The organism is Rhodovulum sp. 12E13 (assembly GCF_003340565.1).
GTDB lineage: Bacteria > Pseudomonadota > Alphaproteobacteria > Rhodobacterales > Rhodobacteraceae > HLUCCA09.
Genome location: NZ_QPLK01000001.1, coordinates 110,311 through 167,418, shown reverse-complemented (window position 1 = coordinate 167,418; position 57,108 = coordinate 110,311). Strand labels below are relative to the sequence as shown.

The window sequence follows — 57,108 nt, the reverse complement described above, 5'->3', positions numbered from 1 at the left end:
CGAAAGACGAGATCGAGGCGGTCGCCGACGAGATCCGCGCCCTCGGGCGCAAGGCCACCGTGGTCATGGCCGACGTGACCTCGCAGGACGACGTCGCGCGCCTCGCCGAGACGGTGCGCGCCGAGCATGGTCGCGCCGACATCCTGGTGAACAACGCCGCCGTGCGGAAGCAGGCGCCCCTGCTCGAGATGTCGTTCGAGGAGTGGAAGCAGATCAACTCGGTCGTGCTCGACGGAGCGTTCCTGACCTGTCAGGCGCTGCTGCCGCTGATGATCGAGACGGGCGGCGGCACGGTGGTCAACATCGGCGGCATGACGGGGCATACAGGTGCCCCCAACCGCGCACATGTCTGCACCGCCAAGGCTGGGATCGTGGGCTTCACCAAGGCGCTGACGGTCGAGTTCGCCGACCGGGGCATCACCGCCAACTGCCTCGTGCCCGGCCATATCGGCGGCGCGCGCTCTGCCTCGGCCGGCGCCGCGCCCGCCCATGGCGACGGGCCGCTTGGCCGCGCCGGCACGGTGGAAGAGGCCGCCGCGATGGTGGTGGCGCTGTGCCTGCCCCAGGCGGGCTACATGACCGGTCAGACGGTGCACGTCTCGGGCGGCCTCTACATGCCCTGAGGCTCGAGCGCCTCGGCCCGCCTGCGCGCCGCGAGGCGGGCCGACAGCCTGATCGCCGCCTCCGTCGCGCCGGTGTCGGCCGTGCCCTGCCCCACGATATCATAGGCTGTGCCATGCGCGGGCGTGGTGAACACGGTGTCGAGACCCGCGGTGATCGTCACGCCCTTCATGAAGCCGCGCACCTTCGTCGCGATCTGCCCCTGGTCGTGATACATCGCCAGAACGCTGTCGACCTCGCCGCGGAACGCCTTGAGATAGACGGTATCCGAGGGGAATGGCCCGCGGCAGTCGATCCCTTCGGCGCGGGCGCGCTCGACGGCCGGGGCGATGATGTCGATCTCCTCGCGGCCGAACAGGCCGCCCTCGCCGCCATGCGGGTTGAGCGCCGCCACGGCGATGCGAGGCGCGTCGATCCCCGCCCCCTTCATCGTGCGATCGGCCAGGTGGAGCGCATCGACGATCCGCGCCTCGGTGATCTGGTCGAGCGCCTCGCGCAGGGCGACGTGGCTGGTCACGCGGGTCATCCACAGACCGTCGAGCACGTTCATCTCCGAGAATTGCCCGGCATGTCCGAGCAGGTGGGCGAACATCTTGTGCTCGTCGGGAAAGCGCCAGCCGCCATCGTAGAGCGCCCGCTTGTTGAGCGGGGCGAAGGTGATCGCCTCCACGTCGCCGGCAAGGGCGAACTCGATGGCGCGGGCCAGCGTCTCGCCGGTCAGCCGCCCCGCTTCGGCGTCGGCCTCGCCGAGCGGCAGGGCGTCGGGGTCCGTGTTGCCGAGGTCGACCAGTTGCACCGGCCCGTCGAACCGGGCGGCGGCGGGCGAGGCGACCTCGGCGATCTCCAGCGTCACCCCGGCGAAGCGCGCGCCCCGCTCCAGCACCCGCCGGTCGCCCACCACGACGAAGCGCGCCACGTCCGCCAGCTTGCCCTCGGCGAGGATGCGCGCGGTCAGTTCCGGGCCGATGCCGGTCGGGTCGCCGGGGATCAGCGCGAGGATAGGGCGGTCGTCGGTCATGTCGTGCCTCCGTTGGGTGGCGGGCGGGCGGCCCTCCGGTCGATCACCTCAGTCGATCGCCTCGGCGATGGCCTTGCCGCAATCGGTGGTGGAGAGCGAGCCGCCCAGGTCGCGCGTACGGCCCGATTCCTCCGACAGCACCCGCTCGATGGCGCGCACCATCGCGGCGCCGGCCTCCTTGTGGCCGAGATGCTCCAGCATCATGGCGCCCGCCCAGACCTGCCCCACCGGGTTGGCGATGCCCTGCCCCGCGATGTCGGGGGCCGAGCCGTGGACCGGTTCGAACAGCGAGGGGTGGTCGCCCTCGGGGTTGATGTTGCCCGACGGGGCGATGCCGATGGTGCCGGTGCAGGCCGGCCCGAGATCGGACAGGATGTCGCCGAAGAGGTTGGAGCCCACGACCACGTCGAACCAGTCGGGGTGCAGCACGAACTGCGCGGTCAGGATGTCGATGTGATACTTGTCCCACGTCACGTCGGGGTAGCGTTCGGCAACCGCCTCCACGCGCTCGTCCCAGTAGGGCATGGTGATCGAGATGCCGTTCGACTTCGTCGCCGAGGTGAGGTGCCTGCGCGGCCGCGACTGCGCGAGATCGAAGGCATAGGCGAGGATGCGGTCGATCCCGTGGCGGGTCATCACCGTCTCCTGCACCACGGTCTCGCGGTCGGTGCCGGCGAAGATGCGCCCGCCGATCGAGGAATACTCGCCCTCGGTATTCTCGCGCACCACGTAGAAGTCGATGTCGCCCGGCTTGCGGCCCGCCAGCGGGCACGGCACGCCGGGCATCAGGCGCACCGGGCGCAGGTTCACGTACTGGTCGAACTCGCGGCGCCACTGGATGAGCGACCCCCAGAGCGAGACATGGTCCGGCACCACCTCGGGCCAGCCGACCGCGCCGAAGAAGAGCGCATCATGCCCGCCGATCTGCGCCTTCCAGTCGTCGGGCATCATCTGCCCGTGCTTCCGGTAGTAGTCGGCCGAGGCGAAATCGAACTGGTCGAACTGGAAGGCGATGTCGTATTTCGAAGCGGCCGCCTCGAGCGCGCGCAGCGCCTCGGGCACCACCTCCTTGCCGATGCCGTCGCCCTCGATCACCGCGATCTTCAGCGTGTTGCTGGCCATGTCTTTCCTTTCTCGGAGCGTGTGCAGCGCCGGGCGGCCCCGTTCCGGGCCGCCCGGCGCCATCACGGGAGCGGTCAGTCGCCCGGGGGCTGGTGCCCTGCGGCGGCCTCGCGCCGGGCGACGGCCTTGAGCATCGACGAGATGAACGGGCTCGCCAGGCTCAGGATCGAGAGCACGAAGAACAGGTTCGCGATCCAGCTCTGGAAGAACATCGTCCAGTCGCTGTCGAAGATGATCATCGCCTGGCTCCAGTTCTTTTCGAGCAGCCCGCCAAGCACGAGCCCCATGACGAAGGGCGCCGGGCCGAAGCCGTGCCGCATCGCGATGAAGCCGATCAGGCCCGCCGCCAGCATCGTCCAGACGTCCAGCATCTGCTGCTGGTAGGCATAGGCGCCCACCATCGCCAGGCAGAACACCGACGGCCACAGGAAGGTGCGCGGCACCAGCGTGATGAGCGAGAACACCTTGGCGCCCGCCAGGCCGATGGCGAGGAAGGCGAAGTTGGCGATGAACATGGCGCCGAAGATCGCGTAGAGGATCTCGGGCGTCTCCTGCGTCAGGAACGGCCCGGGACGGAACCCGTGCATGATCAGCGCGGCGAGGATCACCGCGGTCGTGCCCGAGCCGGGGATGCCCAGCGCCAGCGTCGGCACCATCGCACCGCCCGCGCCGGCGTTGTTGGCCGCCTCGGGCCCCGCGATCCCCTCGATCGAGCCCTTGCCGAACTCCTCGGGGTGCTTCGACCAGCGCTTGGCCTCGTTGTAGCCCATGATGGCGGCCACGGTTGTGCCTTCTGCCGGCAGGATGCCGATGAAGGTGCCGAGGCCCGTGGAGCGCAGGATCGTCGCCCAGATGCGGCGCATGTCGGCCATCGAGGGCAGCTTGACGGCCACCTTCTTGACCCGCTCCATCGTCTTGTCGTCGGCGCTCGCCATGCGCAGCAGTTCGGCGATGGCGAAGACGCCGATCAGAACGGGGATGAAGTCGATCCCGTCGTAGAGGAAGGTCGTCCCGAAGGTATAGCGCTCGACGCCGGTCACGAGGTGGATGCCCACGGTCGAGACGAGCACGCCCAGAAAGCCCGCGATCAGGTTGCGCGGCGCCGACTTGCCCGAGATCGCCGCGAGCATCGACAGGCCGAACAGCGTGAGCGCGAAGTATTCCTGCGGCCGGAAGCTGAGCGCGATATCGGCCAGAAGGGGCGCGGCGAAGATGAAGATCACCAGGCTCATCAACCCGCCCGAGATCGACGAGATCGCGGCGATGCCCAGCGCGCGGCCCGCCTCGCCCTTCTGCGCCAGCGGATAGCCGTCGAGCGCCGTTGCCACCGCGGGCGGCGCCCCCGGTGCGTTGATGAGGATGGCGGTAATGGAGCCGCCGAAGGTGCCCGCGCAATAGAGCGCCGCCATCATCGAGATGGCGAGGATCGGGTCCATCCCGACGGTGAACGGCAGCAGCAGTGCCACCGCCATGGTCGAGGACAGCCCCGGCAGCGCGCCGATGATCACCCCGATCAGCACCGAGATCAGGATGAGCGCGAGTCCCGTGGGGGTCAGGATCAGCGAGATCCCGGTTACGATCGCGTCGAATTCCAAAACCGTCTCCCATCGCAGGCGGCTGGCCGTGCCGCCGCCTCAGGGCGTCGCCGCCCGAAAAACCTCAGTAGAAGATCCCGCCCGTCAGCCCCCTGGGGAACGTCACCTCGAGCACCTCGGCAAAGAGGAACAGGATGCTGATGGGGAAGAGCAGCACGTAGGGAATGATGATCTTCCAGCGCCGCTCGCCCCAGAGCAGGGGCAGAAGCAGCGTGATCAGCGCCAGCGCCGGCAGCGCGCCCAGCGTCGGCAGGGCCGCGACGAACAGGAGCAGCGCGACCATCGTCGCCCAGGTGATGCCCGGCAGCGCCTCCGAGCGCTCGGCGTCGAGGTCGATGCCGCGCGCGAGCTTGCGGTGTTGCTCGAAGGGCAGGATCAGCGCGAAGACCATCGTGCAGATCAGCACGAGCCGCGGAAAGGTCGCGGGCTGCACGTTCTGCGCCAGCGACGAGGGCACCTCGTCGAAGTAGAACGTGCGCCAGTAGAGCAGGGCGCAGAGCACGAGCACCACGCCCGACACCACCACGTCTACGGGGTGGACACGGAGGGCGGAGGCGCCGTTGGCGCCCCCGCCATGACCGGCCCGATCGCTCGGATCGCTCGGCATGTCGGCCTCTTACTGGTCGGTCATGTCGAGGTTGCGCAGCGCCTGCAGCGAAACCTCGTACTCGGCCTTGAGCTGCTGGTCCCACTCCTCGGCGCCGCCGATATTCGTCTCGGGGTTCAGCCCCGAGCCGCGCAGGTAGTCCTGGAAGCGCTCGCTCTGCATCGCCTCTAGGATCAGCTCCTCCATCTTCTCGACGATGGCGGGGTCGGTATCGGCCAGCACGTAGTAGCCGCGCGTCGTGGTCACCGAGACGTCGTGGCCGAATTCGGCCGCGGTCGGCACGTCGGGCAGGTCGCCCACCCGCTCGTCGTAGAGCAGCGCGATGGGCTTGAGCTCGCCCTCCTCGATCAGGTTAAGCGCCTCGGAGACGTTGGCGAGCGTCGCGTCGATCGCGCCCGAACGCAGCGAGGTAATCATGTCGCCGCCCGAGCCGAAGGGCACGACGCGCGGCTCCACGCCGGCCTGCTCGCCCCAGCGCGAGATGCCGATATGCTCGGTGCCGCCGACCTGCGCCACGCCCCACGTCATGCCTTCCTGCGCGGCGGCGAGGAAATCCTCGTAGCCCTCGTACTCGGCATCGGTGTTCACCACGATGACCGAGGGGTCGTCCATCGCGCGGGCGACGCCCTGGATGTCGTCGATCGAGAGCGGCGAGTTGCCCCGGGCGATCGTGTAGAGGTGGGTCTGCGTCAGCGCGATGATGGTGTGGCCGTCGGCCCCGCGGCTCACCGCGTATTCATGCGCGGCGCGGCTGCCGCCGCCCTGCTTGTAGACGACGCGCATGTCCTCGTCGATCATCTGGTCGGCCGCGTCGAGCCACATGCGGATGGTCGTGTCGGTGCCGCCACCCGGCGAAGCGTGCGAGACGAGCTCGATCGTGTCGCAGGGCCAATCCTCGGCCGAGCAGTCCTGCGCCACCGCCGAAGTCGGCGCGGAGAGCAGCAATGCACCCGCCGCGGCGCCCAGCGCCGAAAGCGTCTTGGGGTTGAAGGTCGCCATGAGTGTTTCTCCTCCACTGTTGTCCGGCGGTGTCGGCTTCAACCGCACTGTGCGCCGCCGGATGGTCTCGCGTCGCCTCCGGGCCAAGCCCGCGAACCGCACGATTTTCGCGGCGCCGAAACGCCGCTCGAAAGGACGCTAAGGACGGCCCCGCAAACTGTCAACAGTCTGCAAGCCCGACTCGGGATTTCCCCCCCGATACCCCGCGCCTTGCTCGGGGCGGGGCACATACCCACCCGGCAAGCAAATGAATTCGTTGGTTTTTGACAGAGCCCCGCCAAGCGTCCGATCTGTCGGCAGATCCGGCGGCCGACCGCGCGCACACGTTCCCCGGGGGCCGGTGCCGACTTACGCATCCGTCGCTCCCTTCGCGGCAAGTTCCGCGCGCATCGCCGGAAGAATCCCGCCCGCGGCGATCAGGGCGACCTCCCCGGCAGACCGCGCGGCGAGGCGGGCCTCGAACCGGGCGAGATCCTCGCCGTCGCGCGAGACCCGCACCGGGATCGCGACCTCCGGCGCAAGGCCCGTTTCCGGCAGGTCGAGATCGATCACGGCCCCGCCATCAAGGGGGATGTCGCCCCAGCCAATGCCGCCCGCGAACTCGAGCGGCAGAACCCCTACTCCGATCAGGTTGGCGCGGTGAATGCGCTCGAAGCTCTCGGCCAGGACCGCAACGACCCCCAGCAGGCGGAGGCCCTTGGCGGCCCAGTCGCGCGAGGATCCCGCGCCGTAGCCCTCTCCGGCGATCACGATTGTCGACACCCCCTCGTCGACGTAGCGCCGACCGGCCTCCCAGACGGACACCTCGTCGCCCGAGGGGCGGTGGACGGTGCGGTTGCCGCGGCCCGATGCCAGCGCGTTGGACAGCAGCGGATTGTCGAACATGCCCCGGCCGCAGACCTCGGGGTTGCCGCGCCGCAGGCCGAAATTGCCGAGCTTCGCCGGGCTCTCGCCCTGCTCGATCAGCCAGCGGCCGGCCGGGCTCCCGGCCTGGATCGCCCCGTTCGGGGCGATGTGGTCGGTCGTCACGGCGTCGCCGAGCGCCAGCAGCGGGCGGATGCCGCGGATCGGTCCGTCGAGCGCCGCGACCGGCCCCATCTGCGGAAACGGCGAGGGGCGGATGAAGCCGCTCGTGTCGTCCCACGCGAAGCGCGCGCCATCCGGCGCCGCGATCTCCTCCCATTCGGGCGTGCTCTCCATGCCCACCGCGTAGGACCGCGCGAAGCTCTCGCCGGTGACGTGCGCGGCGACCAGCGCGTCGATCTCCGCCTGCGCCGGCCACAGATCGGCGAGGTAGACGGGCCGCCCCTCGGCATCCTCGGCGAGCGGGTCGTTGGCAAGGTCGATGGCGACCGTCCCCGCGATGGCCGCCGCCACGACGAGCGGCGGCGAGGCGAGATAGGCACCGCCGATCTGCGGGTGTATGCGCCCCTCGAAGTTGCGGTTGCCCGACAGCACCCCGAAGGTGCACAGCCCCTCGTCCCTGATCCGCTCGGCAATCGCCTCGTCGAGCGGCCCGGAATTGCCGTTGCAGGTGGTGCAGCCGTAGCCGATCGTCTGGAAGCCGAGCGCGTCGAGATCCTCCGTCAGGCCCGCGGCATCGAGGTACTCGGTCACCGCGAGCGAGCCGGGCGCGAGCGATGTCTTCACCCAGGGCCGCGGGGTCAGCCCGCGCGCGCGCGCCGCCCGCGCCACCAGCCCGGCCGCCATCATCAGCGGCGGGTTCGCGGTGTTGGTGCAACTGGTGATCGCGGCGATCACGACCGAGCCATGCCCGAGCGCGTGGGGCGTGATCTGCGCGGTCTCGCCCGCCAGGTCGGCCACCCGGGCGGTCACGCTGGCCGGCACCTCGGCGAGCGTGCGCCGCTCGTTGGGCCGCGTCGGCCCCGCCATCGCCGGCGCCACGCGCGACAGGTCGAACCGGTGGACCTCGTCGTAGGCCGGCGGCGCCGCGCCCTCGCCCTGCCACAGGCCCTGCGCGCGGGCATAGGCCTCCACCCGGCGGCGGTGCGCCGCGCTGCGCCCGGTCATGGCCAGGTAGTCGAGCGTGCCCGTGTCGATGGGGAAATGGCAGCAGGTCGCCCCGTATTCGGGCGCCATGTTGGCGATGGTCGCCCGGTCGGCCAGCGTCAGTGCCGCCACGCCGGGGCCGTGGAACTCGACGAACGCGCCGACCACGCCGATCTCGCGCAGGAACTCGGCCATCCAGAGCACGAGATCGGTCGCCGTCGCGCCGGCCGGCCGCGTGCCCTGTAGCTCGATTCCCACCACCCGCGGACGGGTGAACTCCAGCGGCCGGCCGAGCATCGCCATTTCGGCCTCGATGCCGCCCACGCCCCAGCCCAGCACGCCCAGCGCGTTGACCATGGTGGTGTGGCTGTCGGTGCCGATCATCGTGTCGGGGCGCGCGAGCGCCCCGTCGCCGCGCACGACCGTGCTCAGCCACTCGAGGTTGATCTGGTGCATGATCCCGCGTCCGGGCGGGATGACCCGGAAATTGCCGAACGCCGACTGCGCCCACTTGATGAAGGCAAAGCGCTCGCGGTTGCGCTCCACCTCCATGCGCCGGTTGATCGGCAGCGCGTCGGCCCGGCCGGCCGCCATCGCCACCAGCGAATGGTCGGTGACGAAGTCGCACGGGATCACAGGATCGATCAGGCGGGGGTCGAGGCCTGCCTCGGCAGCCGCATCGCGCAGGGCGGCCAGATCGGTCATCAGCGGCACGCCGAGAAAATCCTGCAGCAGCGCCCGCCCCGGCTGGAAGCTGAGCGTGGCGTCGCCCGCTCCGAGCAGGGCCGCCAGTTCGCGCTCCGCCTCCGGCGCCGGACGGCGCACGAGAATATCTTCCGCCAGCACCTTGAAGGCCCGCGGCAGCGTCGCAAGCTCGCCGAGCCCCGCCGCCTGCGCCGCCTCGAGGCCGAGCATGCGCAGGCCGTCGCCGGCGCCCGGGACGTCGCGCTCGAGATCCGGGTTGGCACTCGTTGCGACGGCGTCAAGCGTTTCAGTCATCGCGACCCCCGTCCCCCGATACCACCGGCTGCGCCACCGTCCGTTCGAAGATAAGCCCCGCGGTCAGGTTTCCCGCCAGCCCGCGCACGACCTGGTAGAAGGTCACGAGGGCCGCGTCGGCGCCCACCGCCTTCGCCGTCAGCACCATCTCGGCGATCCCACCGGTCGAGGCCCCGAGCGCCAGCACCACCGGATCCAGACCGAAGCCGAGCGCCACCACGACGCCCAGCCCCACCATGAGCCCGGCATGGCCGATCATCAGCGGCACGCCCACCGCAAGCGCGCGGGGCAAGCGCCCCATCGTCGCCCGCGTGAACCGCGCGCCAATCCCCAGCCCCAGCATCACCTGGGCCACCGCCAGGACGCTGTCGGGCTCCTGCGCGTCGATCAGGCCGGCCCCGGACATCACCGCAAGGACCGCCATCGGCCCGAGGACGTAGGCGCTCGGCACACCGATCCGGCGCGCGCCGAGCGCGGCCAGCCCCCCGATGGCCAGCGCCACACCGAAAGAGGGCGTCCAGCCGGCCGCGCGCCATGTCTCCGGCTCCGGCGCGGCGACACCATCGCCGGGGCCGACCGCGACGAAGACGAGCAGCGGCAGCAGGAGCACCAGCAGACCGACGCGAAAGGCGTGAAAGGTGGCCACCGCCCCCACATCCGCGCCGCGCTTGCCCGCCTGCTCGGCCATCTCGGCGATGCCGGCCGGCACCAGCGAGAAATAGGCCGTCGCGCGGTCGACCGCGCCGAAGCGCCACAGCACCGGGCACAGCGCCCGGCCGACGGCGATCGACAGCACCGCCGCCACGGGCGCGAGCAGGGCATGCGGCCCCAGCTCCGAGACGATGTCGGCGCTCACCGTGAGGCCCACCGCGACGCCCACCATCACCTGGCCCAGCTTGTAGAGCGGCGGCGGCACCGAGACGGGCCGCACGGCAATACCGATCGTCGCGGTCGCGATCAGCGCGCCCAGGAGCCACGCGAGGGGAATGCCGAGCAGCGACGCGCCGTAGCCCGCGAGAGCGGCCATCGCCGCCACGACCGGCAGCCGGGCCAGGTGAGCGACAGCCCCCCGGTTGGCGACATCTGGTTGCTCGAATCGCGGCATACTCCCCACGCGCAGGGTCGTCCTCCCGACGCACCTCGGTGCGCCAGAGACAGCACCGGTTGCGCTGTCCCCCCCGAAACAGTTAACAAGCGTAGCCGCAATTGCAACTACTATCCCGACGGCGGAGCCCTGGCGCGTCCCGCCGCGGGGCGGCCTGCCGCGCGGGATGGCTTGCCGCCGCGACGGCCGGAGCAGAAGGTCGCCCGGGATCGCGCTCAGGGAGGATGCAGATGGACACCGCAGGATTGGCCGCCGACAAGGACTTGTTTCCGGGGTTCGAGACACGTCGCGTCCCCGGCGCGGGCGCCGAGATCAACCTCGTCAAGGGCGGCTCCGGCCCGCCGTTGCTCCTGCTGCATGGCAACCCGCTGACCCATGTCAGCTGGCACAGGATCGCGCCGGACCTGGCAAGATCGCATACCGTGATCGCGCCGGATCTGCGCGGCTACGGCGACAGCGAAAAACCCGAGGGCGGCGGCGACCACGCCGCGTATTCGTTCCGCGCGATGGGCGAAGACGCCTTCGCGGTGATGGATCATTTCGGCTTCGACAGCTTCGCCGTCGCCGGGCACGACCGCGGCGCGCGAGTCGGGTTCCGCATGGCGCTCGACCGGCCCGAGCGGATCACCCGCTTCGCCTCGCTCGACATCGTGCCGACGCACGCCGTGCTGTCGAACGTCAGCCTCGGCTGGGGCCTCGAATCCTACCACTGGTTCTTCATGGCCCAGAAGGCGCCGTTTCCCGAGCGGCTGCTCACGGCCGATCTGGACTATTACATCGACTACAAGCTCAACAAGAAGGGCGTCGGCCTGTCGATCTTCGACCCGCGCGCCATGGCCGAATACAAGCGCTGCACGACGCCCGAACAGATCCACGCGGTCTGCGAGGATTACCGCGCGACCGTCACGGTCGATTTCGAGATGGACAAGGCCGACTTCGGCATCCGCCGGATTTCGGCCCCGGTGCTGGTGCTCTGGGGCTCCAACAGCCATTGCGGCCGCCATTTCGACCCGCTGAGGCTGTGGGCGGACTGGGCCGACGATCTGCGCGGCTTCGCGGTGCCGACCGGCCATTACCCGGCAGAGGAACGCCCCGATCTGGTCTTTGCCGCTCTCGATGCCTTCTTCGCCGGCCGCGAGCCCGAAGCAGAGATCGCCTGACGCGGCCGCCCGGCGGCGGGTGGACGCAACGCGCCGATACCGTCGGCGCCGTCCTCAGCGCTCTCCCCGGCGGTAGGGCTGCATCAGAGCCTGCGGCACCCTCGCCCGCTGCGCCATGACGACCAGCGCGAGGATCGACAGCAGATAGGGCAGCATCAGGAAGAGCTGATAGGGCACGCCGTCCACCGCCGTCTGAAGGCGGAGCTGGAACGCATCGAAGAAGGCGAAGAGCACGGCGCCCAGCAGCGCCCGCCCCGGCCGCCAGAGCGCAAAGACCACGAGCGCGATGCATATCCAGCCCCGCCCCTGCACCATCGTCGGGAAGAACGAATTGAAGGCGGCCAGCGTCAGGAACGCGCCCGCCACGCCCATCAGCGCCGAGCCCGCCATGATGGTGCCGATCCGCACGAGGATCGGGTCGATGCCCTGCGCCTCGACCGCGTGCGGGTTCTCGCCAGTCATCCGGATCGCCAGCCCCAGCGGCGTGCGGTAGAGCACGAAAGCCAGAATCGCCACGAGCACGAGCGCGAGATAGGTCGGCGCCGTCTGGGTGAAGAGCACCGGGCCGAAAAACGGGATGTCGGACAGCATCGGCACCGGCAGCGGGCGGAAGGGCTCGACCGTCGGCGGCGAGCTCGCCGTAGGCACCGCCAGGCGGAAGATGTAGTAGGCGACGCTCGAGGCGAAGAGCGTGATGCCGAGGCCGGTGACGTGTTGCGACAGCCCCAGCGGCACGGTCATCAGCGCGTGCAGCAGGCCGAAGGCCGCGCCGCAGGCGGCCGCCGCCGCGATGCCGGCCCAGAGATCGCCGCCCGAATACACCGTCAGCCAGCCGATCATCGCGCCGAAGGCCATGATCCCCTCGATCCCGAGGTTCAGCACGCCCACCCGCTCGCACAGGAGCACCCCGAGCGTGCCGAGGATCAGCGGCGTGGCGATGCGCAGCACCGCCTCCCACAGGCCGACCGAGGCGAGGATGTCGAGCAGCACGCTCACCGCCGCACCCGGAATTGCACGAGGAACAGCGCGACCAGCATGGTCAGCAGCGACAGCGCCACCGTGACGTCGGCGATGTAGGAGGGCACGCCGAGCGCCCGGCTCATCGAATCCGCGCCCACGAAGATCACCGCCGAGAAGAGCGCCGCCCCGATCACGCCGATGGGGTGGAGCGCGGCGAGCATGGCGATGACGATGCCGGAATAGCCGTAGTTGGGCGACAGGTCGGTGGTGACATAGCCCTTCACCCCCATCACCTCGATCGCGCCGGCGAGGCCCGCCAGCCCCCCCGACAGGCACCCCACCAGCACCAGCGTGCGCCCCAGCGGCACCCCGGCGAAGGCGGCCGCGCGTGCGTTCAGCCCCGCGGCGCGGGCGCGCATGCCGAAGACGGTGCGCTCCTGCAGCCACCACACCGCGACCGCCATCGCCAGCGCGATCAGAAGGCCCGCATGAAGGCGCGACCGCTCGACGAGTTGCGGCAGGAGCGCGACGTCGGGCACCGGCACCGATTGCGGCCAGCCGAAGGCCAGCGGGTCGCGCAGCGCACCCTCGATCATCATCGACACGAAGAGGATCGCCACGAAATTGAGCAGCAGCGTCGTCACCACCTCGTCGGTGCCGAACCGCAGCTTGAGCGTCACGGGGACCAGCAGCAGCGCCATGCCGGCAAGCGCGCCCGCGACGAGGCAGGCCAGCACCGCCACGGGGGCCGGCGCCGCCGCGAGCCCCGGCACGAGGCCGAAGGCCGAGACGGCCAGCGCTCCCATGTAGAACTGTCCCTCGCCGCCGATATTCCACAGCCGCGCACGAAAGGCGACGGCGGCGGCGAGGCCGGTCAGGATGAGCGGCGTCGCGCGGGTCAGCGTCTCGGTGATCCCCAGACGCGAGCCGAGGGCACCCTGCAGGATCAGGCCGAACGCCTCGGCAACGTTGGCCCCGGCCGTGGCGATCAGCGCGCCGGCCAGTGCAAGCGCCGCGCCGATGGCGCCGAGCGGCGCCAGCAGGGTCAGCGCCGCCGAGGGCCGCTCACGGCGCTCAAAGCGCATGCGCTTCCCCCTCGGCCCCGGCCGCGATGCCTTCTGCCGCGCGCCAGTCGCCGGCCATCATCAGGCCCAGCAGGCGAGCGTCGGCACGCTCTGCGGGAATGGCGGGCGACAGCCGCCCGCCCACGATGGCGCGGATGCGGTCGGCCAGCGCGATCACCTCGTCGAGATCCTCCGAGATCAGCAGCACGCCGGCGCCTCGCGCCCGCGCCTCGATCAGCCGGCGATGCACCCCGGCGATGGCCCCCTCGTCGAGCCCGCGGCTGGGCTGGGCGGCCACGAGGATGTCGGGCGCAGCCTCGAGCACGCGGCCGAGGATCAGCTTCTGCATGTTGCCGCCCGACAGAAGGCGCACCCGCCCGTCGACCTGTGCGCCGCGCACGTCGTAGTCGCCCAGGATGCGGGCGGCAGCCGCGCGCGCCGCCCCGCGGCGGACGACCCCGCGCCGCGAGAACTCGGGCGACCAGATGCGCTCGAGCACCACGTTCTCCCACGTCGTCATGTCGCCGAGCACGCCCTCGGCGTGGCGATCCTCGGGAATGCGTCCGATGCCGGCGGCGATGGCGGCCCGCACGCCCGAAGCAAGCGGCGCACCCCTGACGGTCAGCGTGCCCGCGGCGGGGGCCAGCACGCCCGACACCACTTCCGCCAGCGTCGTCTGCCCGTTGCCCGAGACGCCGATGATCCCCAGCGTCTCGCCCGCGCGCAGGGCGAAGTCGACCCCCTTCAGCGAGGCGCCGCCCTTCCCCGCCACCGCGACGTCGCGCGCCTGCAGCAGCACGGGGCCGGGCGTCGCCGGCGGGCGCACGGGCCGGTCGACGGCGCGGCCCACCATCAGCTCGGCCAGTTCCTCGCGGCTTGTCTCTCGCGTGGCACGCTCGGCCACCACGCGGCCGCCGCGCAGCACCACCACCCGGTCGGAGGCCGACATCACCTCGTGCAGCTTGTGACTGATGAAGATCAGCGACAGCCCCTTGGCGGCCATGTCGCGCAGCGTGGCAAACAGGCGCTCGGCCTCCTGCGTGGTCAGCACCGCCGTCGGCTCGTCGAGGATGAGGATGCTCGCGTCGTTGTAGAGCGCCTTGAGGATCTCGACGCGCTGCCGCTCGCCCACCGACAGGTCGGACACCCGCGCGTCGGGATCGACCCTGAGGCCGAACCGCTCCGCCAGCGCCGCCAGCCGCGCCCGAGCCCCCGACCGGTCGGAGCGCAGCCGCCACAGCGGCTCGGTGCCCGTCATGACGTTGTCGAGCACGGTCAGGTTGGCGGCCAGCGCGAAATGCTGGTGCACCATGCCCACGCCAGCACGGATCGCGGCGCGCGGGTGGCCCGGCGGCAACACCTCGCCCTCGACCCGGACAGTGCCCGCGTCGGCCGTGTAATGGCCGAAAAGGATCGACATGAGGGTGGTCTTGCCCGCGCCGTTCTCGCCCAGAAGCGCAACGATCTCGCCCCGCTCCAGGTGGAGCGAGACGGCGTCGTTGGCCAGCGTGGCGCCGAAGCGCTTGGTGATCCCCGAAAGCTCCAGAACCCGCGTCATGCCCGCCCCGTCAGCCGGGGGCGGGCCTGCCGGTGTCGCATCAGGCGGGCTCTTCGAAGTTGCGGGGCACCTCGAACGCACCCGCCTTGATGGCGGCGCGCACCTCCTCCATCTCGGCCACCGCCTCGGCGGGCGGCACCGTCTCGACGTAGGAGATGTCGTTGCCGCCGTCCTTCATCAGGCTGAGCGGCGTATAGTTCTTGCCCGTGGGCTCGCCCGCCAGCGCATCGGCCAGCGCCGCCTCCATCAGCGGGCGGAAGTTCCACAGCGCGTTGGCGAAGACCGTCTCGGGGTAGCGGGGAGTATAGTCGATCAGCGAGCCGATGGCGGGGATGCCGCGCTCCTGCGCCGCATCGGCCGTGCCGATCCGCTCGCCGAACAGGATGTCTGCTCCGGCGTCGATCTGCGCCAGCCCGGCCTCGCGCGCCTTGGGCGGGTCGAAGAAGGTGCCGATGAAGCTGACCAGGTGCTGCGCCTCTGGGTTGGTGCGCGCCACGCCGTCGGCAAAGCCGTTGATCAGCATGTTGACCTCGGGGATCGGGATGGCACCGACCGAGCCCACGATGCCCGACTGCGTCATCCGCCCCGCCAGCATGCCGGCGAGATACGCCGCCTCCCAGTTCCAGGTGCCGAAGACGCCGAAATTGTCGCCTGCCGCCTCGCCGGACGAGCCCATCAGGAACGCGGTGTCCGGATAGTCGGCCGCGACCTGCCGCGCCTCGCGCTCCACGGCGTAGGATTCGCCCACGATGAGCACGTTGCCCGCCTCGGCGAACTCGCGCATGGCGCGCGGATAGTCGGTGCCCGACACGCCCTCGGAGAAGGTGTATTCGATCGCCCCGTCGGCATCGGCCGCCACCATCGCCGCGTGCAGGACGGAGTTCCAGGCGTTCTCGACCGGCGAGGCGTGGATGCCCGCGACCTTAACGGCCGCGCCTTGCGCGCGCAGCAACGCGGGTGCGGCGAGGGCCGAGGCGGTCAGCGCGGCGCCGGCGCCGAGCAGACGGCGACGGTTCATTCGGGTGCGGATCATGGGCAGGTCCCCCTCGTTGGACTTCGGGCGCGGGACCGCCCCGCGCGACGGCGCCACACTTCGCCACGGGCCGGCGGAGTCAAGGGGCGGCTGCCCAATTGCTGTGCCGGATAGGGGATGTGCCTCGAAATTAGGCGCCGCCCTGGCGGGCGTGGCGGGGCGCATAGGCGGCCGGGTCGACCGTGCCGGGGCGGCCCTCGAGCGACAGGCGCGGGATCTCGGGCGCCGTCTCGGCCACCACCCTGCCGCGCCGGATCACCGCGAGGCGCGCGGGGCGCAGGCGGATCGCCTCGGCGGGGTCGGTCGCCTGCAGGATCACGAGGTCGGCATGGCAGCCGGGCGCGAGGCCGTAGCCCTCGAGCCCGAGGATGCGCGCGGGCACCGTCGTCACCGCGTCGAACAACGTGCGCTTGTCGTCCTGCGAGCCCATCTGCGTGGCGTGCACCGCCATGTGCGCCACATCGAGCAGGTCGCCCGTACCCATCGAATACCACGGGTCCATCACGCAATCCTGCCCCAGCGCCACGTCGATGCCGGCCTCGATCAGCTCGGGTATGCGGGTCAGCCCGCGCCGTTTGGGGTAGGTGTCGTGGCGGCCCTGGATCATGATGTTGATCAAGGGGTTGGGGATCGCCGCGAGCCGCGCCTCGGCCATCAGCGGAATGAGCTTGGACACGAAGTAGTTGTCCATCGAGTGCATCGAGGTCAGGTGCGAGCCGGCAACCCGGCCCTCGAGGCCGAAGCGCAGCGTCTGCTCGGCCAGCGTCTCGACATGGCGCGAGAGGGGGTCGTCGGTCTCGTCGCAATGCATGTCGACGCGCAGGCCCCGCTCGGCCGCGATCCGGCACAGCGCCTCGACCGAGGCGCGCCCGGCCTCCAGCGTGCGCTCGAAATGCGGGATGCCGCCCACCACGTCGACGCCCATGTCGAGCGCCCGCTCCAGCGCCTTCGCCGCGTCGGGGTGGCGGAAGTACCCGTCCTGCGGAAAGGCCACGAGCTGCAGGTCGAGATACGGCGCCACGCGCTCGCGCACCTCGAGCAACGCCTCGACCGTGACGAGGGCGGGGTCGGAGACGTCGACATGGCTGCGCACCGCCATCAGCCCCTTCGACACCGCGAGGTCGCAGTAGCGCAACGCTCGGTCGACCACCGCCTCGCGCGTCAGCGTCGGGCGCAGCTCGCCCCAGAGCGCGATGCCCTCCAGCAGCGTGCCCGACACGTTCATCCGCGGCAGGCCGAGCGACAGGGTGGCATCCATGTGGAAATGCGCATCGACGAAGGGTGGCGAGGCGAGATGGCCGCCCGCGTCGAGCACGCGCCCCGCTTCGGCGTCGATCCCGGGCGCGACGTCGACGATGCGCCCGCCCCGGATGGCGATGTCCTGCCCCTGCCTGCCATCGGGCAGGCTCGCGCCCCGGATCAGTAAGTCGATCATCCTGCCGCCTCTCGGTCTTTTCCGTTCAGGGGTGACCCTATTGCCCCCCATGTGCGCTGTCACGCGGCGACAGAGGTGGCACGGAGGTGACCGAGTGAACGCACAGGTCCTCGGCCGCGACCGAGCAATCCGGCCGGTCTGCGGAGCGGCGCGCAAGCGCGGGCAGTGAGCCGACGATCGCGGCCCGGAGGCTCGCCGGTGCAGCGTGCGGAGCGGCGCGGGGCTTGCCGGCCTGTGCCGGCCACCGGCGTCGCAGGGCGCGCGCCTCGCCCCGCAGTGCCCCCAGAAACGGACCCGACCGCATGGGGCCGCTTCCTCCGGCACCGGCCCCTTCAGGGCCAGATGCCCCGAGGGGGCCTCAGTCGGCCGCCTGCAGCGTCGCGTCGAGATCGCGCAACACCTTGTTCATGTCGGACGCCCCGGCCACCACGTCGACGATGCCGTCGTTGAGGACGTCGCCCGCCCCCGGCCCCAGCTCCTGGTCGAGGTAGAGCTGGTGGTAGGTGCTCACCAGCACACGTTCGGCCGCCTCCTGCAGAAAGCCCGCCTCGACCGCGAGGTCGGCGCCCGAGGCGGCGGGGATGTCGGAGGCGATCCGGACCATCCGCTCCTGCACGTCGATGGCGGTGAGCCGGCGGAGGAAGTCGAGGGCGACGTCGGGCGCCTCGGGCGACACGGCGAAGCCGTCCGCTCCACCGTAGGTGACGCTCTGCTGCGGCCGGTCGCCGATCGTGGGGAAGGGAAGCTGCACGAGTTCGGCGTCCATCGCGTCGGGTCCGCCCGTCCAGTTCCACATCATCCGCTGCAGCCGCCAGCTGCCGGTGAGGATCATCGCCGCCTCGCCTTCGGCGACCATCTGGGTCGCGCGGCCGTCGTCCATCGCGCCGTGGCCCGGCTGGAAGGGTTCGAGCGCGACGAGGCGGGCAAAGGCGTCGCCGGCCGCGCGGAACGCGGGGCCGTCAAAGCCCTCGCCCTCGCCCGCCAGCGCCCCGACGATGGCCGACCGCCCGCCGAGGCGCTGGGCGAGCTGGCCGAAATAGAGGTTGTAGAGCCAGATGTCGCCGCCGCCCACGGTGATCGGCTGGATCCCCTGCCGCTGCAGCGTCTCGACCGCACGAAGGAAGCCCTGCCATGTGCGCAGGCCCTCGACCGTCATGCCTGCGCGCTCCAGCACCGGGCGGTTCGCGTAGAGCGAGATCAGCGACAGGTGCATCGGCACCCCGTAGACACGGCCCTCGTGGGTGTAGGTCTGCAGCGCGCCCGGCTTGAACTCGAAGGCCCACCCCTCGGCCATCTCGTCAGTCAGGTCGCGGGCGAAGCCTGCCTCGCGCAGGGCGTCGAGATGCCCGCCCGACCAGGTATAGATCAGGTCGGGCGGGGTCTCGGCGCCGAGAATCGACATGAGCTCGACACGGTAACGCACGCCTGGGCGGTGGGTGATCTCGATCAGCGTGCCGGGGTTGTCGGCCTCGAAGGCGTCGGCGATCTCGCGCCAGTAGGCATGCACTTCGTCGTTACGGTTGATCGCCTCGACGCGCACCACCTCGGGCTCGGCACCGGGGCCGCCCACCGCGATGGCGGCCACGCCGTGCACGTCGGGATGGTAGCGCTCTGCCGCCGCGCGGCCCAGCACATCGGGGGCGGCGCGGGCGACGAGCTGGCGAAGGGTTTCCACGGTGAGAAAGCCGCTCGCAGGCAGGCCGCTCTCGGCCTGCAGACGCTCGATGCCGCCACGGGTGCCGGGGCCGAAATCGCCGTCGATCGGGCCGCGATAATACCCGGCCTCCGCCAGCAGCACCTGCACGGCCAAGTCCTCGGACGGCTCGAGCGCAAGTTCGCTTTCGAGCTGCGAGGGCGATGGCGGGGCGTGCTGCACGGAGATCCGAGGCGGCCGCTCCACGGCACTCTCCGGGGCCAGCCCGGGCGGGCGCTGCGGCTCGCGCGCAGCCCCGCCTTCGCCGGTCAGCGGGGCACCGGGGTCGGACGGGATCGGCGGCGCGCCGGGGCGCTCGGGCGGCAGCTGCACGATCGCGCCAGGCGGCTCTGCCGCCGGCGACGGGGCTGCCTCCGGCACGACCGCAGGCCGCGGCGGCACGGGGGGCAGGTCGTCGAGCCATGCCAGCGTCTCGGGCGCGGGCGGCGCGGCGGCGAGCTCGGCAAGGCGCTCCTCGGCGAGCCGCGCGAAGCCGACGCCGGGGAACTCGTCCAGATAGGCGCGGAATACCGCGGGGTCGTCGCTCTCGCGGATCGACAGCCAGATCAGGCCGGCGCGCACCTGGGTTTCGTCGGCGTCGAGCGGGCCGTCAGCCGTGAGCGAGGCATCGACGACGTAGCGATCGTAGAAGGTCTGGGCCGCGTCGCGCTCGACCTCGTCGGCGAAGCCCAGCACGTTGGTCAGCAGCGCGACCTCCATCCGCTCGGCGGACGACCGCGGCGGCGGCGGCGGTGCGGGGTTGAGATAGACATCCTGGACGAGCGCCTCCTCGACCCAGGGCACCTGCTGCTCGTTGGTCAGATCGAGCACCGTGCGGCGCACCCGGCGGAACATCGTGCCGAGTTCGATCCCGGGGCGGTCGATCCATTGCAGGAGCGCCGTGGTGTAGGGGCTGTTGCCGGTGGCCCCGTCAGAGGCCACCGCGCCCGGCGCCGCGGAAAAGGCGATCACGGTGCCTGCAGCGCTGGGGCGGTTGACGTTGCCCGAGCCGGGCGTGCCGCTGGCGAGGCCCTGCCCCGCCCCGATCGCCGCGGCAAAGGGATTGTCGCGGCAGGCGTCGAGGATGAGAATGGCCGTCTCCGGCGCCGCCTCGGCGAAGGCGTCGAACATCTCGTCCATTGTCAGCGCCCCGCCGTGCAGGTCGGCCCGGGTGGCCAGCGCGATGTCGGTCGGCAGCAGGTAATTCGTGCCGTCGAGCTGCAGGCCGTGACCGGCATAGAAGACGAGTGCGACTTCCGCGCCGTCCGCCCGCTCGGTGAACTCGTCGATCGCGGCCCTCATCGTTGCGAGATCGCCGTCGATCACCACGTCGACATCAAAGCCGATCCCCGCGAGCGTGGCGCCGAGCGCCGTCGCATCGTTGCGCGGATTGGGCAGCGGCGTGACGTCGCTGTAGGCGCCGTTGCCGATCACCAGGGCGACCCGCGCGGCAGCCGCCGGGCCGGCAAGCACCCCGATCAGCAGCACGGTGCCGACGGCAAGCGCCCCCCATCCCCGGCATCGCTGCAGCGGTCGTTCGCGATCTGCGCCTTGCGAGGTCACCGAGGGCTTTCTCCAGGCGACGCCGGATGAACCGGCGCCAGAAAAGACGACAACAAATGGTTGCACTTAACGTAGCGTTCATGTTCAGACTAACGTAACGCAAATCTATTTCCAGAGAGAATAGCCGCATGGCCGACAAGAAGTCCCTGTCCCGCCTGACCCGGTCGCTGGCCATCGGCACCTCGGCCGGCGCAATCGCGCTTCAGGTGGGATGCGCGCCGGTTCCGACGGCCGGCACTCCAACCGTCACGGTATCGGGCGGGACTGTCCTGACGGTGGCGAGCCAGGCCGAGGGGCAGGCCTGCCGGCAGGCGATCCGCACACGGTCGCTGTCGTCGGTCGTCTCCCTGATGACCAATTTCCCCGCGAGCAACTGCATTCCCTTCGTCGTCAACACGCTGCCGGCCTCGACGGTCGCGGCCATCCCGGCCTCGGCCATCGCCGGGCTCGACCCGGCGATCCGCGCGCAGCTGCCGCAGAACGTGGCGCGCGGCGGCGGGCGGGCCGTGGAAAGCTCGTCGACGCAGGCGCTCGCGCAGAGCATCCTCAACCCCGAGGACAGACCGGGCACCTCGGGCTACTGACGGCGCGCGGCCCCGCGATGCAGCCGATACCGGGGCGGGCCACGGCGCCACGTCTCGTTCTTGCCAGCCCGATCGGCGGGCCGATCGCCGACATGGCGCTCGCGCCCCATCTCGCCCGGCAGGGCATCGCCACGACCGGGACGGCCGCCCATGCCTCGGCTGCGCTCGGCACGGGGCCGGCTCCGGCCGGGCTTCCGCGGATCCGCGTCGAGCCGTCGTGGTGCGCCGAGCAGCTTCGCGTCACCGAGCAGACCGGCGCGACATGCGGCCGACTAGAGCGGCTGTTCGCCCGCTTCGGCCCCGGCCTCGACGCGGTGACGATCCATGCCGCACTGTCCGCTCTGCCCGACGCGGTGGACGCCGCCGCGCTCCTGCGCAGGCTCGCGCCTCGGGCGCCCGGTGCCCCGCGCGACACGGTGCGGCGCTGGCTGGCCGTCGACGCCCTCTTCAACGCGGTGCCGCCCGACCCCGCCCTTCTCGCCGAGCTCGTGGCCGATGCGGCGACGGCTGTCACCCATCGCCCCTCGCGCGTCAGCATCGTCGTCAACAACCATGATTACGCCGCGTATCTCGGCGCCGCCATCGCCTCGGCGCTCGACCAGACGCGGCCCGCCCACGAGGTGATCGTGGTCGACGACGGCTCGACCGACGCCTCCCGCGACGTGATCGCCCGGTTTTCCGGCATCCGCTCCGTGCTGAAGCAGAACGGCGGCCAGGGCTCGGCGCTGAACGCGGGCTTCGCCGCGGCGACGGGCGATCTGATCGTGTTCCTCGACGCCGACGACCGGCTCGCGCCCGAGGCGGTCGAGACGCTCGCCACGCAGCCGCTCGACGGTGTGGCCCGGCTCTCCTTCGGGCTCGAGACCATCGATGCGGGCGGGCACCCGACCGGCCTCTTCCCGATGTCGCGGATCGCGGCGGCCGGCGACCTGCGGGGGCCGCTCCTGGCCGAGGGATTCGTGCGGATGATGCCGACGAGCGGCAACGCCTTTCCGCGGGCGACGCTGGAGCGACTGATGCCGATTCCCGAGCGCGCATGGCGGATCAGCGCCGACGTCTACCTCGTCTTCGGTGCCGCCTTTCTCGGCGAGGCGCGGCACCTCGACCGCACGCTCGGCCAGTATCGCCTGCACGGGCGCAACGCGTATTTCGCCACGATGGGGACGGAAGCGCCCTACCACGACCGGAAGGAGCAGCAGCGCCGGCAGGCCTTCGCCGACGTCGCGCGCCGTCTCTCCGGCCGGGGCGGCGAGACGCATGCGCGCGACGCCGCCGTGCTCGCGGCACGGGCCGAGCCGGCCTCGCACGCGCGCCGGCTCGCCGCCTTCGCCGCGGGCCTTCGCGCGCCGGCGCGGCGGTTGCGTCGCCCGCCCCTGTCGGGCCCTCTGTCGGGCCCTCTTTCGGGCACCCGGCGCGACCGCCCGCCCCTCGGCCGGCTGCGGCGCCACCTTGCGGAGAGCGATCCGGCGCGCTTCGGCGGGCCGGCGACATGGCCGATCCTCCGACCCGGCGAGATCGTCGACCTGCGCGAGGCGCGCGGGACGACGCCGCTCGGCCGCGGCTGGCGCCTCGCCCCCGGCGAGGGCGTCGCGCTCGACGGCGCCTTCGCCACGCTCGCCCTGCGGTTGCCTGGCCCGTGCGCGGACTGGACGCTGCGGCTCGCCACCGAGGGCGGCGGGCCGCTCACGGTCTGGATCAACGGGATGCGCCACGACCCGCTGCCGGGGGGCGGCGGGCCGCTGACCCTGCGCATCGCGGGCGACATCCTCGAGCACGACCCCGCGACGCGGACATGGCGGGCCGGCATCACGCTGGTGCCCGAGGGCGCGCGCCCGCTCGTCACCGAGCTCGCCGCGCAGCGCGCCCTGCCCGCCTTCGCCGGGGCGCCGGTTCTGCCCGTGGGGCGCCCGGTGCGCCCCGACGAGCCTGCCGGCCGGCGCTGCCTCGGCGCAGGCTGGCACTGGCCCGACCGCGCAGGCGCGCGCATGGCCGCGCCGCGAGCCGGCCTGCATCTGTCGGCGCCGGGGCACGGGGATCACCTGCTGCATATCGTGGCCGACCCGCTGCCGCTGATGGCCGGGCTGCGCGCCGCCGCGCCCGAGCAGGAACTCGACGCGCACGGCACCGGCCTTGTCGTGACGCTGCCGGCATCCGCGGTTCCGCCCTCCGGGCTGGTCGAGATCACGCTCGTCGCGGCCGACGGCGCCCCGCGCCCGCGCCTGTCGTCGCTGCGCCTGCTGCCCCTCGACCCGGCCGACCCGCTGCCGCCGGGCCGTCTCGTCGCGCCGGACGATCTCGGCGCGATCGAGGCGGCGCCGGACCGCCTGACGGTGCCCCTGCCCGGCCCGATGCCTGGCCCGCTGGCTGGCCCGATGGCTGGCCCGGTGGTCGGCCAGCTGGCTGGCCCGGTGGCCGCACCCCTCGTGCTGCGGATCGACCGCGAGGCGGGCGACCGCGCAGAGCCGGACGGCGGCGACGCGGCGGCCCCGATCGCCGATGTCGGGATCGCGGCCGGAGACCGTCGGGTGACCCTTCGTCTTGCGGGCGGGGCCTGCGCCACCTTCGTCGCCCCCGCGGCCGCCCGGCAGCTCGAGCTCGACCTCCCCGAGGGGATGCGCCTGACGGGCATCGCGCGCCATGTCACGCACGCCGCGGGGCCGCGCCCCGAGCATGCCGAACGGCTCGACCCGGCCGCGCTCGCCGCCTGCGCACAGGCGCCCGACCTGTGGCACGATGCCGGGGGCGACGGGCTCTGGCTCGGCGCCAGCGCGGCGCGGCTGCACCTGCCCCGCCCCGGCCGCGGGCCGCTGCGCCTCGTCGCCCGGGTCCTCGCCCTTCCGGGCAGCGGTCAGCGGCTCGACCTGCGCGCGGGCGACGCCCGTGTGCAGAGCGCCGGCGCGGAGGGGCCGGAGACGCTCACCCTCGACATCGACGCCGGCCCGGGCGCCGACGTGATCCTCGATGTCGCCACCACGCTGCTGGTCGATCCGCGACTCCTCGGGCTCGAGGGCGGGGGTCTGCTCGGCGGGGCGCTTCTCGGCATCGCGCTCGCCCCCGCCGACTCCCGTCACGCGAGCCTGCCATGACCGATCCCGCCGCGCCCCGCCGCATCGCCGTCGTCGTCACGGCCTACAATTACGGCCACTTCCTCTCGGCCTGTCTCGACAGCGTGCTCGAGCAGACGCGCCCGGCCGACGAGATCGTGGTGATCGACGACGGCTCGACCGACGACACCGCCGCCGTGCTCGACCGATACGCCGGCCGCGTCCGCGCCGTCGCCTGCGCGAACGGCGGGCAGGCGGCCGCCTTCAACCGCGGCTTCGCCGAGACGAGCGCCGAGATGATCCTGTTTCTCGACGCCGACGACCTGCTGCATCCGCACGCGCTCGAGACTGTGCTGCTGCACTGGTCGGGGGACATGGCGAGCCTCGTCTTCGACCTCGAGATGATCGACGCGGGCGGCGCCAGCCTCGGCGTCAACCCGAGCCTCGGCCCCGGACACGGCCCGCTGCCCGACAACCGCCCCGGAGTTCTGCTGCGCGGCAGCTATCCCTTCCCGCCGACCTCGGGCAACGTCTTCGGGCGCGCCTTTCTCGCGGCGGCGCTGCCGATGCCCGAGGCCCGCTGGCGGATCAGCGCCGATTGCTGGCTGGTGCGGGCCGCGGCGCTGTTCGGACGGACGGGCGTGGTGCGCCGCGTGCTTGGCAGCTACCGCATCCACTTCGCCAACAACTACGCCCGGCTCGGCGCCGGTGGCTGGGACAAGGGGCTGCGCCTTGCCAACCGGGTCGACGTGATCGGCGCGCTTCGGGGCCTGGCGGATGCCCCCGACACCCTGCTCGGGCCGGAGGCCGGGCGGCTGCGCGCGGCGCTCGCCACACGGGCCGACCTGATCGAGCGGCACGGCGACGCGCACGGCGAGCAGCCGTTCGCGCGCTTCGACGACCTGCTGCGCCCGCGTTGGCCGCCGATCGTCGCGCCCGACCGCCCGCACCCGCTGGCCGCCAGCCCGGAGATCGCCGCCTCGTGCCGCGTGACCGGACAGGCGACGGCCCTCGACCTGCGCCTGCCCCCGGCGACCGGCCCGCTTTCGGTCGAGCTGGAGCTGGAGCCCGCCTGCGACGCGGGCATCGAGGTCTTCGCCGACGGGCACCAGGCCGCCGAGCTACGCCCGCACGAGCGGCACGCCTCGGTCTCGCTGCCGCGCGCACCCTTCGCCCCCGACCGGCGCGTTCACATCGTCGCGCGGGCACGGGGCGACGGGCCGCCGCCGGCTCTCCGAACGGTGGAGGTGGGCACCGGTCGCACGCAGCGGCACGCCCCGCTCCTGCGCCCGGAGCCCGAGCCGGCCTTCGCGGCGCTGGGCGCCGGGCTGGAGGCAGGGGCGTGGCGCCCCGCGCCGGGAGGGGGCGCGGCCCTCGCGGGCGAGCGCGGCTGCCTTCACCTGTCGGCCCCGCGGCCCGGCCCCGCACGCCTCGTCCTCGACCTTGCCACGCCCGTCCCGGCGGGCCGGCTGACGATCGAGGCCGACGGTGCCCCCGCCTTTCACGGCCGCACCGGCAGCGCCGCCCGGATCGCCGCCACCCTGCTGCTGCGCGAGGCGGTCGAGACGCGGGTGACGCTCCGCTTCGAGCCCGACGACGGAGAGGACGCCGCATCGCTCGTTCTCGCCGCGGTCGCCCTCCGCCCGCTCGGCCCCGATCCCGGCCGGCTCCCGGTCTCTCCCGGCGAGACCGTCGCCTTCCTCGCGCATCCGCTCGCGGCCCATGCCTTCGGCGCGGGCTGGTTCACCGGGGGCACCACAGGCCCCCAGACCGCCGCCGCAGAGGCGACGCTGTCGCTCGGCGTCGACCCCGAGGCGGAGGATCTGACGGTCACGCTGCGCGTGGCGCCGCTCTTTCCGCCGCCCGAGGGGCACGCGCTCGTCCTCGGCGTCAGCCACGGCGAGACGATGCTGGCCCAGGCCGACCTGCTCGGGCCCGGCGATTTCGCGGTTCCGGTCGGGGCGGCGCCCGCCAACGGGCGTCTCGACCTCGTGCTGCACTCGGTGCTGATCGCGGGCGAAGCGGTGGAGTTCGCCCCCGTCGAACTGACCGAGATCGAGATCGGCGGGCGGCTCGCCCCCCCCGCCCGGCCGGCGGCGCAACCCGCGACGCGCGCCCCGGACTTCCGGCGCGCGCTCGACCGTGCCGGCGCGCTTCTGGCCGATCCCGACGCGCCCCACCTGACGGGCGAGCTTGCCGCCTGCCGCGCCGCGCTCGTCTCCCTGGTCGCCCGCTCCGACGTGGCGCTGCCGCTGCTCCTGCTCGGCAGCGAGGACGAGGCCCGCCGGCTGGTCGACCTCGCGCAGGCGACGCGCGGCATGCCCGCGACGGACGAGGAATGCGCCGCGCTCGACGGCCTGTCCGGCGCCGAGACCGACCGTGGCCGCCTCGCCCATGCGCTCGCGGGGCTGCTGCTGATCCCCGCGTGGCGGCACCCGTTCGGCGGCGATCTCGCGCGACTGCCGGTGCCGTTTCTCGCCAGCCCCGAGGCGATCGGCGGCTGGCTCGGCGCGGCGCCCGACCTCGAGACGGAAGCCGACCATGGCGCATGGCGCGTCTACCTCGGCCGGCTGCTCGCGAGCGCCCTCGCCGCGCTCGAGGAGGGGCCGACGCTCGGGCGGCGCCATGCGCTCGCCGCCGCGACGATCCGCCAGCTCCGCGCCACGCGAATGATCTTCGGCGCGGACGACATCACGGCGCTCGCGCGTCTGCAGTCCCGCGCCATCGAGCGGGTGCTGGCCGATGCCGGCGCCGACCTGACCGCGCCGCCGACGATCCGCGAAGGGCTCGACCGCCTGCGCCTCGGCGTGCTCGTGCGCGACGTGACGCCGACGCCCGAGGGCTGGGCCCTGCGCGGCATGTATGACGGGCTCGACAGCGCCCGGTTCGAGCCGGTGCTGATCCGCATGTCCGACGAGGGAGACCCGGCGCCCGATGTCTTCGCGCGCACGCTGTGCCTCGCCGGGCTTTCGACGGTCGAGGCCGTCGCGGCGATCCGGGCGCTCGGGCTCGATATCTTCGTGGCCGGGGCCTATGCCCGCGATTTCGAGCCGGTGACCGCGATCTACGCCCACCGCCTCGCGCCGCTTCAGGTCTGGCACACGGCGGTCTGCCCGACGACGAGCGGCCTCTCCTCGTTCGACGCGGCCCTCACCTGCCCGGCGACCGAGCCCGACGACGCGCAGGCACAATACCACGAGCCGCTGCACGAGATCCCGGGCGCGGCGCCCTGCGCCTACGCCTTCCCGCCGCCCGGGCGCGTCGACGGGGCCCGGCTCCGCGCCGACCTCGCGCTCGGCGAGGGGCAGACGATGCTGATCTCGGCGGCCATGGCGCACAAGATCACCGACCGTGCGCTCGCCGCCTGGGCGCAGGTGCTGGAGCAGGCGCCCGATGCGGTGCTCGTCCTCGCGCCTTTCGCCGCCAACTGGTCGATGCCGGCCGACCCCGCGCGCTTCGCCGCGCGCCTCGCCGCCGCGGGGCTGCCGCGGGAACGGGTGACGATCTGCCCGGCGATGCCGCCCGCGCGGCTGCGCGCCCTCGTCGCCGCGGCCGACCTCATGCTCGACAGCTTCCCCTACTCGGGGGCGACGACCGTCTGCGAGGCGCTGTCCGTCGGCACGCCGGTCGTGGCACGGGCCGGCGGCGCGCTGCGGCAACTGACGGGCGCGGGCTGGCTGCGCGCCCACGGCCTGGCCGACCTCGTGGCCGAGGACGACGCGGCCTACATCGCCATCGCCGCCCGGCTCGCCCGCGACGCCTCCGCGCGCGACGACGCCGCCCGGCGCACCGCCGAGGCGGCGGCGGGCGATCCCCCGCCGCACGACGACCGGGCGGCATACGGGGCGGCCTACACGCAGGCGCTCTGGGCGCTCGCCGAAGCCTCGGGCCGCTTCCCGGGCCTTGCGCCCGCCCAGGCCGAGGCCGGGCCGTTCCGCCCCTCGTCGACCCCGCCGGCCCCCGCGCTCACCCTCCGCCCTACCCGCGCGCGCATGCTGGCGATCCTCGCAAGCCCGCGCACCGGCTCGACCCTGCTATGTGCCGTGCTCAACCGGACGCCGGGGGTGCTCTGCCATTTCGAGCTGTTCCACGAGGAGATGATCCAGTTCGCCCGCGAGACGGTCGACGCGCCCCACGCGCTGGCCGAGCGCGACACCGACCCCGCCGGCTTTCTCGACCGGGTGCGCGAAGAGGCGAGCGCCGCCGGCCTGCAGCTCGTCGCGTTCAAGCATTTCGCCCATCTCGACCAGACGGTGACCCGCCGCATCGCCGAGGATCCCGACACCGCGCTGATCCATCTGAGCCGCGAGAACCTTCTGGCGCAGTATTCCTCGGAGCAGATCGCGCGCGCCTCGGGCGAATGGGCGCGCCATACCGACCGCACCGGCGAGCAGCTCCGGGTGCCGTTCGACGCCGGCGAGTTCGAGCACTTCCTCGAGTACCAGCGGCGGATCGAGATGGAGCGGATGCACATCTTCGGCGAGATGGGGCGGAGGCCGCTCTTCGTGGAGTATACCCGCCTGTCCGCCCCCCGAACGCGGGCCCGGATCGGCGAGCATGTCGGCATCTCGATCCCCGACACTGCCCAGCCCGACATCCGAAAGCAGAACAGCACCGACATCCTGTCGCGCTTCAGCAATCCGCAGGCGGTCGAGGAGTTCCTCGCGCGGCGCTACCTGTCTCGGTGGGCGAGGGAAGCCTGATCGGTCTCTTCCTCGGCGACCGAGACGCCGACATTGCCCGCGATATCCCTGCGCAGCTGCAGCAGCGAGGCCACGTAGTAGTGCTGCAAGAGGCCGGTGCTCTCGATCAGCACGCGCTTCTGGTCGGCGTCGATCCGGTGATCCTCGCGGCGCACGAGCAGCCCGCCGTAACGCAGGTCCTCGATCAGCTTCTCGGTGGTCTTGGGCGACATGTTCTCGATCAGGAAGTGCCCGTAATCGTAGATCGCGAAGATCGGCCGGCCGAAGGCCCCGACGGTCTCGACGATCTTGGCCTTGCGCTCGGGCCGGATGATCGCCTTGCGCGCCTCGACCAGCGATCGCGGATAGCCCGGGTCGGCTATGTCCGACTCGACCTTTGCGTTGTGCAGGTCGATGAAACGGCTGACCTTTTCGGCGTCGGTGCAGTTGAGCGCGTCGAGGAAGAACAGGAAGCGGGTCAGCTGCAGCACGTAGTCCATGCCGTTGGGGCTCGACACGGTAGGAAATTCCGACAGCGGCGCGACCTTGCGCAACTCGGTACGGACCGCCTCGAAGAAGGCGTGCTCGGACTCGAGCACCGCCTGGACGGTCTCGAGCGCCAGCGTCATGTGATCGGTCCTGCTGCCGGCGGCCATGCCTGTCGCGCTCTCGCCCCGTGACGCCCGGTTACCCCTTGGGTTCATGAATGGCGAAGCGGCGCTGCGCCGTCCACTCCGAAAAGACTCTACAGGATCGGGCCGTGCAGCCAGAGCACGAGGGTGGCCGCCGCCACGGCGGGGGCTGCGGGCAGGCCCCGGGGGGCGCCCCGCCGCGCCACGGCCATGGCGGCGAAGGGCAGGAGCAAGGCCGCGACCAGCACGATGAGGTCGAGCGCCACCATCGGGCCAAGCCAGGCCAGCGCGGCGGCGACGAGCAGTACGTCGCCGCCGCCGATGCCGGCACGCAGCCGCGCAGGCACGGCCGAGGCGAAGAGCGCCGCCCCCACGACGAGAGCGACGGCAAGGGTCATCGCGCCGACCGACAGGTCGCGCATCCACGCATGCCCGAGCCCGAACGCGATCAGCGGCAGCACGAGCGCGTCCGGCACGGTGCGCGAGGCGAGATCGACGACCGCGAGCGCCACGAAGAGGGCAACCAGGATCGCGGTCCACGCGAGAAACGCCGCGTCGGCGCCGGCGGGGGCGAAGAACAGCGCGGGCAGGATGGCGCTCGCCGCCGCGACACCCCGAACGCGGGCGGCCTGGCCCGGCTCCCACAGGTCGGCGAGGCAGAGGCCCGCGAGCGCCGCCGCCGTCACGGCGAGGACGAGCAGATGCGGCTCCATCGCCGGGCCGCCCCGCGCCGCTCAGCTGCCGCGGAAGACGACGCGGCGGGCGATGCGGTGATGCTCCTCCGACCCCGCGACAACGCCCTCGGGCGGCGGCGGAACCTTGCTCTCACCGAAGCCGCGCACGGCGATCTCGCCGTCATAGCCGCCCTCGGTCACGAACCGACGGACGGCCTCGGCCCGCGCCACCGAAAGCTCGAGATTGTAGGTCTCGCCGCCCCTCGGGTCGGTGTGGCCGTCGAGCTCGATCCGCGGCGGGTTGTGGGTCAGCAAATGGTCGCGGAGCTGCTGGGCGTAGCGGCGCCCCTGGGCGTCGAACTCCGTGCTGTCGTAGTGGAAGGTGATCGGCAGCGGCGTCTCCTCGACCTTGAAGCCGCGGTAACTGGTGCGAAAGAGCTCGGATGCCGCATCGGCCGAGGCCAGCGTCTCGCCGCTGAGCGCGAGCGAGTCGGTGTAGAGAGTGCGCAGCGCGGTGATGTCGGCGGGTTTCGCCTCGTGATCCTGATTGCCCTCGGCGATCTCGGTCAGCGCGCGGCGGAGCAAGGCGGCCGCCCCGGGATAGTTCTTTTCGGCCCATTCGAGCCGTCCCAGCTCCGACAGGGTGCGCCAGTGGGTCTCGAGCGACAGGGCGGCCTGCAGCGCCGCGCGCCGGGCCTCGGGCGCGCGCTCGGCGTCCAGCCCCTCGCGCAGGTGCTGGCGGGCGAGATAGACGCCCGCCCAGTCGCGGATCGCCGCGTCGCAGCTCTCGTCGGCGCCCAGCACGTCGTATAGGCGTGTCACCTCCGCGCGGTCGTCGGCCTCGACGGCGGCGACCACGGCATCGTAGGCCGCGCAGGCCAGCGCCTGTCCCGGGCAGAGGCCGACAAGGAACAGCGCGACCGGCAGCTTCGATCTGATCCTGGGCCACATGGCGTTGGTCTCCATCTTGGCGTCGTCCGATCCGGCCGGGTCTCAGCGCAGGATCGAGTAGGGCAGGTAGGCGGCCGACCAGTCGACGGCGGCGTTGCCGCCGGGACCGACCTGCATCTCGAGCAGCGACTGCACGAGCTCGTAGAGATACTGCGTCGCGTTGGGGATCGGGGCGAATTCGAGGTTGCGGGGCAGGATCGTCTCGAAGACCGGCGCCTCGCCCTCGACCAGCAGCGCCAGCAGCATGCCGTCGCCGGCCGGCTCGGTCACCCTGATCCGTATCGGCCGGCCCGACGGGGCGTAGGGGCCCGGGATGCGCACGGCCTCTCCGGCCGAGACCGCAGCCGCCTCGGCCAGCGACAGCCTCGACGGGAAGATCTGGAACAGATCGCCCTCGGGGTTCACGTCGAGCAGGAGCAGCGTGCCGGCGCGCTCGCTCGTCACGGTAAAGCTCACCGTGTCGCCGAGCCGCAACGGGCCGTCTGTCGAGATGTCGATCGTCAGCCCCGCCGCGTTGGAGGCGGCGAACAGGTCGGTCACGAAGGCCTGCACCGTGTCGCGCCCGGGCGCCGCGGCCAGCGCCTGGGGCGCAGCGGCCTGCTGGTCGCCCCCGGGCGGGACGGTCGCGGCGGGAGCGGACGTCGGCCCCGCCTCCTGCGGCGCGGCCGTTGCGGAGAGCGCGACCACCTGGCCCAGAACGTCGCCCGAGAAGTCGGGCGTCAGCCCCAGCCCGGTGGCCCGACAGCTCGCGTTGCCGGCGCACCAGGCCTCCGATACCTCGCGCATGTGCACCAGGAGCTCGGCGTTGGTGACGACGCCGTTGCCGTTCATGTCGGCCGCACCGTCCGAGACGCCCTCGATCCAGGTGTCGGTGAACACCCCGCCCTCGGGCGTCTCCCAGGCGACCTGCGAGGGCGCGGCGGCGACCCAGATGTTGCGGCTGGCCGCGCCGGTGCCGAAGGGCCCTTCGCCAAAGGTCGCCGCGCCGACGGGGCCGGGAGCCGCGTCGGAGACATTGCGCGAGGCCGCCCGCGGAAGCTGCCCGAACGCGGCGGCACGGGCGGCGACCGCGTCGCCCTGTCCGATCGCGCGCGCCGGCGGGGCGGTCATCGAGGCGTCGATCACGAGCGACACCTCGCGGTCGCCGATCCGATCGAAGATCTCGACCAGCGCCCCCTCGGGGATAAGCGCGAAGGGGTCTCCGTCACCGTGGGCGAGCAGGAACTCCTCGTAGCCGTCGCTCTCGATTCCGCCAGCGGCGGCGATCCGGCCGCCAAGCCCGGCGAAGTAGAAGAACGCCCGATCCCCCGGGCCGGTGCCGCCCACGAGATCGTCGAGAAGCGCGTCGACGATGGCGCCCGACGTGGCGGCCTCGTCGGTCAGCAGCGTCACCGCGCCGGGCGCGAAGCCCAGATCGGTCACGAGATGGTCGCGCATCCGCTCGGCATCGGCCGACGCGCTCGACAGCGCGCGCGGCAGGAAGACGCCCGGGTAACTGTCGATGCCCACGACCACGGCCCGGTCCTCTGCGCCGGCGGCGCCGGCCGCCAGCAGGCCCAGCGACCCAAGAAGAAGCGCGCGCACCCTGCCGGTCATTGCCAGTCCTCCACGTCTTGCGCACAGCGGAAGCCGAAATCGACGCCGGCCATCTCGGGCGCGGCCTCGAAGCGGGCGGCGACGCGCAGGTTGCCCGGGTCGGTGGTGTTCCACGACCCGCCCTTGAGGACGCCCCCGGCATCGCTCACCACCCATTCGCGCGCGTTGCCCGACAGGCCGACGTGCCGCGACGGGCCGGCCGCGCCCGCCGCGCCGACCGGCTGCGGGATACGCATGGCCGGCGACGGCGCACCGCGCCAGACCACGGTGCCGTGCGCGAAGTCGGACCCCCAGGGAAAGACGCGGTCGTCGGCGCCCTGCGCGGCGTGTTCCCACTCCGCCTCGGTGGGCAGGCGACCCCCGGCCCAACGGCAATATGCGTCTGCGTCTCTCATGGAGACATTGATAACCGGCATGTCGGGGGCTGTGGTATATGTCGTATCCGATCCGCGAGGGTTGGCCCACGTGTAGCCCGATTCGAGGAATCGCACGTTCGCGTTCGACGTGACCACCATCACGCGCCGCGTGCGCTCGGCATCGGTGACGTGCCCGGTGGCCTCGACGAAGGTGGCGAACTCGCCCGCGCTCACCTCGCGCGCGTCGAGCACGAAGGGCGTGAGCGTCGCCTCGCGGACGCGCTCGCCCTGCGGGCGGGCATCGGGGCAGGCTGCCGGGCCGGCGGGCGAGGCCGCGCGGCAGAGGGCGACGGCGGCGGCCATCCGCTCTGGCGTGCTGCCGATCGTGACGGTCCTCATGGTGGTGAGGGCCGCACTCGCGCGGCGACGGGCGTTGGCGAACCAGATGGCCGCGTCGTCGAAGCGCCAGACCGCATCGGTGTATTCCCCCGCTTCCGCATGGTGCTCTCCTTCGGCGAAGAAGCGACCGGCGACGGCAAAGTCCTCGAGCGAGTCGGCGCCCGCGGCGCGCGCCTCGGTCCGCGCACTCTCGGCAGCGGACCGCGCGGCGGCAGCGGCCTGCCCGGCGGCGGCGATGGCCGCCTCGTAGAGCGCGGCGGCGTCGGACCAGCCCGAAGCGGCCTCCTCGAAGCGGCGCTCCAGCGTCAGGCCCTCCGCCACGGCGGTGGCCTCGGCCGCGTCACCGAGGGGCGCGCCCCCGGCCGTGCCGGCGCGCGCGGCCTGCGCGGCGAGTTCGTCCGCACGGGCGCGGGCGCCGATGGCGGCCTCTCGCGCCGCGTCGATCAGCGGCAGGATCGCGGCGGCCTCCCGCGTTGCCTGCGTCGCGGTCTCCGAGAGCACGTCGAACGTGCCGGAGCCGACTGCCGCGCGCGCCTCGTCGAGCGTGGCCTCGGCCGCACCGAGCGCGGCGGCGGCCGCCACCGACGCCGCCGGCCCGGCCCCGCGCGCTTCGCCCAGCCGCCTCTCGGCGCCGAGCAGCGCCGCGACGTCCTCGCCCAGCGTCGTGCGCACGCGCTGGGCGTCGCGCAACTCGGCGGCGAGCGCGACGGCCGCGCCGCGGGCCTCCTGCACCTGCATCCAGAGGTAGTAGGCGGCCCCGCCCGCGCCGAGGAAACCGGCGAAGAGCACGATAGCCACGGCGTTCGACACGCCGCCGCCCGCACGCTCGGCCCGCGGCGGCCGGGCCGGCGGCGGCGGCGGGTCGGAGGGCCGGGGCGCCTGCGTGCCCGCCTCGATCGCGGCGCCTCCGCCGGGGTTGTCGACCATCGAGCGGAAGGCGCGCAGGGCGGCGGCGGCGGTCGAATAGGGCGCCGACCCCTCGAGCCGCCCCGTCATCCGCGCGAGCAGGCGCGCCACCTGGTCGGCGGCCGGGTGGCCCTCGGGGAACAGTTCGGCGCCGGTCGGGGCCGGGGCGGCCTCGCCGAGAATGCACGACACGATCTGGTCGTCGTCGGCGGGCTCGGCATGACCCGTCAGCACCTTCTCGGGCCCGTAGCCGCCCATCAGGATGCGATAGCCGACCATGCCGGCGGCGTGCACGTCGTCGATCATCCCCGGCGTCGAGCTGTTCACGACATGGGCGCTGCGGTAGAGCGTGGGCTGGTCGGTCACCGTCGTCCCCCGCCCGCCCGACCACGCGAAATCGCAGAGCTTCAGGCTCGACGCCTCCTCCTCGCGGCGGATCACGCCGGGGTGGAGGTTGCCGTGGATCACGCCGGCCTCGTGCAGCGCGGCGAGCCCGCGCAGCACCTCCTCGAAGACCCGCAGCCGGTAGTCGAGCGCGCGCGCGTCGAACGCGTCGTCGAAGACCGGCACAGGGCACGAGAGCATCGCCAGCGACGGCGTCTGGCGAAAGTCGCCGCGGGTGAGCAGCCGCTCGGTCGATTGCAGGACGGGGCTGGCGAGCTTGTCGACCTTCTGGAAATCGGCGAGGATCGCCGCGCGCGCGGCATCTTCCCCGGCGATGGCGAAGGTGGGCGCGTAGATGTCGACCGGCGCGCTGTTCTGCTTGCGGATGGCCGAGACGATCACGCAGTCGCCCACCGTCTTGCGGTACTTGACGCCGTTGAAATACTGCTGGAGCGCCTGCGCCAGCCGGGCGTCGAGAACGTTGCCGTGATCGTCGCTCATGTCGGGTGTCCCTTTCTCGTGTTACTCGGCACGGCGCTGGAAGACGGAGAAGTCGGCGCGCGCGGCCGTGTTTATCGGACAGGTCTCGTTGTCGGTGGGCAGCATCGGCGGCACCCGGCGCAGCGTCTCGGCCGCCTCCGAGAAGTGGCCCGCCCCGGCCAGGAGGTGGGCGTCGACGATCAGGCTGCGGACCTGCCGGCCGAGCGCAAGGCGCAGGTCGGGCAGATCGCCCTCAAGCCCCGCTGCCGCGGCGGCGCTGTAGGCGCGAAAGGCGGCATCGGGCGCGCCGGCGGGCACGCGCTGGGTGGTCTCTGCGCCCGCGGCCTCGAGACAGACGTCGAGGGCGCGGCCATAGGCGGCCAGGTCGGTGAGCCACGGCGCGGTGCGCAGGCCCGTCGCCTCTCTCGAGCCGCCGCTCGTCAGCGCGTTGACGTAGACGCCGAAGCCGATCGCGACGGCGGCCATGATCGGCAGCGCGATCACGAGCGGGATCTCCTTCCTTTCCTCCTCGCCCGTCTCGCGCAGCTGGGCCGGCAGCGCCTCGCGCGTCAGCTTCAGCACCGTGTCGGCGCCGAGCCGGAAGGTGAGCCCCGGCCGGGCCGGGCCGGTCCGCGGATTGCCCGACGAGATCTCGACCTCGCCCGCGCCGGAGGTGAAGTATTCCCAGCCGCGGCCATTCTCCGCGCGGGCGAAGACGACATGCCCCGGCACGATCCGCGCGCCGCCGAGGCGCAGGGTGTCGTCCGGCCCCGAGCCCACCGAGACCCGGTCGCCGGTGAGGAACATCGCCTCCTCCAGATCGACGCCCTCGACCACCTCGGCCCTGATCCCCTTCTGCTTCAGCATGTCCGACGCGCCCTAGAAGAAGCCCTGGCTGCGGATCGAGATGATCGTCGGCGCGAGCGCCGCGATCACGATTCCGAACAGCATGAGAAAGACGGGAAACACGATGTTGGTCCGCAGCCGCTCCGCGGTGCGGTTGGCCAGCTCCTCGCGCAGGTGGCGCAGCTCTTCGGCCTGCTCGGTGTAGAACTGCTCGGCCTCGCCCGACGACTTCTCGCCCTGCGCGAGGTTCTTGAGGATCGTCTTGACCGAGGTCGGCTCCACCCGGTCGGCCAGTCGCAACAGCGCCTCCTCGAAGCTGGTGGCGTCGGCATCCTTGGCCGTGATGGCGATCTCATGCGACAGGGCCGTGCCGGGCGAGGCCTCGACATACTTGCCGAGCGCGCGGTAGGGCGTGCCGCCCGCCTGCACCACGAGCACCGCGAGATCGAGGAAGAACGGGAACTCGCGCTCTATGTCGAACGAGGTCTCGCGCGCCTTCGAGTTGACGTCCTGCAGCAGCAGGATGGCCACGATCGGCCCGATCACCACGGCCCAGGTGACGAAGGTGGCAAGCGAGATGCCCTCGCCGCCCATGGCGCCGGCCGCGGTGAAGAACGCGCCCGCGCCGAGCCCGACGAGGCTCGCCAGCACGATGGTCGCGGCCATGTATTCCTGCCCGCCGATGCCGCCATAGGGCCGGCCGGCATAGGTCAGCCTGACGTCGAGCCACCCGGTGTCGAACGGCACGCCGAGACCGCGGAAGGTGCGCCCGAGCGCGCGGATGACGCGGCTGTTCTGCTCGGCGAGCATCGACTCGCCGGCCAGCTCCGCACTGAAGCGGCGGGTGTTCCGTTCGACGGCGTCGCCGATGATCAGGCCGATCGACAGGACGCCGAGAAAGACGAGCGCCGCGATGACGAGGGGGGCGTGTTCGGGCGTCATACCTTCACCCTGGTGAGCTTGAACCCGAGGAAATGCGCGGCCACGAACATCAGCACCGCGACGCCGATGAGAAGCTGGCCGAAGCTGTCCTGCAGAAGCGGCTCCTGGTGGTCGACCACGAAGGACGAGGCGAGGGCGATGAGGGGGCCGATGAGCGACATCAGGTAGAGGTTGCGGCGCCCGTTCTCCGAGGCGGTGCGGATCTTGCGGTTGAGCCGCTCGATCTCGATCAGGGTGCGGCTGAGGCTCTTGAGCGCCTCGACGAACCGTCCGCCCGACGAGGTGCCGACCCGCATGACGGCGGCCGTGATCGCGAAGCTGCGGCTGTCGAGGCGCTGCGCCATCTCGGCGAAGGCAGCGTCGATCCCCATCACCTCGACCCGGCGGTGCAGGCGCGAGATCTCGATATCGGCGGGCGCTGGCGCCGTGCGGGCGACCTTCTTGAGCGCGGTCTCGAGCGTGGCGCCCGCCCCCATCTCGTTGGCGACCTGCTGCAGCGCGAGCGGCAGGGCGAGGTCGAGCTCGCGCTGACGCCGGATCGAGGCCATCCGGTAGAGCGCGACCGGGGCGAGCAGGCCGCCCGCCACCAGCAGCAGGATGAAGACGACCGGCACACCGAACACGATCATCGCGCCGACGGCGACGATATTGCCGAACAGCACGAGCAGGACGGCATCTGCCGGCTCCATCTCGGGGCCGAAGACGGTGGCGAGCACCGCGCCGGCCCGGTCGCGCCGCATCTCGGGCAGGCCCTGCCAGACCCGGTCGAGCAGCCGGATCGCGAGCGCGATGCCGGCGAAGATGCCGCCCGCCACCAGCGCGGCCGCGAGCAGGGTCAGGGGCAACGAGGGCTCAAGCGACGGCACGGCGCATCTCCGGTTCCTCGAAGAAATCCTCGATGTCGAGCAGCTCGCGGTCGGTGAGCTCGTGGAAGAACGAGGGGATGTATCCCGAGATCACGAATTGCGGGAGTGGGCCGCTGTCGTCGAGCTCGAAGATCGGGTTGACCGCGATCTCGCCGGTATCGGGGTCGAAATCGCCCATCTCGGCGATCTCGACGATCGTGCGCTGGCGCGCGTCGGGGCGGGCGTCGGGGTCGAGCGAGCGGGTCTTTCGCACCTGCACCACGAGATCGATCGCGGCGCTGATCTGCTGGCGGATAGCGTGGATCGGGATTTCCTCGCCCGATTGCAGCACCATCGTCTCCAGCCGCAGGATCAGGTCGGACGGCGAGTTGGCGTGGGCGGTGGTCATCGAGCCGGAATGGCCGGTGTTCATCGCCTGCAGCATGTCGAGCGTCTCGCCGCCACGGCACTCGCCCACCACGATCCGGTCGGGCCGCATCCGCAGCGCGTTGCGCACGAGGTCGCGGATCGAGATCTCGCCGCGGCCGTCGACATTGGCCCGCCGCGCCTCGAGCGTCACGAGGTTGCGGTTGAGCAGGCGCAGCTCGGCGGTGTCCTCGATGGTCACGATGCGCTCGGTCTCGGGCACGAACATCGACAGCGCGTTCAGCAGCGTCGTCTTGCCCGAGCCGGTGCCGCCGGAGATGACGATGTTCTTGCGCGCGAGCACGCAGGCGCGCAGGAGCCTCTCCATGGGGTAGCTGAGCGTCCGGCCCTCGCGCAGCATCGGCACGGTCAGGTGCCTGTTGCCGAACTTGCGGATTGTCAGCGACACGCCGTTGAGGGCGGTGGGCGAGGCCACGATGTTGGAGCGGCTGCCGTCGGGCAGGCGCGCGTCGGCCATCGGCGTGCCCTCGGTCAGCTGCTTGCCGTCGCGCCCGGCGATGCGCGCCGCGACCGTGAAGAGCTCGCGCTCCGAGGCGAACGAAAGCCCCGTCTCGAACATCGCGTTGCCCTTCTCCACGAAGATGCGGTCGTGGCCGCAGACCATGATCTCGGAGATGGTCGGGATGTCGACGAGGAACTGCACGGGCCCGAGGCGGAAGAAGAGGCTCAGCACCTTCTCGCGCACCGCGTCGCGGATCAGCGCCTGTTTCAGCGTCTCGGTGATCATCGGCGAGATCGCCTTGTAGGCCGCCGCGAAGCCCTCGTGCAGGCGCGCGAGATCCTGCGCGCTGGTATGCGCCTCCATGTCGAGCCCGAGTTCCGATGCGAGTTCCTCGCGCAGTTCGACGGCGCGCGCCTTCTGGTCGTCGGAGAGCTGGGTGTAGGCCAGCACGAGATCGCCGCGCGTCCCGCTCATCAGGCAGGCCGAGATCAGCTGTCGCCGCAGCGCCTCGGCGCAGTAGCGGTTGATCGTGGCTGTGGTGCGGGCGCTGGCCGAGACGTTCAGCTCCTCGGCGAGCAGGCGGTCGAGCTCTTCCGACAGAAGCTGCTCGCGGCGGCGCTCGTTGTCGTCGAAGATGTCGCGGCGGCGATCCTCGTATTCGAGCAGCGCCTCGTTGAGCATCATCTCGAGGTCGGAGAGCTCGGCCATCACCGCGGTCCGGGTGATCCCCTGCGAGACGGTGAGCACCTGCAGCAGGTTGTTGCCGATCCAGATCTCGTTGCCATGCTCGACGGCCTCGGTCTCGCCGGTGTCGAGCGTGCGCCGCCCCAGCTTCACCCCCGGCGCCATCGGGGTGAGCTGCCAGGAGCCGCGCTCGCTGGGGCGCATCAGGCGCAGGTGGCGCGGCAGGGTGCCGGCCGCCTCGAGGTGAATGTAGCCGGTATCGGCCGCGCGCGTCCGGTCGCCGCCCAGCTCGTAGAAATTCCTGTCCAGCGTGACGACGGCCCGGCGGTTGCCGTAGGCGTCGCAGATCCGCAGATGGGCGTGGCCGGCGCTCATCGCAGCGCCTCCCCGGTCTCGCCGCCCACGCAGTCGGCCGACGCCGCCTCGCACGGGTTGCGCAGCACCAGCACGAGATCGCCGATCGCCAGAGCGGACTCGACGACGAAGGCGGTGACGAGGGCGCCCGGCGCCTGCAGCGTGACAGAGTTGTAGCCCGGCGCCTCGGCGCGTTCGTATTCGCCCCGCGTGGCGAAGGTGCCCACGGCCATCACCTCGACGTTCTCGAGCAGGTGCCGGGCCTCGAGCGCCCCGGTGGGCAATTCGAACGTGCCCATCACGTCGACACGACTGCCCGGCTCGATGAAGTTCTCCACCGCGCGGTTCGCTTCCACTGGGATCGAGAAGGCGCGGTGCCCCGCGCGGATCCGGCGGGCGAACGCGCCCTCGGGACTCTCGAAGAACAGCGTGCGGTCGAGGAACGTGCCGCCGGGAACGTCGCGGGTGAAGGCCTGGCCAAGCAGGTTCAGTCGATTTGCCGGCGTGTCGTCGAGCGCCCAGCGGAACTCGCCGGCCAGGGCGGCCGGAACGGTCTGCGTCACGACGTTGGTGTCGAGGAACGCCTCGTCGATCTCGGTGCCCGCGGCGATCATCGCCCCCTCCTCGGTAACGAGCCGCAGCTTCGGGACCGTTTCGGTCATGCGGGTGACGTCCTGATAGTAGTAGAATGCGGCACCGAAGGCGAACAGCGCCGCACATGCATGGATTATCGAGCGCATCATTCTTCCTCCAGGGAACGGATGACGACGAGCGACCGCCCGGGGCGGTCGGCGTCGGACTTGACGAACACGAGCGACGCGCCGCCGCCCCTTTCGCCCATGACGAGCGTGTCGCCGGCGTGCGAGCGGGTGGTCACCAGATGGCCCCCCGCCGTCAGGCTCGCCGAATAGGCCTCGACGGTGCTCGCCCGGTCGCCGGGGCGCGACAGGACGAGATCGCCCGTGCCGCCCGCCGTGGCGCCGTCGAGCAGGATCTCGGCCCCCGCCGCGATCGGCGCGCCCGTGACGCGCTCGTGGAAGGCGCGCGCCACCTGACGGCTCGCCTCCGTCCGGGGTGCGACGAGCAGGACGCGCAGCTGCGTGCCCTCCTCGGACGGGCCAATATGCAGGCTGACCGTGCGCACGCGGTGCAGCGGCAGGCCGGGGCCGCCCGCGCCCTCGAGGCTGTGCGACAGGAAGCGCGCGAGCGCCGTCGGCAGCCGCGCGCCCGAAATGCCGAGCATGTAGCTGCCGTCGCCCATCGCCACCGGGTCGGCGCCCGTCGGCATGGCGGCGGCCAGCCGCATGGCGATGCGGTCGGGCCGCTCGTCGAGTTCCACGACGATCTGGCGCACGACCGCATCGCCGGCCCGGTCGACCTGCGCCGCCAGGGGGGCGGCCGGGGCGGCGAGCGCGAGGGCAAGGAGACCTGCAAGGATAGGGCGCATCGCGGGGCTCACCGGGAGGGGAAGAGATTGGGGAAGAGTTGCTGCGGGCCGTCACCCAGCTCCTCCCAGATCACTGCGTCGTGGCCCGACGCCCACGGCTCCTCGCTCTGGTCGAAGACCTGCAGCGAGGGCGAGAGATACGCGGCATCGTTGGCGATGGTGCCCTGCTGGCCCAGGAAGGGCGGGCTGTCGAAGCGGGTCGAGCCGTCGCCGCGCGCGCGGTAGTCGTTGAACGGCGCCTCGTCCTCGAAGGCGGCGACGAGTTCGGTCCAGCCGTCGGTGCCCGCGCGCAGCGCCTCCGCGAGGGGGCGCTCCTGCCGCAGCCCTTCCTCGCCGTCGCGCGCCTGGCAGAAGACCCGAAAGCTCTTGGAGACCCCGTCGCGCAGGATGAAAGAACTATCGTGGCGGCAATGGGTCGGCAGGGTGCTGTCGGCCGCAGCGGCGGCCACGGCGCTGCCGCGGGTATGCACCGCCACTTCGTGCCGGGTCATCGCGCCCTCGAAGACGAAGCGCACCAGCAGGATGATGACCGCGACGAAGGGCAGCGTGAACAGCCCCTCGATGGCGAGCGAGCCCCCGCGGCGGCGCAGGCGGAAGAGCGTCTCAATGCGCATTGATCCGCTCCCAGCTGTCCGGGTCGTCGATGGCACGCAGAGTGTCGACGAGATCGGCGAAGTCGGCCGGTGCGCGGCGGCTCATCCGGTCGGCCACCTCGCCCGGGCTGTCGAGACGCATCGATTCCATCAGCCGGTAGCGCCAGTTGGCCGAGTAGATGTCGGCGCCGTCGGGGTTGAACAGGCCGGTCTGACCGTAGGAATTGTGCGGCGTTCCGTGATCGGTGAAGACGTTGGAACCCAGTCGCGTGCTCTGCTCACGCTGGGCCAGCGCCAGGATCTGGAACTCTTCGGGCATCTCGGCGGGAGCGACCGGCGGGAAGACCTCCGTCGCGCCGATGCCCGGCAGCTTCCACGCCGTGGGAAGCGTGGTCTCGAAGACCGGCAGGAAGCCGGTGACCAGGGGCGGCGGGTCGAGCCCCAGGCCGATGCCCGCGCACAGGGACGCCAGCTTGGCATCGTACCGGCGGGTGAAGCTGTTGTCGTCCTGCGGCTGCTGCTCGCCCTGCAGGTTGGCGCCATCGGGGTGCTCGGTCCAGCCGGCGGCGCTGCCGAGGTCGAGGCCACCGAGGGCGCCCTCGACGCCCGATCCCGCAAGGGGAAGATCGTCGAACCAGTCGGGGCTGCCGAAATCGATCCCGTCCAGTGTCTCGTCGAGATCCACGTCGTCGCCGACAAGCTCGCCCACCAGGTCGACAACGCTGCCGAGCGAGTCCAGATCGGTGGGCGCGCCGAGCGTCGCGAAGCTGTGGTAGTAGTGCGGCAGGCGCGAGGCGAAGAAGCCGTTGTCGTAGGCATCCTTGAACTCGTGCAGCATGTCGCCGACGCCTGTCTCTTCGTTGATGAAGTCGCGCACGCTCGTGGCGCCGTCGTGGTCGAGCGGCCCCTGGCCGAGATCGAAGCCGCGGGCGTGAAAGCCGGTGGAGCGGGTCGTGGTGCCGTTGTTCATCACGAAGCAGCGGGCGAGACCGGTCGTCATGTCGCCCTCTTCGACAGGCAGGGCCATGCCGTCGCGGGTGCGGCCGCTCTCGCAGTTGCGCGCCAGGTCGGTGTCGCAGGGATCGTCGAAGTGGAACGCGTCGATCTCCAGGACATCGGCATAATCCTCGCCGATCTCGTGCATGGCGCGGGGGAAGCGCTCGATCAGGGCGCGGTTCATCCCCTCGATCGCGGTCAGGCCGCGCCGTGCCACCTCGATCCCGTGGGCGGGGTCGTAGTCGAACCCGATATCGAGCAGGGTGACCTGGGCCTCCATGGCCGGGATCGACGCCAGACCGTGCCATGCCCCGCAGAGGATCGGCCACGGGTCGAACTTGAACCGCGGCTTGCACTGCTGCGCAGCGTGGCTGCCGATATGGCCGAGCGCGGCGGCGATGGCGGCCTGCTGTTCGATCAGGGTGCCGTTGAGCGCCTCCGAGCCGAGCGCCACCGTCAGCAGCTGCGTCTCGGTCACCGAGTTCATCGCCAGGATGTTCATCGACCGGGCCGCCCAGGCGCCGTGCATCCGGCTCAGGGCGTCCGCGGCGTCCTGCGTGGCGCGGCGGTCGTCGATCATCTGGCTGGAATTCATGCTCGCCGTCAGCATCCCCGCAACCGGCACCATGCCGGCCACGGCGACGAGGGCGACCGCGCCGCGGCGGCGGCGGGCCAAGGCGGCCTTGAGACGCGCGAGGGTCATTGCAGCACCACCGTGGCCGAGCCTTCGCGCCAGTACGAACCGTCGGAATGCCGGCCGTCGTCGAGAAAGCGCCGGAAGGGCGTGGTCAGGGGGTAGCGGTAGGTCACCGTCGCCTCGACCGGCGGGGTCGTGACGCCGAAGGTGCTGAAGATGCCGCTCTGCCAGGCGACCTCGACCTCGACATTTCCGGGTTCGAAGGCGTAGCAGACGCGGTTCATGAAGGCATCGGTCAACCCGTCGCCCAGCGCGCTTGCGGTGGCGATCTGCTCGGCCGCGGGCAGCCGCGGGCAGGCGCCGCGCCCCTGCGCGAAGGCCGAGGAGGGCGCGGCCGAGATCAGCGCCCAGCGCGCGGCATCCTCCCACTTGCCCGGCTCGTCCGTGCATTTCGAGCGGGCCGCCGCGTTGATGGCGGCGATCGGCGATTGCAGCGCGGCGGCGACATCGAAGGGCGGGCACTTGTGCACCAGGGCCGAACGCGCGGCGGCATAGGCGGCCTGCTCGAGATAGACTCGATTCTGCGCCATCAGCATCGTCTGGGCGACACCCGAGAAGATGATGAGAAGGGCAGGCAGCGCCAGCATCGCCTCCATCGACAGCGCGCCCTCGCGGCGGCGCCGCGCGAGGCGGCCGATGTGATGGATCAGGCGGGTCATGGGGCGGTCATCTCCACGAGGTCCTCGACCCGGTCGGAGTAGGTGCCGTAGCGCGGTTCGTGATCCTCCATCATGCCGGTGCCGGTGAGCGTAAGCGCCGTCACGGCGGCGATGGCGAAGCCGATGATGAGGAGTTTTTCGAGGGTCATGGCGTGCCGCCCCTTGGCGATGGGTAAGGTGTCCGGCCGGGCCCGGACGGCCCGGCGCAGTGTCAGAATGAGCCCTTGAGCTGGTCGAGACCGCGTTGGTAGCCGGTCTCGCCCTTCTCGGTGCGCTCCATCACGCCCGAGCCAGCCACCCAGAGGCCGGCGCCCGCGAGCGTCGCGAGGACGAGAAGAAGCACGAGCTCGAGCGAGACCATGCTGTTCTTCTTTTCGGCGTCTCGGCCGACGAGGGTCAGCTTCGGCATGGCCTGTCTCCGTCTGCTTCGCGCGGCTCAGAAATCCGAGTTGGAGAGGTCGCTTATGGCGTCCTCGTAGTCGTCGTTCGCGTCGCTGCGGTCGTTCATCATGTTCGTGCCGACCGTGGTGATGGCGAACAGTGCCGCGAGGGCGAAGCCGAAGATGAGAAGCTTTTCGAGGGTCATGAGAGGGCCTTCCCGTTCGGGGGGAGATTACTTCAGGAGTTCCTTGACCTGATCGATCACGAACTCGGCGATTTCGGTCCCCGTGAGAGCCAGCACCGTCGCGACGGCAATGCCGAGGCCGAAAAGAAGCAGGTATTCGAGCGACATCTTGCTGTCTCCGTCCGGGGCGGCGGTCGTCGTCGACCGTGCGACAGGTGTAGCAGCCCAGGCGGCGTCAGACGGTCTGTCGTATCGAATCCGACGACCCGGCCGGGGCCGCCCGGTCGCGCCCATCGACGCGCGCCAGTGTCGCGTCGTCGGCCTCGCCGTCGAGCAGGAAGACGGGCCGCATGCGGTAGGCGCCGTCGTCGTTGCCGTCCTTGACGACCTCCGAGATCGCCGAGATCCGCCGGCGGCTGGCCCGGCGCCGGACCTGCACGATCAGGTCGACCGCCTCGACGAGTTGCCGGCGCACCGCGACCAGCGGCACCTCGACGTCGGCCATCAGGCACAGCGTCTCGAGGCGCGACATCGCGCGGGCCGGGTCGTCGGCGTGGACGGTCGAGAGCGAGCCGGCATGGCCCGAGTTCATCGCCTGGATCATGTCGAGCGCCTCGCCGCCGCGGCACTCGCCGACGATCACCCGGTCGGGGCGCATCCGCAGCGTGGCGCGAAAGAGGTCGCGGATGGTGATGCCGCCGCGCCCCTTGGCGTCGGGCATCTGCGCCTCGAGCGCGACGACGTGCGGCAGGCCGAGGTCGAGCTCGGCCACGTCCTCGATCGTGATGATCCGTTCGGTCGGGTCCATCATCCGGGCCAGCACGCCCAGCAGCGTGGTCTTGCCGGTGCCGGTGCCGCCGGAGACGATCATGTTGCGGTGCCCCAGAACCTGGGCGCGAAGATACGCCACCGCGTCGGGCGTGAGCGCGCCAGTCTCGATCAGGTCGGCCTCGGAGAGCGGCGTCTTGCGGAACTGGCGGATCGCGATGGTGAGTCCGGCCCGGCTCGCCGGATCCTGCACGATGTGCACGCGGCTCTTGTTGGGCAGGCGCGCCTCGAGCGACAGGTCGTGGTCGGTCAGCCGCTTGCCGGAATACTGCAGGATGACCCGCGCAAGGCCCCTCAGGGCGGCCGTGCTGGCCATGCGGTGCTCGCTGCGGCGCATGCCCCCCGCCCCGTCGACGAAGATGTCGTCGGGGCCGTTGATCATGATTTCCGACACCTGGGGGTTGTCGTAATACTCGACAAGCGGGCCGAGAAGATGCCGGATCAGGCTGTCGTAAACCAGTGTGGGGTTGTCGGCGGTCATCCGAAGGGCAGGACGAACAGGATCGTCTCGATCTCGGACGCAGCGAGGAGAACACGCATCAGCATGAAGGCGATGCCGCCAAAAGCGGCCATTGCGACGCCGACGACCATGAGAAATTCGAGGCTGGACATGCATCGCCCTCCCGGAAACCCTATTCTCGGCGCAAGCGACGCACCGTAAACTTGGGTACCATGAAATGTCCGCTCCGGGCATGTCTGTAGTATTCGATGCGACATGGCGGTGCCGGGTGCGGTCGCCAGTATAGACAGTCGGGCGCGCAGCCCGGCGCGCAGGCGCATGGCCATCAAGGAGGACACCCGATGACGGTGACGCGTATCCCACTCACGGCCGTCGCGGCAGTCGCGCTTTTCGCGCTCTCCGGCGCGGCCGTGGCCGACGAGCACTGCCCCGATCTCGGGTTCGACACGCAATGGCTGAACGACTTCTACTGCGCGCGCTTCGAGGCGCTTGCAGACGGCCGGACGGTTCCGCCCGACCGAAGCGTCGGGCTGCCCGACGACGAGGCTGCCGAGCTGATCGAGGGGGTTGCGCTGGTGCGCGATGCCTTCCACGCCGATCCCCGGAGCACGCTGGACCTGATCGATCGCATCCGCGCAGCCGGCGGCAAGACCCAGCAATAGAGCGCCCCGCGACACGGGTGGCACCGGGCCGGTTGCGCGAGAGGATACTGCGCGCCGTCAGCGGCAGGGCACGCGGCGACCGTCGGGCCGCGGGGCGACCTGTGCCCTCGGACCGCGGCACGGCCCCGGCGCAGCGCGGCGCCGTGGCGTCAGCGCGACGGCGAAACCGGCAGGCGCAACCGGTCGCCGGACCAGCCCGTGGTATTGGTCGAGCTTTCCACCCAGACGTGCCGCCCCTCGGGCAGGTCGAGGCCCGACAGCCTGCGGGTAAAGGGCTGCTCGTCGACATGCGGGTGCAGCAGCTCGCGCGTACCGAGCACCTCGCCGCCGTCGCTCACCACGCGCCAGCCATCGGCGTAGTCGTCCCATCCCGAGTCGCCGTGGCGCAGCGTGACGGACACCGTCCAGCCCTGCGGGCCGCGCTCGGCCGAGGCCGCGACGATCTCGGCCGGGTCGGCGAGGAGGGGCGCGGCATGGGCCGCAGCGAGGGCAAGCGCGAACGCGAAGACGGTCGTGTGGCGCATGGGGCCTCCTTCTGTCTGCCCCTGCCTCGCCCGTCACGGCCGGGCGATCAAGCCGCAGCGCCGGAAAAGCGCCCCGTCGCTATGCTTTACGCAAGAGCACTTGCCTTATGGGCGGAATTGGTCCAGTAATCTTACCAATCGGAGGATTTTCCCATGCAGATGCCCGAGCCTGACGCCAGCATCCTCGCCGCGAAGCCGCGCGTCGTGGCGCGGCTCCGCGCGGCCCTGCCCGGTGACGCGGTGATCGACGCCCCGGAGGAGTTGCGCGCTTACGAATGCGACGCGCTCACCGCCTATACGTGCCCGCCGCTCGCGGTGACGCTGCCCGCGAGCACCGACGAGGTCTCCGCGATCCTGCGCATATGCCACGACGAGGGCGTGCCGGTAGTGCCGCGCGGCTCGGGCACGTCGCTCGCCGGGGGCGCGCTGCCGACAGCCGATTCGGTGATCCTGGGCGTGGCGCGGCTGACCGAGGTGCTGGAGACCGATTACGCCGACCGCATCATCCGCGTGCAGACCGGGCGCACCAACCTTTCCGTCACGGGCGCGGTGGAGGACGAGGGATTCTTCTACGCGCCCGACCCGTCGTCGCAGCTCGCCTGCGCCATCGCCGGCAACATCGCGATGAACTCGGGCGGCGCGCATTGCCTGAAATACGGCGTGACGACCAACAACCTGCTCGGGGTGACGATGGTGCTGATGGACGGCACCGTGGTCGAGATCGGCGGCGCCCATCTCGACGCGCCCGGCTACGACTGGCTGGGCCTGATCTGCGGCTCGGAGGGCATGCTGGGCGTGGTGACGGATGCGACGCTGCGCATCCTGCCCAAACCGGAGGGCGCGCGGCCGGTGCTCATGGGTTTCGACTCGTCCGAGGTGGCAGGGGCGGCCGTCTCGGACATCATCAAGGCGGGGGTGCTGCCGGTCGCCATCGAATTCATGGACCGGCCCTGCATCCGCGCGACCGAGGATTTCGCAGGCGCCGGCTACCCCGATTGCGAGGCGCTGCTGATCGTCGAGGTCGAGGGGTCGGAGGCCGAGATCGACCACCAGCTCGGGCTCATCAAGCAGATCGCGCGACGTCACGACCCCGTCGATCTGCGCGAGGCGGCCGACGAGGACGAGGCGGCGCGCATCTGGAAGGGCCGCAAGAGCGCCTTCGGCGCGATGGGCCAGATCGGCGACTACATGTGCCTCGACGGGACGATCCCGGTCTCGTCGCTGCCCTTCGTGCTCAGGCGGATCGGCGAGATGTCGGCCGAGTTCGGGCTGGACGTGGCCAACGTCTTTCACGCCGGCGACGGCAACATGCACCCGCTGATCCTGTTCGACGCCAACACGCCCGGACAACTCGAGACCTGCGAGGCCCTCGGCGCCGAGATCCTCAAGCTCTGCGTCGAGGCGGGCGGTTGCCTGACCGGCGAGCACGGCGTGGGCGTGGAAAAGCGCGACCTGATGGGCCACCAGTTCGCGCCCGAGGACATGGAGGCGCAGATGCGCGTGAAGGACGTGTTCGACCCCGCGTGGCTGCTGAACCCCTCGAAGGTGTTCCCGCTGACCGTCTCTGCGCCGCGGCGCGAGCGGCGGGCGGCGGCGGCGTAGGGGGGCCAGCCCCCCGTCGGCCGTGCCGGCCGACTCCCCCCGGGATACTTGGAGCAAGAAGAAGCAGGAGGGGTGCGCGTGCTGGCACCGGCGAGCGAGGCAGAGATGGCGGAGGCGGTGGCGGCGGCCACCGGCCCGTTGCGCGTGACGGGGGGCGGGACGCGCGGCCTGGGCGCGGGCGGGGCCGCGGCGGTGTCGACCGGCGGGCTGAGGGGCGTGGAGCTTTACGAGCCCGGGGCGCTGACCATCGTGGTGCGAGCGGGCACGCCGGTCGCGGAGGTCGAGGAGGCGCTCGCGGCGGAAGGGCAGCGCCTGCCCTTCGAGCCGATGGACCACCGGGCGCTGACCGGGGCCGAGGGGGTGCCGACGATCGGGGGCGTCGTGGCGGCCAACGCCTCGGGGCCGCGGCGGGTGCAGGCGGGGGCGTGCCGCGACTCGCTCATCGGGGTGCGCTTCGTCGACGGGACGGGCACGGTGGTGAAGAACGGCGGCCGGGTGATGAAGAACGTCACCGGCTTCGACCTGGTGAAGCTGATGGCGGGAAGCTGGGGCACGCTGGGCGTGCTGACCGAGGTGGCGTTCAAGGTGCTGCCCGCGCCCGCGGCCTCGGCGACCCTCGAGATCGGGGGGCTGGAGCCGGGGCGGGCGGTTGTGGCGCTGTCGGCGGCGCTCGGCTCGCCCTACGAGGTGTCGGCGGCGGCGCACCTGACGGAAGCGGGGCGGACGCTGGTGCGGATCGAGGGCTTCGAGGAGCAGGTGGCCTATCGCGCGGAGCGGCTGGCCGACCTGCTCGGGCGGTTCGGTGCCGTGTCGGTCGACCGCGAGGGCGTCGCCGCGACCTGGGCGGACGTGCGCGACGCGGCCCCGCTGGCGGGCCGGCCGGGCGACGTCTGGCGCGTTTCGGTACGCCCCACGGACGGGCCGCGCGCCTGGGCCGCGCTGGGCGAGCCGCCGGCAGTCATCGACTGGGGCGGCGGGTTGATCTGGGCGCTCCTGCCCGAGGGGACGGATGCGCGCGCCGCGCTGGCCGGCCTGCCCGGACATGCGACGCTCGTGCGGGCGTCGGCCGCGGTGCGGGCGCGGCTCGGCACGTTTCACCCGGAGGCCCCGACACTGGCGCGGCTGGCCGCGGAATTGCGGGCGAAGTTCGACCCGCGGGGCATACTGAACCCCGGACTCATGGAGAGGTAAAACCAGGATGGTGCCTCAGGCTGCCCTCATCGCCCTCGCCTCGGCCGCGCTGTTCGGCGCGCTGGCGCTGATGTCGGACCGCAAGCGGGGCGCGTTCCTCGCGCAGATCGCCCTGTTCGTGGCGGGCGCGCTCCTGTTCGTGGCGATCGTGGTGCCGGGGCCGGTCTTCGGCATCGCGCCGGCGGGCCTCGCCGCCTTCGCGGTGGGCCTGATCTCGGCAGCCGGGGCGGGGATGCTCTACCACCTGTATCTCGGCCGGTTCGAGCGGGTCTGGGCGGCGCGGGGCGTGTTCACGGCCGTCTATCTCGGTCTCTCGGCGCTGTTCGGCCTCGTCTTTCTCTCACTTCTCTGAAAAGGGCCTGCATGCAGACGAATTTCACCCCCGAGCAGCTGTCCGACCCGCAGATCGCGCGCTCGAACGAGGTGCTGCGGGCCTGCGTGCATTGCGGCTTCTGCACGGCGACCTGCCCGACCTACCAGGTGCTGGGCGACGAGCTCGATTCCCCGCGCGGGCGCATCTACCTGATGAAGGACATGCTGGAGAGCGGCCGGCCCGCAGACGAGAAGACCGTCACGCATATCGACCGGTGCCTGTCGTGCCTCGCCTGCATGACGACCTGCCCCTCGGGCGTGCACTACATGCACCTCGTCGACCATGCGCGGGAGCACATCGAGAAGACCTACCGCCGGCCCTTCATGGACAGGGCGCTGCGCTGGGCGCTCGCGCGCATCCTGCCCTATCCGGGGCGCTTCCGGGTCGCGCTGTTTTTCGCCAGGCTCGGGCGACCCTTCCGGCGGCTCGTGCCCGACGCGCGGCTGCGCGCAATGCTCGACATGGCGCCGGCCCGGATCCCGCCCGTCAGCAGCAACGACGATCCGCAGGTGTTCCCGGCCGAGGGAGAGCGGCGCATGCGGGTGGCGCTGATGACGGGCTGCGCGCAGCGCGCTCTGGATACCGACATCAACGACGCGACGATCCGGGTGCTGAGGCGGCTCGGCGCCGAGGTGGTCGTGGCCGAGGGGCAGGGCTGCTGCGGGGCGCTCACGCACCACATGGGGCGGGCGGCCGACAGCCATGCCCACGCCGCGAGGAACATCCGTGCCTGGACACGCGAGATGCGGGGCGAGGGGCTCGACGCCATCGTCATCAACACCTCGGGCTGTGGCACGACGGTGAAGGATTACGGCCACATGTTCCGCACCACGGACCTGGCGGACGAGGCGGCGGCTGTCGGCGCCATCGCCAGGGACGTCAGCGAAGTGCTCGGGGCACTCGCCCCTGACGCCGCCGCCCCCGAGGCGCTGCGCGTGGCCTACCATGCGGCCTGCTCGCTGCAGCACGGCCAGCAGATCAAGGGGACGCCGAAAGCGTTGCTGCAAGGCGCCGGCTTCGAGGTCGTGGAGCCGAAGGACTCGCATCTGTGTTGCGGGTCGGCGGGAACCTACAACCTGATGCAGCCCGAAATCTCGCAGAAGCTGAAGGCGCGGAAGGTGAGCACGCTCGAGGCGAAGGCGCCCGACGTGATCGCGACCGGCAATATCGGCTGCATGATGCAGATCGGCGGCGGGACGGAGGTGCCCGTGGTGCATACCGTCGAGCTGATCGACTGGGCGACGGGCGGGCCGAAACCGCGGCGGCTGCGCGAGCGGGCAGCCTGATCCTGCGGCCCGGGGGCCGCGGCGGAAAACAAACTGGTGCCGGATCGCGGATGAAGGCGCGCGAAGAGGCCCGTTATGCGCCACACTCTCGCCGCAGCCCGGACCTAGCCGTGAGGCGCACCCGAGACGACCGACCGCGCCCGATTGCCCATGCACCGCCTGATCGCCTTCCTCGCCTTTTCCGTCGCCGTGGCGCTCGCCACCACGATCCGCGCCGCGGCCGAAGAAGGCGCGTCGCTCGAGCGGCTCGTCACCTCGGACGAGACGCGCGGCTGGGAGGGGGTCGGCCGGCTGCAGCTCGGCACGGCCAGCTTCTGCACCGGGGCGCTCATCACCGAGCGGCTGGTGCTGACGGCCGCGCATTGCCTTTTCGACGGCGACAGCGGCGCGCGCATCCCCGATGCCGAGATCGAGTTCCTCGCCGGCTGGCGCGACGGGCGGGCCGAGGCCTATCGCGGCGTGCGCCGGTCGTTCCCTCACCCCGACTATGCCCACGGCAGCGACGTGTCGTTCGACCGGGTCGCGGTCGACCTTGCGGTGCTCGAGCTCGACCGGCCGGTGCGGTCGGGCCGCATCGTGCCCTTCGCCACGGCCGAGGGCCTTGTGCGCGGGCAGGAGGTGAGCGTCGTCTCCTACGCCCGAGACCGCGCCAATGCCCCCTCTCTGCAGGAGACGTGCCACGTCCTGCGGCAGGCCCAGGGCGTGGCGGTGCTGTCGTGCTCGGTCGATCTCGGCGCGTCGGGCGCGCCCGTCTTCCGCCTCGGCGCGTCGGGGCCCGAGATCGTGTCCGTCGTCTCGGCCAAGGGCCGGTCGGACGAAGATGACGTAGCGCTCGCCCCCACCTTCGGACTCGCGTTCAGGGAGGTCATGGCCCAGCTCGACACGGCGCCGCCGGCGGTGCTCAACGGCGGTCTCGCCCGCGTGCGGACGCCGGGCGACGCGCCGGCGCCCGCCTCGGGCGCTGGTGGCGCGGGCGCCAAGTTCCTGCGGCCCTGAGATGCGGCGCCCTGCGCTCGCCCTCGCGCTCGCCGCCCTGACGGGCCTCGCACCGGTGGCGGCGATCGCCGACAGCCCGCTCAAGCGGCTGACGCTGCGCCACGACCTCCTCGGCTTCGAGGCGGTCGGGCGGATCGATGCCGGGGACGGCTTCTGCTCCGGCGTGCTGATCGCCCCCGACCTCGTGCTGACCGCGGCGCATTGCCTCGTGGGCTCCGACGGCACAAGGCGGGACCCCCGAGCAGTGACCTTCCGAGCCGGGCTGCGAGACGGCGAGGCGGTGGCCGAGCGCACGGGCGCGCGGGCGGTGCTGCACCCGGCCTACCGCCACGACGATCCGGACGGGCTGCGCCAGCTCACGTCCGACCTCGCGCTGATCCGGCTCGATGCGCCCATTCCATCGGATCTCGCGCCGCCTTTCGCCACTGCCGCGCCGCCGGACGCGGGCGGGCAGGTGAGCGTGGTGTCCTACGCCGCAGGCCGCTCCGAGGCGCCCGCATGGCAGCGGGCCTGCGGTGTCACGGCGGCGGGGCGCGGCGCTCTGATGATGACCTGCGACACCCATTTCGGCTCGTCGGGGGCGCCCGTGTTCGACATGGCCTCCGGAAGGCCCCGGATCGTGTCGCTGATCTCGCGCGGGGCGCGGGAGAACGGGCAGACCATCGTCTACGGGATGGATGTGGGCCCCGCGCTCGACGCCGCGATGGCTGCCCTGCGCGCCGGCCGCGGCGTCTGGCCGGAGAGCGCCGTCACGGCCCGGCGCATCGGCGTCGGCCCGCAAGGCGGCGAGAGCGGCGGCGCGCGCTTCGTCCGCCCCTGACGCGGCCCGGGAGCTGTCCGAAGGGCGATCATCACGGCCCCGGGGGGCCACTCCGGCCTCGAAACACCCTTGAACCGGGCACTCGGGCACATCACCGCGAACGCCCCTTGCCGGGCGCGCCGCGAGCGAGGCTCCCTGCAGGCGAGGCCGACAGCCAGGGCGTGGCCCCGTCCGGTCGGCCGCACCAATGACCGGAGCGGCGCGTCCGCCTGACCCGCGCGCGCTCGGCCCCCGATCCTCAGCGCGACAGGATCGCCGCCACCTCCTCGGCCAGCGCGGCGATCTCGGCGGCGGCGGGGCCGCTTCGCGCCTTTTCCGTCACGCCCATCCCCTGCCCCATCGACTCGGCGTAGATCACCCGGTTGTTCAGCGTCGCATCCGCCACCGGCGCGGGCAGGTCTGCCATTTGCGTCAGCGTCTCGGCATGGACCCGCGTGCCAGGCCGGGCCCGGTTGAGCACCGTCAGCCCGGGCCGCCCCGTCCGATCGACGAGATCGAGCACCGATTCGGTCGCCCACAGGTCGAGCGCCGAGGCGGCCACCGGCACCAGCACGAGATCGGCCTCGCGCAGGGCGGGGCGCAGGTCGCTGTCGGCCTTGGGCGGGGTGTCGACGAAGACGAGGTCGTGGGCCCGCTTCAGCTTGCCCACCTCGTAGCCCACCCCCCAGGCCGAGGCAGTGGAAAACTCCATCTCCGGCGTGCCTTCCGTCCGCTCCACCCGCGTCATGAACCAGCGGCCGAGCGAGCCCTGCGGGTCGGTATCGAGCACCGCGACCGACCGGCCCGCCCGCAGGAAATGCACGGCGAGATGGCAGGCGAGCGTCGTCTTGCCCGAGCCGCCCTTCTGCTGGGCGACCGTGATCACCTGTCCCGCCATGATACCCCCGTCACCAGACATAGGGATGGTGGAGCATTCCGTGCGACACCACAATACCTCGCATCGCGCCGCCGGTCCGCGCGCGACGGTTAACGCTGGAAACCCGGCCTGCCCCCGGCTACGTTCCGCCAGAGATGATCCGCTACCGCCTCGCCTCCGCCGCCCTCGTCGTGGCGCTTTTCGCCGCGCCCTCCTCCTCGGCGCTGGAGGAGGTCGTCGTGCGCGCGCCCGGCGCGCCGGCCGACCTGCAACGGGTTCTCGAGCGCGCCTCGACCACCCGCCGCTCGCTGAGCGAGGCCGGGGACGACGCGCCGATTCCTCCCGGGGTCGCCCTGTCGGAGGCGCGGGGCGAGTATCGTCAGATGGTCGGGGCGCTCTATTCCGAGGGCTATTATGCCGGCACCGTCTCGGTGCTGGTCGACGGGCGCGAGGCGGCAGAGCTGTCGCTGACCGATCCGCCCGCCCGCATCGAGCGGATCGTGATCGAGGTGCGCCCCGGCCCGCTCTTCCGCTTCGGCCAGGCCGAGGTGGGCCCGCTCGCCCCCGACACGCGCCTGCCCGAGGGCTTCGCGCGCGGGCAGCCCGCCTTCTCCGGCGTGATCCGCGACGCGGGCCAGACCGCCGTGACCGCGTGGCGCGAAGCCGGCCACGCCAAGGTGGCGCTGGCGACGACCGAGATCATCGCCCGCCACCGCGAGAACCGCCTCGACGCCGATCTCGGCATCGCGCCGGGCCCGCGCCTCACCTTCGGCCCGCTGGTCATCTCCGGCAACAAGCGGGTGCGGGCCGAGCGCATACGCGCCATCGCCGGGCTGCCGGTGGGCGAGGTCTATTCTCCCCAGGCGCTCGACCGGGCCGCCGAGCGGCTGCGCCGCACCGGCGCGTTCCGCGCCGTGACGCTGGCCGACGCCGAGCGGGTCGGGCCTGGCGATACGCTGCCCATCGAGCTGACCGTGGTCGAGGAAAAGCGCCGCCGGCTCGGCGCGGGAATCGAGTATTCCACCACCGAGGGGCTCGCCCTCACCGCCTACTGGATGCACCGCAACCTGCTCGGCGGGGCGGAAAACCTGCGCTTCGACATCGCGGTGACCAATATCGGGGTCAGCGAGCGCGACAACGGCACCGATTACAGCCTGACCGGCAGCTTCCGCCGCCCGGCGACGCCGATCACCGACATGGACCTGATCTTCGGCGCCGAGATCAGCCGCGAGGACGAGCCGGGCTACCTGGCCGACACCGTGCAGTTCGGCGGCGGCTTCGCCTATCGCTTCTCCGACGAGCTCGAGGCAGAGGCGTCGATCGCCTACCGTGCCAGCCGGGTCGAGGATGCCTTCGGCGAGCGCGAATTCCAGATGCTCGTCTTTCCCTCGTCACTGACATGGGACACGCGCGACGACCCTCTCGACGCCACCGAGGGGATTTTTCTGAAGGCCGGGGCCGAGCCGTTTCTCGGTCTCGTCGACATCGAGAGCGGCGCCCAGCTGACGGCCGACGCGCGCACCTATTTCGGCTTCGGGCAGGATGACCGGTTCGTGGCGGCGGGGCGAGTGCAGTTCGGCAGCCTGTTCGGCCCCGAGATCGAGGATGCGCCGCCCGACTACCTGTTCTTCGCCGGCGGCGGCGGCTCGGTCCGGGGCCAGCCCTACAATTCGCTCGGCACCGGCGAGATCGGCGACACGATCGTCGGCGGCCGCTCCTACCTCGCTCTGTCGGCCGAGCTGCGCGCGCAGGTGCGCGGGCCGTTCGGCGTCGTGGGCTTCGTCGACGCCGGGTACATCGGGGCGGAGGAGTTCTACGACGGATCGGGCACGTGGATGACGGGCGCAGGCCTCGGGGTGCGGTACGACACCGGCTTCGGCCCGATCCGGGTCGACGTCGCCGCCCCCGTCGACGGCGGGCCGGACGACGCCGACCCCGTGCAGATCTACATCGGCATCGGGCAGGCGTTCTGATGGCCGGCCGTCTCGTCGCCCTTCTCGCGCTGATCTGGATCGCCGCCGCCGGGCCCGCGGCGGCGCAGGACGAGTCGCCGGGCTTTCTCGGGCGGCAGATCGAGAACGCGCTGTCGGGGCCGGGGCGCGACGTGCGCGTGACCGGCTTCGAGGGGGCGCTGTCCGGCCGGGCCACGCTGGAGCGGCTGACCTTCGCCGACAGCGAGGGCGTGTGGCTGACCATCGAGGACGCGGTGCTCGACTGGACCCGCTCGGCGCTGCTGCGCGGACGTCTCTCGGTGGCGGAACTGTCGGCCGACGCCATCACCCTCGCCCGCCCGCCGATCCCCGGCCCGCCGGGCGAGGGGGAGCCGCGCGAGGCGCCCAGCGCTGCCGCCTCGGGCTTTTCGCTGCCCGAGCTGCCCGTCGCCGTGAACATCCAGAACCTGGCCGTCGAGCGACTGACCCTCGGCGCCCCGGTGCTGGGCGAGCAGGCGGTGTTCACCGCCGAGGGGGCGCTGCGGCTCGAGGATGGCGAGGGCAGCGCCAACCTCGCGCTTGTGCGGCAGGGCGGCACCGACGACCGCATCGCGCTCGCGGCCAGCTTTTCCAACGAGAGCCGGGTGCTGGCGCTCGATCTCGAGGTGCGCGAGGGCGAGGGCGGGCTGATCGGCACGCTCGCGGGCCTGCCGGGCGCGCCGGCGCTCGCGCTCGACGTCGAGGGCACCGGCCCGCTCGACGACTATACCGCCGAGATCGACCTCGCCACGAACGGCGAGACGCGGGTGGCGGGCACCGTCACCCTGCGCGG

General features: G+C 72.0%; 48 protein-coding genes (2 of these 48 cut by a window edge). 14 read left to right on the top strand and 34 right to left on the bottom strand.

What is annotated here, in order from left to right; all coding sequences use genetic code 11:
• Positions 1–623, top strand: partial view of an SDR family NAD(P)-dependent oxidoreductase gene (locus DLJ49_RS00730; protein ID WP_115391596.1) — the 3' portion only. The gene continues 142 nt to the left of window position 1, outside the view; the window shows 623 of its 765 coding nt (coding positions 143–765); its start codon lies beyond the left edge, outside the window; it ends in the stop codon at positions 621–623.
• Here DLJ49_RS00730 and DLJ49_RS00725 read toward each other — a convergent pair.
• The 7 genes from DLJ49_RS00725 to DLJ49_RS00695 all read right to left on the bottom strand — a co-directional run bounded on the left by DLJ49_RS00725 (position 611) and on the right by DLJ49_RS00695 (position 9,998).
• On the bottom strand, positions 611–1,639 hold the full coding sequence (locus tag DLJ49_RS00725) for a PdxA family dehydrogenase (RefSeq protein ID WP_115391595.1): 1,029 nt from the start codon (positions 1,637–1,639) through the stop codon (positions 611–613). The two genes, DLJ49_RS00730 and DLJ49_RS00725, sit on opposite strands and share 13 nt — an antisense overlap.
• A 48-nt stretch (positions 1,640–1,687) precedes the next feature.
• Positions 1,688–2,761: a tartrate dehydrogenase gene (locus DLJ49_RS00720; RefSeq protein WP_115391594.1), complete on the bottom strand. Its 1,074-nt coding sequence runs from the start codon at positions 2,759–2,761 to the stop codon at positions 1,688–1,690.
• A gap of 74 nt (positions 2,762–2,835) precedes the next feature.
• Complete coding sequence (locus DLJ49_RS00715; RefSeq protein ID WP_115391593.1) at positions 2,836–4,356, bottom strand: tripartite tricarboxylate transporter permease; 1,521 nt, start codon at positions 4,354–4,356, stop codon at positions 2,836–2,838.
• A gap of 64 nt (positions 4,357–4,420) precedes the next feature.
• A complete protein-coding gene (locus DLJ49_RS00710; protein ID WP_115391592.1) occupies positions 4,421–4,963 on the bottom strand; it encodes a tripartite tricarboxylate transporter TctB family protein in 543 nt (180 codons plus the stop codon).
• 9 nt (positions 4,964–4,972) lie between these two features.
• On the bottom strand, positions 4,973–5,962 hold the full coding sequence (locus DLJ49_RS00705; protein WP_115391591.1) for a Bug family tripartite tricarboxylate transporter substrate binding protein: 990 nt from the start codon (positions 5,960–5,962) through the stop codon (positions 4,973–4,975).
• Positions 5,963–6,310: 348 nt separating this feature from the next.
• Positions 6,311–8,971, bottom strand: a complete 2,661-nt coding sequence (gene acnA, locus DLJ49_RS00700; RefSeq protein ID WP_115391590.1) for an aconitate hydratase AcnA — start codon at positions 8,969–8,971, stop codon at positions 6,311–6,313.
• Positions 8,964–9,998 (bottom strand): AbrB family transcriptional regulator, encoded by a 1,035-nt coding sequence (locus DLJ49_RS00695; protein WP_158547363.1) that lies wholly within the window; start codon positions 9,996–9,998, stop codon positions 8,964–8,966. Before DLJ49_RS00695 ends, acnA begins: the two co-directional genes overlap by 8 nt.
• Positions 9,999–10,306: 308 nt before the next feature.
• On the opposite strand from DLJ49_RS00695, the gene DLJ49_RS00690 reads away from it, so the two are divergent.
• Entirely contained in the window at positions 10,307–11,236 is a 930-nt protein-coding gene (locus DLJ49_RS00690; protein WP_199533257.1) for an alpha/beta fold hydrolase, read from the top strand.
• Between the two features lie 54 nt (positions 11,237–11,290).
• Here DLJ49_RS00690 and DLJ49_RS00685 read toward each other — a convergent pair whose 3' ends face one another.
• The 6 genes from DLJ49_RS00685 to DLJ49_RS22785 all read right to left on the bottom strand — a co-directional run bounded on the left by DLJ49_RS00685 (position 11,291) and on the right by DLJ49_RS22785 (position 20,467).
• Positions 11,291–12,232, bottom strand: a complete 942-nt coding sequence (locus tag DLJ49_RS00685; protein WP_115391587.1) for an ABC transporter permease — start codon at positions 12,230–12,232, stop codon at positions 11,291–11,293.
• Complete coding sequence (locus tag DLJ49_RS00680; protein WP_115391586.1) at positions 12,229–13,281, bottom strand: ABC transporter permease; 1,053 nt, start codon at positions 13,279–13,281, stop codon at positions 12,229–12,231. Before DLJ49_RS00680 ends, DLJ49_RS00685 begins: the two co-directional genes overlap by 4 nt.
• Complete coding sequence (locus DLJ49_RS00675) at positions 13,271–14,818, bottom strand: ABC transporter ATP-binding protein (RefSeq protein ID WP_115391585.1); 1,548 nt, start codon at positions 14,816–14,818, stop codon at positions 13,271–13,273. The genes DLJ49_RS00680 and DLJ49_RS00675 overlap by 11 nt, the downstream gene beginning before the upstream one ends.
• Before the next feature lie 40 nt (positions 14,819–14,858).
• A complete protein-coding gene (locus DLJ49_RS00670; RefSeq protein WP_199533256.1) occupies positions 14,859–15,851 on the bottom strand; it encodes a BMP family protein in 993 nt (330 codons plus the stop codon).
• Positions 15,852–15,981: 130 nt separating this feature from the next.
• On the bottom strand, positions 15,982–17,286 hold the full coding sequence (locus DLJ49_RS00665; RefSeq protein WP_115391584.1) for an amidohydrolase family protein: 1,305 nt from the start codon (positions 17,284–17,286) through the stop codon (positions 15,982–15,984).
• Positions 17,287–17,644: 358 nt separating this feature from the next.
• A complete protein-coding gene (locus DLJ49_RS22785) occupies positions 17,645–20,467 on the bottom strand; it encodes an extracellular solute-binding protein (protein ID WP_158547362.1) in 2,823 nt (940 codons plus the stop codon).
• Between the two features lie 203 nt (positions 20,468–20,670).
• Between DLJ49_RS22785 and DLJ49_RS21625 the strand changes: the two genes are divergently transcribed.
• The 3 genes from DLJ49_RS21625 to DLJ49_RS00650 are packed head-to-tail and all read left to right on the top strand — an operon-like array spanning position 20,671 to position 28,873.
• Positions 20,671–21,126 carry a hypothetical protein gene (locus tag DLJ49_RS21625; RefSeq protein WP_158547361.1) on the top strand — a complete coding sequence of 152 codons (456 nt, stop codon included), beginning with the start codon at positions 20,671–20,673 and terminating at the stop codon, positions 21,124–21,126.
• Positions 21,127–21,143: 17 nt separating this feature from the next.
• A complete protein-coding gene (locus tag DLJ49_RS00655; RefSeq protein ID WP_158547360.1) occupies positions 21,144–24,212 on the top strand; it encodes a glycosyltransferase family A protein in 3,069 nt (1,022 codons plus the stop codon).
• Positions 24,209–28,873, top strand: coding sequence for a Stf0 family sulfotransferase (locus DLJ49_RS00650; RefSeq protein ID WP_115391581.1), 4,665 nt, complete (start codon positions 24,209–24,211; stop codon positions 28,871–28,873). The genes DLJ49_RS00655 and DLJ49_RS00650 overlap by 4 nt, the downstream gene beginning before the upstream one ends.
• Here the strand turns inward: DLJ49_RS00650 and DLJ49_RS00645 are convergent.
• The 19 genes from DLJ49_RS00645 to DLJ49_RS22700 all read right to left on the bottom strand — a co-directional run bounded on the left by DLJ49_RS00645 (position 28,843) and on the right by DLJ49_RS22700 (position 46,187).
• Positions 28,843–29,481: a hypothetical protein gene (locus DLJ49_RS00645; protein ID WP_147277249.1), complete on the bottom strand. Its 639-nt coding sequence runs from the start codon at positions 29,479–29,481 to the stop codon at positions 28,843–28,845. The genes DLJ49_RS00650 and DLJ49_RS00645 overlap by 31 nt on opposite strands.
• Positions 29,482–29,597: 116 nt before the next feature.
• A complete protein-coding gene (locus tag DLJ49_RS00640; RefSeq protein ID WP_115391579.1) occupies positions 29,598–30,197 on the bottom strand; it encodes a prepilin peptidase in 600 nt (199 codons plus the stop codon).
• Positions 30,198–30,218: 21 nt separating this feature from the next.
• Positions 30,219–31,124, bottom strand: coding sequence for an OmpA family protein (locus DLJ49_RS00635; RefSeq protein ID WP_147277248.1), 906 nt, complete (start codon positions 31,122–31,124; stop codon positions 30,219–30,221).
• Positions 31,125–31,151: 27 nt separating this feature from the next.
• Complete coding sequence (locus tag DLJ49_RS00630; RefSeq protein WP_115391577.1) at positions 31,152–32,705, bottom strand: DUF4384 domain-containing protein; 1,554 nt, start codon at positions 32,703–32,705, stop codon at positions 31,152–31,154.
• Positions 32,702–35,251 (bottom strand): SUMF1/EgtB/PvdO family nonheme iron enzyme, encoded by a 2,550-nt coding sequence (locus DLJ49_RS00625; protein WP_115391576.1) that lies wholly within the window; start codon positions 35,249–35,251, stop codon positions 32,702–32,704. The genes DLJ49_RS00630 and DLJ49_RS00625 overlap by 4 nt, the downstream gene beginning before the upstream one ends.
• Positions 35,252–35,272: 21 nt before the next feature.
• Complete coding sequence (locus tag DLJ49_RS00620) at positions 35,273–36,097, bottom strand: hypothetical protein (RefSeq protein WP_115391575.1); 825 nt, start codon at positions 36,095–36,097, stop codon at positions 35,273–35,275.
• A gap of 12 nt (positions 36,098–36,109) precedes the next feature.
• Positions 36,110–37,018: a type II secretion system F family protein gene (locus DLJ49_RS00615; protein ID WP_115391574.1), complete on the bottom strand. Its 909-nt coding sequence runs from the start codon at positions 37,016–37,018 to the stop codon at positions 36,110–36,112.
• Positions 37,015–37,863, bottom strand: coding sequence for a type II secretion system F family protein (locus tag DLJ49_RS00610; protein WP_147277247.1), 849 nt, complete (start codon positions 37,861–37,863; stop codon positions 37,015–37,017). The genes DLJ49_RS00615 and DLJ49_RS00610 overlap by 4 nt, the downstream gene beginning before the upstream one ends.
• A gap of 7 nt (positions 37,864–37,870) precedes the next feature.
• Positions 37,871–39,811, bottom strand: a complete 1,941-nt coding sequence (locus DLJ49_RS22005) for a CpaF family protein (RefSeq protein ID WP_199533252.1) — start codon at positions 39,809–39,811, stop codon at positions 37,871–37,873.
• Positions 39,808–40,533, bottom strand: coding sequence for a Flp pilus assembly protein CpaB (gene cpaB / locus DLJ49_RS00600; protein ID WP_115391572.1), 726 nt, complete (start codon positions 40,531–40,533; stop codon positions 39,808–39,810). Before cpaB ends, DLJ49_RS22005 begins: the two co-directional genes overlap by 4 nt.
• Entirely contained in the window at positions 40,530–41,237 is a 708-nt protein-coding gene (locus tag DLJ49_RS00595; RefSeq protein WP_115391571.1) for a hypothetical protein, read from the bottom strand. Before DLJ49_RS00595 ends, cpaB begins: the two co-directional genes overlap by 4 nt.
• Before the next feature lie 8 nt (positions 41,238–41,245).
• Positions 41,246–41,851, bottom strand: a complete 606-nt coding sequence (locus DLJ49_RS00590; RefSeq protein ID WP_115391570.1) for a hypothetical protein — start codon at positions 41,849–41,851, stop codon at positions 41,246–41,248.
• Positions 41,841–43,529, bottom strand: a complete 1,689-nt coding sequence (locus DLJ49_RS00585) for a hypothetical protein (protein WP_115391569.1) — start codon at positions 43,527–43,529, stop codon at positions 41,841–41,843. Before DLJ49_RS00585 ends, DLJ49_RS00590 begins: the two co-directional genes overlap by 11 nt.
• On the bottom strand, positions 43,526–44,182 hold the full coding sequence (locus tag DLJ49_RS21400) for a hypothetical protein (RefSeq protein WP_147277246.1): 657 nt from the start codon (positions 44,180–44,182) through the stop codon (positions 43,526–43,528). Before DLJ49_RS21400 ends, DLJ49_RS00585 begins: the two co-directional genes overlap by 4 nt.
• The gene (locus tag DLJ49_RS21620; RefSeq protein ID WP_158547359.1) at positions 44,179–44,331 is read right to left on the bottom strand and encodes a hypothetical protein; all 153 of its coding nucleotides are present in this window, start codon (positions 44,329–44,331) and stop codon (positions 44,179–44,181) included. The genes DLJ49_RS21400 and DLJ49_RS21620 overlap by 4 nt, the downstream gene beginning before the upstream one ends.
• A gap of 62 nt (positions 44,332–44,393) precedes the next feature.
• The gene (locus DLJ49_RS00575; RefSeq protein WP_115391567.1) at positions 44,394–44,591 is read right to left on the bottom strand and encodes a hypothetical protein; all 198 of its coding nucleotides are present in this window, start codon (positions 44,589–44,591) and stop codon (positions 44,394–44,396) included.
• Positions 44,592–44,618: 27 nt separating this feature from the next.
• Positions 44,619–44,768 (bottom strand): hypothetical protein, encoded by a 150-nt coding sequence (locus DLJ49_RS21615; protein ID WP_158547358.1) that lies wholly within the window; start codon positions 44,766–44,768, stop codon positions 44,619–44,621.
• A 214-nt stretch (positions 44,769–44,982) separates the two neighbouring features.
• Entirely contained in the window at positions 44,983–46,056 is a 1,074-nt protein-coding gene (locus DLJ49_RS00570) for a CpaF family protein (RefSeq protein ID WP_158547357.1), read from the bottom strand.
• Complete coding sequence (locus tag DLJ49_RS22700; RefSeq protein WP_255566475.1) at positions 46,053–46,187, bottom strand: hypothetical protein; 135 nt, start codon at positions 46,185–46,187, stop codon at positions 46,053–46,055. Before DLJ49_RS22700 ends, DLJ49_RS00570 begins: the two co-directional genes overlap by 4 nt.
• A 189-nt stretch (positions 46,188–46,376) precedes the next feature.
• On the opposite strand from DLJ49_RS22700, the gene DLJ49_RS00565 reads away from it, so the two are divergent.
• Positions 46,377–46,697, top strand: a complete 321-nt coding sequence (locus tag DLJ49_RS00565; RefSeq protein ID WP_115391565.1) for a hypothetical protein — start codon at positions 46,377–46,379, stop codon at positions 46,695–46,697.
• A 149-nt stretch (positions 46,698–46,846) separates the two neighbouring features.
• Here DLJ49_RS00565 and DLJ49_RS00560 read toward each other — a convergent pair whose 3' ends face one another.
• On the bottom strand, positions 46,847–47,221 hold the full coding sequence (locus tag DLJ49_RS00560) for a hypothetical protein (protein WP_115391564.1): 375 nt from the start codon (positions 47,219–47,221) through the stop codon (positions 46,847–46,849).
• Between the two features lie 153 nt (positions 47,222–47,374).
• On the opposite strand from DLJ49_RS00560, the gene DLJ49_RS00555 reads away from it, so the two are divergent.
• The 6 genes from DLJ49_RS00555 (at position 47,375) to DLJ49_RS00530 (ending at position 53,489) form a co-directional block, all read left to right on the top strand.
• Entirely contained in the window at positions 47,375–48,823 is a 1,449-nt protein-coding gene (locus tag DLJ49_RS00555) for an FAD-linked oxidase C-terminal domain-containing protein (protein WP_115391563.1), read from the top strand.
• An 81-nt stretch (positions 48,824–48,904) separates the two neighbouring features.
• The gene (locus tag DLJ49_RS00550; RefSeq protein ID WP_115391773.1) at positions 48,905–50,014 is read left to right on the top strand and encodes an FAD-binding protein; all 1,110 of its coding nucleotides are present in this window, start codon (positions 48,905–48,907) and stop codon (positions 50,012–50,014) included.
• A gap of 7 nt (positions 50,015–50,021) precedes the next feature.
• Positions 50,022–50,366, top strand: coding sequence for a hypothetical protein (locus DLJ49_RS00545; protein WP_115391562.1), 345 nt, complete (start codon positions 50,022–50,024; stop codon positions 50,364–50,366).
• Positions 50,367–50,377: 11 nt separating this feature from the next.
• Positions 50,378–51,673, top strand: a complete 1,296-nt coding sequence (glcF, locus tag DLJ49_RS00540) for a glycolate oxidase subunit GlcF (protein ID WP_115391561.1) — start codon at positions 50,378–50,380, stop codon at positions 51,671–51,673.
• A gap of 150 nt (positions 51,674–51,823) precedes the next feature.
• Complete coding sequence (locus DLJ49_RS00535; RefSeq protein WP_115391560.1) at positions 51,824–52,669, top strand: trypsin-like serine peptidase; 846 nt, start codon at positions 51,824–51,826, stop codon at positions 52,667–52,669.
• Between the two features lies 1 nt (position 52,670).
• On the top strand, positions 52,671–53,489 hold the full coding sequence (locus tag DLJ49_RS00530) for a trypsin-like serine peptidase (RefSeq protein WP_115391559.1): 819 nt from the start codon (positions 52,671–52,673) through the stop codon (positions 53,487–53,489).
• A gap of 238 nt (positions 53,490–53,727) precedes the next feature.
• Here the strand turns inward: DLJ49_RS00530 and parA are convergent, their stop codons facing one another.
• Positions 53,728–54,366 (bottom strand): ParA family partition ATPase, encoded by a 639-nt coding sequence (parA, locus tag DLJ49_RS00525; protein ID WP_115391558.1) that lies wholly within the window; start codon positions 54,364–54,366, stop codon positions 53,728–53,730.
• A gap of 134 nt (positions 54,367–54,500) precedes the next feature.
• Between parA and DLJ49_RS00520 the strand changes: the two genes are divergently transcribed.
• Together DLJ49_RS00520 and DLJ49_RS00515 are read left to right on the top strand one after the other, a co-directional pair.
• On the top strand, positions 54,501–56,318 hold the full coding sequence (locus DLJ49_RS00520) for an autotransporter assembly complex protein TamA (RefSeq protein WP_115391557.1): 1,818 nt from the start codon (positions 54,501–54,503) through the stop codon (positions 56,316–56,318).
• A protein-coding gene (locus DLJ49_RS00515) for a translocation/assembly module TamB domain-containing protein (protein WP_115391556.1) crosses the window boundary here: on the top strand, positions 56,318–57,108 show its start. 3,775 nt of this gene lie beyond the right edge of the window; 791 of the gene's 4,566 nt are visible here — the first part of the coding sequence; the start codon lies at positions 56,318–56,320; its stop codon lies beyond the right edge, outside the window. The genes DLJ49_RS00520 and DLJ49_RS00515 overlap by 1 nt, the downstream gene beginning before the upstream one ends.

Coding starts and splice junctions, on each gene's coding strand:
- DLJ49_RS00725 (WP_115391595.1), bottom strand. CDS start 1,639: ATGACCGACGACCGCCCTATCCTCGCGCTGATCCCCGGCGACCCGACC.
- DLJ49_RS00720 (WP_115391594.1), bottom strand. CDS start 2,761: ATGGCCAGCAACACGCTGAAGATCGCGGTGATCGAGGGCGACGGCATC.
- DLJ49_RS00710 (WP_115391592.1), bottom strand. CDS start 4,963: ATGCCGAGCGATCCGAGCGATCGGGCCGGTCATGGCGGGGGCGCCAAC.
- DLJ49_RS00705 (WP_115391591.1), bottom strand. CDS start 5,962: ATGGCGACCTTCAACCCCAAGACGCTTTCGGCGCTGGGCGCCGCGGCG.
- acnA (WP_115391590.1), bottom strand. CDS start 8,971: ATGACTGAAACGCTTGACGCCGTCGCAACGAGTGCCAACCCGGATCTC.
- DLJ49_RS00695 (WP_158547363.1), bottom strand. CDS start 9,998: ATGGCCGCTCTCGCGGGCTACGGCGCGTCGCTGCTCGGCATTCCCCTC.
- DLJ49_RS00690 (WP_199533257.1), top strand. CDS start 10,307: ATGGACACCGCAGGATTGGCCGCCGACAAGGACTTGTTTCCGGGGTTC.
- DLJ49_RS00680 (WP_115391586.1), bottom strand. CDS start 13,281: ATGCGCTTTGAGCGCCGTGAGCGGCCCTCGGCGGCGCTGACCCTGCTG.
- DLJ49_RS00675 (WP_115391585.1), bottom strand. CDS start 14,818: ATGACGCGGGTTCTGGAGCTTTCGGGGATCACCAAGCGCTTCGGCGCC.
- DLJ49_RS00670 (WP_199533256.1), bottom strand. CDS start 15,851: ATGATCCGCACCCGAATGAACCGTCGCCGTCTGCTCGGCGCCGGCGCC.
- DLJ49_RS00665 (WP_115391584.1), bottom strand. CDS start 17,286: ATGATCGACTTACTGATCCGGGGCGCGAGCCTGCCCGATGGCAGGCAG.
- DLJ49_RS21625 (WP_158547361.1), top strand. CDS start 20,671: ATGGCCGACAAGAAGTCCCTGTCCCGCCTGACCCGGTCGCTGGCCATC.
- DLJ49_RS00655 (WP_158547360.1), top strand. CDS start 21,144: ATGCAGCCGATACCGGGGCGGGCCACGGCGCCACGTCTCGTTCTTGCC.
- DLJ49_RS00650 (WP_115391581.1), top strand. CDS start 24,209: ATGACCGATCCCGCCGCGCCCCGCCGCATCGCCGTCGTCGTCACGGCC.
- DLJ49_RS00645 (WP_147277249.1), bottom strand. CDS start 29,481: ATGACGCTGGCGCTCGAGACCGTCCAGGCGGTGCTCGAGTCCGAGCAC.
- DLJ49_RS00640 (WP_115391579.1), bottom strand. CDS start 30,197: ATGGAGCCGCATCTGCTCGTCCTCGCCGTGACGGCGGCGGCGCTCGCG.
- DLJ49_RS00635 (WP_147277248.1), bottom strand. CDS start 31,124: ATGGAGACCAACGCCATGTGGCCCAGGATCAGATCGAAGCTGCCGGTC.
- DLJ49_RS00630 (WP_115391577.1), bottom strand. CDS start 32,705: ATGACCGGCAGGGTGCGCGCGCTTCTTCTTGGGTCGCTGGGCCTGCTG.
- DLJ49_RS00625 (WP_115391576.1), bottom strand. CDS start 35,251: ATGAGCGACGATCACGGCAACGTTCTCGACGCCCGGCTGGCGCAGGCG.
- DLJ49_RS00620 (WP_115391575.1), bottom strand. CDS start 36,097: ATGCTGAAGCAGAAGGGGATCAGGGCCGAGGTGGTCGAGGGCGTCGAT.
- DLJ49_RS00615 (WP_115391574.1), bottom strand. CDS start 37,018: ATGACGCCCGAACACGCCCCCCTCGTCATCGCGGCGCTCGTCTTTCTC.
- DLJ49_RS22005 (WP_199533252.1), bottom strand. CDS start 39,811: ATGAGCGCCGGCCACGCCCATCTGCGGATCTGCGACGCCTACGGCAAC.
- cpaB (WP_115391572.1), bottom strand. CDS start 40,533: ATGATGCGCTCGATAATCCATGCATGTGCGGCGCTGTTCGCCTTCGGT.
- DLJ49_RS00595 (WP_115391571.1), bottom strand. CDS start 41,237: ATGCGCCCTATCCTTGCAGGTCTCCTTGCCCTCGCGCTCGCCGCCCCG.
- DLJ49_RS00590 (WP_115391570.1), bottom strand. CDS start 41,851: ATGCGCATTGAGACGCTCTTCCGCCTGCGCCGCCGCGGGGGCTCGCTC.
- DLJ49_RS00585 (WP_115391569.1), bottom strand. CDS start 43,529: ATGACCCTCGCGCGTCTCAAGGCCGCCTTGGCCCGCCGCCGCCGCGGC.
- DLJ49_RS21400 (WP_147277246.1), bottom strand. CDS start 44,182: ATGACCCGCCTGATCCATCACATCGGCCGCCTCGCGCGGCGCCGCCGC.
- DLJ49_RS21620 (WP_158547359.1), bottom strand. CDS start 44,331: ATGACCCTCGAAAAACTCCTCATCATCGGCTTCGCCATCGCCGCCGTG.
- DLJ49_RS00575 (WP_115391567.1), bottom strand. CDS start 44,591: ATGCCGAAGCTGACCCTCGTCGGCCGAGACGCCGAAAAGAAGAACAGC.
- DLJ49_RS21615 (WP_158547358.1), bottom strand. CDS start 44,768: ATGACCCTCGAAAAGCTTCTCATCTTCGGCTTCGCCCTCGCGGCACTG.
- DLJ49_RS00570 (WP_158547357.1), bottom strand. CDS start 46,056: ATGACCGCCGACAACCCCACACTGGTTTACGACAGCCTGATCCGGCAT.
- DLJ49_RS22700 (WP_255566475.1), bottom strand. CDS start 46,187: ATGTCCAGCCTCGAATTTCTCATGGTCGTCGGCGTCGCAATGGCCGCT.
- DLJ49_RS00565 (WP_115391565.1), top strand. CDS start 46,377: ATGACGGTGACGCGTATCCCACTCACGGCCGTCGCGGCAGTCGCGCTT.
- DLJ49_RS00560 (WP_115391564.1), bottom strand. CDS start 47,221: ATGCGCCACACGACCGTCTTCGCGTTCGCGCTTGCCCTCGCTGCGGCC.
- DLJ49_RS00555 (WP_115391563.1), top strand. CDS start 47,375: ATGCAGATGCCCGAGCCTGACGCCAGCATCCTCGCCGCGAAGCCGCGC.
- DLJ49_RS00545 (WP_115391562.1), top strand. CDS start 50,022: ATGGTGCCTCAGGCTGCCCTCATCGCCCTCGCCTCGGCCGCGCTGTTC.
- glcF (WP_115391561.1), top strand. CDS start 50,378: ATGCAGACGAATTTCACCCCCGAGCAGCTGTCCGACCCGCAGATCGCG.
- DLJ49_RS00535 (WP_115391560.1), top strand. CDS start 51,824: ATGCACCGCCTGATCGCCTTCCTCGCCTTTTCCGTCGCCGTGGCGCTC.
- DLJ49_RS00530 (WP_115391559.1), top strand. CDS start 52,671: ATGCGGCGCCCTGCGCTCGCCCTCGCGCTCGCCGCCCTGACGGGCCTC.
- parA (WP_115391558.1), bottom strand. CDS start 54,366: ATGGCGGGACAGGTGATCACGGTCGCCCAGCAGAAGGGCGGCTCGGGC.
- DLJ49_RS00520 (WP_115391557.1), top strand. CDS start 54,501: ATGATCCGCTACCGCCTCGCCTCCGCCGCCCTCGTCGTGGCGCTTTTC.